Below are 53634 nucleotides of genomic sequence, written 5' to 3'. Positions count from 1 at the left end.
TGAGGTCGCCAAGATCAAGCCCGGGAACACGCCCGAGAAGCCGGTGATCGAGCCCATCGATTCCGAGTTCGTCGACGGCGCCGAGCGCGAGCGCATCCGCACCAAGCTCGCCATCTGGTTCGACGCCCTGGTCGCCCGCGACTTCGCCCCCCTGATCGAGGCCGAGGTCAAGGCCGCCGAGGATGCCGAGCTGCGCGGCCACCTGTTCCGGCTGCGCGAGTTCCTGGGCCTGCTACCCGGCGGCACCGAGCGCGAGATCACGCCGGAGATCCGGGCCAAGCTGAAGGCCATCGGCGTTCGCGCCGGCCGCTTCGCTCTCTACATCCCTGAGATGCTGAAGCCCCGGCCGATGAAGCTGCGCGCGCAGCTCTGGGCGCTGAAGGCCAATTCGGCAGTGCCGGAGCTGCCCGGCGGCGGCCTTGTCTCCATCGTGCCGCCCCGCGAGTGGCCGCGCGGCTTCGCGGAGACCATGGGCTGGGTCAAGGCTGGCCCCGCCCTGGTCCGCCTGGACGTCGCCGAACGCATCGCCGGCGAGTTGGGCCATCTGACCCGCCGCGCCCCTGCCGCCCTGCCGGTGGATGTCGCCAGCCGCCTCGGCGCCAAGGCCGATACGCTGCCGGCCGTGCTGAATGCGCTCGGCTTCCGCCTCGTCTCTCCCGAGCCGCTGGCCGAGGACGCCTTCGGCCCGCCGGCGCCGCAACTCGTCGCCGCCCGGCGCGAGGATGCCCATCGTGGCCGCGGCGGGCAGGAGCGCCGCGAAGGACGTGGGGATAAGAACCGCGGCGAGCGACGCCCCGATCGCCGCGGCGGCCGAGACGGCGCGCCGCCCCAAGCCCGGGCGGCCGATGCTGTCCCGAGCGAGGCTGGAGCAGCGCCGGATGGTGCCGCAGCCCCCACCGAGGCTGGCACCGTGCCCGCGGAAACCAACCCCGACGCGCCGCGCGAGGCCCGCGGCCCGCGTGGCCCGCGTCGTGACGACCGTCAGGCCCGCCAGGGTGGCCCCGATCGCGGCGGCAACCGCTCCGGGGAACGCCAGGGCGAGAGGCAGGGCGAGCGCCAAGGCAACCGCGGCGACGATCGTGGCCCCCGCAGCGGCCCGCGCCCTGATGGCGGCCGCGGCCCGGGCGGCAACTACGGCAACGGGCCGCGCCGCGACCGGCGCGATGACGGCCCCGCGACCCCTCGCACTGTCTTCGAGCCGAGCCGCGGCAAGGGCGCCGACCCCGACAGCCCCTTCGCGGTGCTGGCGAGGCTGAAGCTCGGGAAGTCCTGACCCCAGGCCGATGCCGGAGTCCGAGGATCGCGACTGGCAGCGGCTGGACAAGTGGCTCTGGTGCGCGCGCCTGTCCAAGACCCGCTCGGCCTGCACCGCGCTGGTCGAGCGCGGTGCCGTGCGCCTGAACCGGCAGCCGGTGGACAAGGCCCATGCCCGGCTACGGCCCGGCGACGTGCTCACCCTTGCCGTCGGCGGGCCGGAGCGCGGGGCGGTGAAGGTCTGGCGCGTCGTCGCGCTGGCCGCGAGGCGCGGGCCGCCGGCAGAGGCGCGCGCGCTCTACGAGGACCTGGACGCGCCACCACCCGGAAATCCTGCTGAGGGTTGAGGCGGTCTCCCCAGGGAGACGAGGTGCCCCGAGGGATCGCCTGAGCAGCGCGGAACCCTCGCAATAGCGCCCGCGAAAGGCCCGAACGCGCCCGGCGCGACCCTGACCGCTCAAACGGCGGCTTGCATGCTGCGCCTGCTCGGTCCATCTGGCGCGGGTCGGGGGTCTCTCTGCCCCGCGGGCCGTGAAGGGGCGTGAACGTGACCTACGTCGTCACCGAGAACTGCATTCGCTGCAAGTACATGGACTGCGTCGAGGTCTGTCCGGTGGACTGCTTCTACGTCGGCGCCAACATGCTGGTGATCCACCCGGACGAGTGCATTGACTGCGGCGTCTGCGAGCCCGAATGCCCGGCCGAAGCCATCCTTCCCGACAGCGACGACCGCGCGACCGACTGGGCCGAGCTGAACCGCGTCTACTCCGCGCAATGGCCGAACATGTCCCGCAAGGGCGAGCCGCCGGCCGATGCGAAGGAGTGGGACGGCAAGCCCGACAAGAAGGCGCTGTTCGACCCCGCACCCGGCGAAGCCTGAACGCCGCACAACCCGGTCAACCCGCGCCCGTCCGCTGCGTTGCCCCGTGATCGTGCCTGACGGCGCGGGATCGGCGGGCCAAGGGTGGGCCGGCGTGACGGAATCGGGTTTTCGTGATAGGCTTTTGCCTGAAACGCAAATGCCGTCCCGTCAGGCCAGTATGGCCTCAGGCTGGGCTGGCCGCGCCGCATGAGTTGAACGGCCCTGCCCCAGCAGGGCCTGGCGCCGCGCCACCGATCCTTCTGGGCCGGTCGGCGCGACAGGGATCGCGGAGAGCATGATGAAGGCACCCGCCGGGAGCAAGGCCCCCAGCAAGACGAGCGGCAAGGCCGAGGAGCCGAAGCCCGCGACGAAGGCCGCCGCCAAGCCCATCGCCACTTCACGCAAGACCGAACCAGCGAACCCGCCCGAGAGCGCCCAGGCGCCCGTGGCCGAGGCCCTGAAGGCCGCCGCCAAGGTGCCCGCGAAGAGCGAGGCGCCTGCCGCTACGCCGAAGCCCGCCGCCCCGGCCAAGCCCGCGCCCCTGAAGGCCGCCGCGGCCCGCACCTCGTCTCCCGCCAAGTCCGAGCCGGCACCCAAGCCCGAGCTCGTTGCAGAGCGCCCCGCCACACCGCCTGGTCTGGCCGAGGCACAGGCGCCTGCCCCCACAATGCCCGCACAAGCGCCCGAACCTGTCATCCAGGCTCCCATCCGTCCCGCACCGCCTCCCAAGCCCCTCGGCAATGCCGGGAAGGACTTCAAGGCGGGCGATTTCGTCGTCTACCCCACCCATGGCGTCGGCCAGGTACAGGGCATCGAGGAGGTCCCCGTCGCGGGGCAGACCCTCAAGGTGATCGTCGTCACCTTCGAGGAGAACCGCATGACCCTGAAAGTGCCGATGGCCAAGGCGGCGTCCTCGGGCCTGCGCAAGCTCGCCTCGGATAAGGCAATGGGCGAGGCGATGGACACGCTGCGCGGCCGCGCCCGGATCAAGCGCACGATGTGGTCGCGGCGCGCCCAGGAATACGAGCAGAAGATCAACTCCGGCGACCCGATCGCCATCGCCGAGGTTGTGCGCGACCTGCACCGCAACGCTGGCCAACCCGACCAGTCCTTCTCCGAGCGCCAGATCTACGAGCTGGCGCTGGACCGGCTGGCGGCCGAGGTTGGCGCACTCGACCGCACGGACAAGGCGGCCGCGACGCAGAAGCTTCTCGACACGCTGAAGACCGCCGACAAGGGCGAGAAGGAAAAGTAGAGGCCCACGCCCCGTATAAGCCCGGCCCCGAAAGGGTGCCGGGCTTTTTCGTGCCTGCATCTTCGGCCCGCTGCGCCGAAACGGGGGACAAAGAAAAACCCCAGGGATCGCTCCCCGGGGTTCCGCCGATCAGGCGTAGTGCCTGCTTATTCGGACTGGTTCCGCACACCCATGAACTGCAGCAGCAGCTGGAAGAGGTTCACGAAGTTCAGGTACAGGCCCAGCGCATCGAAGACCGAGCGCTTGGCCGCCTCATCGGAACCCTCCGCATAGGCGTACTCGACGTAGTCGTTCTTGATACGCTGCGTGTCATAGGCGGTCAGGCCGGTGAAGATCACCACGCCCAGCACGCTGATGGCGAACTGCAGGGCCGAGCTGCCGACGAAGGCATTCACCAGGCCGGCGATGACGATGCCGATCAGGCCCATCATCAGGAAGCCGCCCATCCGGGTCAGGTCGGCATTCGTGGTGTAGCCGTAGAGGCTGACGGCCGCGAACATGCCGGCGGTGACGAGGAAGGTGCTGGCGATCGAGGTGCCCACATACACGACGAACAGGTTCGCCATGCTGGCGCCCATCGCCACGCAGAAGGCCCAGAACAGCGCCTGTGTCGCGCCCTTGGACAGCTTGTTGATGCCGAAGGACAGCACCATGACGAAGGCGAGCGGCGCGAAAATCGCTGCGAAGCCGAGGATGGTGGGCTGCGTCGCCAGGCCGCGCGGGGTGCGCACGACGGTGAAGAACAGCTCCGCCAGCTGGGTGTTGGCGATCAGATACGAGGTGATGGCGGTCAGCGCGAGGCCGGAGGCCATCCAGTTATAGACGCGCAGCATGTAGGCGCGCAGGCCGGCATCGAGCGTCGCGGCGTCGGTGGCGGCGCGGCCCATCGGCTGCGTCCAGGCGGACTGGCCGCGCTGGAGACGATTGTCGGGACCGAAGGCCATGTGTCTCAGAACTCCCTCCGGGGACGGCACCCGCCATCCCCCGTGCGACGATATATGGACTTCTTGTAATCCATATCAAGCGGCCTTCTCGCGTCAGCCCCTTGGGGGCGGCGAAGATTCCGCGATCGTTGCGGCGTAGGCGCTCCTTCACCCACCTGCAAGCCGCCCACGGCCTTTTCCCTACCCTCCCGCTGTGCCGAGCACGCACGCCCTGGCAACCGCGGGCCTCTAAAGAGCAGGTGCAGGATCTTCCCGGGCCGGCATTCAGAACTCTGAAGCCCTTCGCAGGTTAGAGTAAGGCGAAGCCCATCACGGGACCGCCGCGGCCATCCCTGGCCGGAAAAGGAGTTTGCTCATGGCAGCGTCGAGTCCCGGATGCCCGGGATGCCGTGAGAGCCGGCTGGACTTCCCTTTCACCATGGCGTTCCAGCCCGTCGTGGATATCCAGCTGCACCGGATCGAAGCGCATGAGGCGCTGGTGCGTGGCCCCGCCGGCGAGGGTGCGGGAAGCATCCTTGCCCTCCTGAACGACAACAACCGCTACGCCTTTGACCAGGCCTGCCGCGTGCGGGCGATCGAAATGGCTGCCCGGCTCGGCCTTGAGGGCAACCTCAACATCAACTTCCTGCCCAACGCCGTCTACGAGCCCCGCGCCTGCATCCGCGCGACCCTCGACGCCGCTGCCCGCACAGGCTTTCCGCTGAACCGCCTGACCTTCGAGTTCACCGAGAATGAGAGGAGCCCGGACGAAGGGCACATCCTCCGCATCATCCAGGAATACCGCCGCCACGGCTTCCGCATCGCGCTGGACGACTTCGCCACCGGCTATTCCGGCCTCTCGCGCCTTGCCAACCTCAAGCCCGACATCATCAAGATCGACCGAGCCCTGGCGCAGGATTGCGACCAAGACCAGATGCGCCTTGCCATCCTGGCGAGCCTCGTGCGGCTCGGTGCCGAGATCGGCATCAAGGTCGTGGTCGAAGGGGTGGAGCGGATCGGCGAGTTGGAAGCGTTGCGCGAGGTCGGCGTCCGCTACATGCAGGGCTTCTTCTTCGCCCGGCCGATTTTCGAAGGAATCGCCACCGAGGCCACGATCAACTGGCCCGGCCCCGTCCCGCTCCGCTCAGGCATGCCTGAGCTGGTGCGGGCCTGAGCCGGGCCCAGAGAACAGGCGCGGCGCCCCTACTCGTTCCGCAGCAGCGGCGCGGCCTTCGCCCGCAGGGCCAGCGCGGTGCCAGCGTAGCCCATGGCCAGGGTCAGCACGACGCAGAACAGGATCGTCCCGGCGAGGGTGCCCGGAAGGAAGGTCCAGTCCGTGCGCATCACGAAGCGGGTGACGCCCCAGGACGCGGCTGTACCGACGGCAGCAGCCACCAGCCCGGCCACGAGCCCGAGCAGCCCGAACTCTACCAGCCAGGCGCGCCGGATCTGCGCGCGCGAGGCGCCGAGCGTCTTCAGCACCACCGCATCCCGGATCCGCCGTCGCTGCCCCGCCGCCACCGCGCCGGCCAGCACCAGGAGACCGGAGACCAGAGTCAGCGCCGCGGTGGAGGACAGCGCCGTTCCCAGCCGTGCGAGCAGCCCCGCCACCGCGTCCAGCGCGTCACGAACCCGGATGCCGGTGACGTTGGGGAAGGCATCCGTCACCGCCCGTAGCAGCACCGAATCCCGTGCCGGATCGCCGCGCACGGTCGCGATGTGGGTGTGCGGCGCCGCTTCCAGCAGCCCGGGCGAGGCCACCATGGAGAAGTTCAGGCCCAGCCCGCGCCACTGGATGTCGCGGGTGGAGGTCACCCGCAATGGCACGTCGCGCCCCAGCACGTTCACGGTGATGACGGAGCCCGGCCCGGCATTCCATCCACGCGCCAAGTTGTCATCCAGAGAAACCAGCGGCTCGCCCCGATAATCCGGTGCCCACCACTGACCTTGCACCACCCGAGTGCCTTCCGGCGGCGTGGCCGAATAGGTCAGGCCGCGATCGCCGCGCAACGCCCAGCGCGTCTCCTCGGTGGCCTGCACCTGGTCCGCCGGCACGCCGTTCACCGCGACGATCCGCGCCCGCAGCGACGGCACGCGCCGCACCTCGGTCACCCCCGCAACGCCCTGCGCCACCCGGTCGAAGGCCGCGGCCTGATCGGACTGGATGTCGATGAAGTAGAAGGACGGGGCCGCGTCCGGCAGGCTCTCGCTGATCTGGTGCCGCAAATTGCCCTGGATCAGCGCAATGGCCGCCAGCGTGGTCAGCCCGATGCCAAGGGAGACGAGCATCAGCGCTGTGGGCGCCCCCGGCCGGTGCAGGTTGGCCAAGCCAAGCCGCAGGGAGGGCCGGCGCCGCGCCGGAATGCGCCGCGCCACTGCCTGCAAGCCGGCGGCGGCAACGCGGAACAGCGCCAGCGTGCCCAGCGCCGCCGCGCAGAAGGAGAGGGCGAACAACGGCCGCTCCGCCGTGCCCACCACCAGCGCCACCAGCAGCGCCACCGCCGCCCCGTTCGCCAGCAGAAGCCCGATCCGCGGCCGCGCGCCGGGGTTGGGCTGCACATTGTCGCGGAACAACGCGGCGCCCGGGATGTCCCGCGCCCGGCCAAGCGGCCAGAGCGCGAAAGCCAGCGCCGTCAGCAGCCCATAGGCTGCGGCCAGCGCCAGCGGCACGGGGTAGAAGCCCAGCCGCGGCGGCACGGGCAGCGCATCGGCCAGGGCCACTGCCGCGGCCCAGGTCAGCCCGTATCCGGCCACCAGCCCGATGCCGATGCCCAGCAGCGCCAGCCCCAGCACCTGAATGAGATAGGTGGCGAAGATTGCCCCCGCCGGTGCGCCCAGGCAGCGCAGCGTGGCGATGGTGCGCCCCCGCTGCTCGAGCCAGGACCGCACGCCGGTTGCCACGCCGATTCCGCCCACCAGCAGCGCCGTCAGCCCTGCCAGCACAAGGAAGGAGGCCGCTTGGTCAAGGAAGCGGTTCACCCCCGGCTGCCCCTGGGACGCGTCCCGCACCCGCCAGCCGCCGTCGGCGAAGGGCGCGCCCCGCAGCGCCTCGGCGGTCGCCCGCGCATCCGCGCCCGGCGGCAGTGCTGCCCGCAGTTCGTAGGTGACGAGGCTCCCGGGCTGGACGAGCGCCGTCCCCTCCAGCGCCGCCAGCGGGATGATCGCGCGCGGCCCCAGCACGGCCGGGCCAGAGACCTTGTCGGGCTCCGAAACCACCGCGCCGCGATAGGCGAACCGCGCCTCACCGATCCGCACCTCCGCCCCGGGCTGCAGGCCCAGGCGCTCCGCGACAAGTGGATCCATGGCCACGGGCGGCAGCCCCGCCGTCCCCGCAGCGAGCGGGCCGGACGGATCCAACTGCAACTCGCCCAGTAGCGGATAGGCCGCATCCACCGCCTTCAGCTCAACCAGCGTCCGGTCGCCGGAGGGCGCGACAGCCATGGCCCGCATGGTGACCAGCTCGGCCATGCGCCCGCCCCGTGCCTCGATCCAGCCGCGCGCCTCCGGCGGGAAAGGCCGCGAATTCGCTGCCGCCAGGTCGCCGCCCAGCAGGCGCGCCCCATCAGCCTCAAGCCCGGCCTGTACCGCGGCCCGCAGCGTGCCCACCGCCGCGATGGCGGCGACGCCCAGCGCCAGGCAGGCGAGCACGATCCGCAGTCCCCGCACCCCGCCGCGCAGCTCGCGCCGTGCGAGGCGCCAGCCCATGGCCAGGTTGCTCACGGGCTTCGTCACGCGGAGACCCCGCCCGTGTCGGAAACGATCTGCCCGTCCTCCACCCGAACCTGCCGCTCGCAGCGCGCGGCGAGTGAAGGATCGTGGGTGATCAGAACGAGGGTGGTCGAGAAGCGCTCCCGCAGGCCGAAGAGAAGGTCCATCACCTTTTCTCCCGTCGCCCGGTCCAGGTTACCCGTCGGCTCGTCGGCCAGAAGCAGGGCAGGTTCGGCGACAAAGGCGCGGGCCAACGCCACGCGCTGCTGCTCGCCGCCCGAGAGCTGGCCGGGATAGTGGGACAGGCGGTGGCCGAGCCCCACGGACTCCAACGCTGCCGCGGCCCGGTCGAAAGCGTCCTCGCGCCCGGCGAATTCCAGCGGGATCGCCACGTTCTCGAGTGCCGACATGGTCGGGATCAGGTGGAAGGCCTGGAACACGATGCCGAGCGAATCCCGCCGGAATCGGGCAAGCGCGTCCTCGTCCATCCCCGCCAGCTCCTGCCCGGCGACCTGCAACGTGCCACCCGAGGCACGCTCCAGCCCTGCCAGCAGCATGAGCAGCGAGGTCTTGCCTGAGCCCGACGGCCCGACAATTCCGACGGCCTCCCCGGGCCTGACGGTGAGATCGACTCCCCGGAGGATGTTGACCTCCCCCCCTGCCCCCACCACCCTGAAGGACAGGGCGCGCGCATCGATCAGCGGCGCGCCCACGGGCTTGTTGCCCATGGGTTTGGAATGGGCCGTCGCATCCGCGGCGGCCGGGGTCTGGGTCAGGGAATCCGGCATGAAGGCGAGATTGGGGCGCCGGGGTCTCCTGGGTAGGGGCTTCGGAGGTTTCGTTCTGTGTCTGGCAGGATCTGGTGCCCTGCCCGGCACGGCCAGGGCGCAGGAGTCGCGGCCTCTTCGGTTGCTGATGCTCGGGGACAGCATCACCGCGGCCTACGGCCTTGCCCGGCCCGAAGGCCTGCCCGCGAAGCTGGAGGAGGCCCTCCGCGCGGCAGGGCGCCCGGTGACGGTCATTGATGCCGGAGTCTCCGGCGACACAACCGCCGGCGGCCGATCCCGGGTGGAATGGTCCCTCGCCGAGCGGCCGGACGCGGTGATCGTGGCACTCGGCGGCAATGACGGGCTGCGCGGGATCGAGCCGCGCAACAGCGAGGCCAATCTCCGCGCCATCCTGGAGATGCTGCGGGCCCGCAACCTGCCCGTTCTTCTCGCCGGCATGCTGGCCCCGCCCAATCTCGGCGCCGATTACGGCCGCGAGTTCGCCGGTGTGTTCCAGACCCTCGCCCGCGACTTCCCCGATGCCGTCTTCTATCCCTTCCTGCTGGAGGGCGTGGCCGGTGAGGCCGCGCTGAACCAGCCCGACCGCATCCACCCCAATCCCCTGGGCGTTCAGGAGATGGTCCGGCGCATGCGACCGGCCGTCGAGACGCTTCTCAGCAAGGTGAGGCCCGCCTAGACCCCATGGTCCGCCTGTTTGTCGCGCTCGCGCTTCCCGAGACGCTGCGCATCCAGCTCTCGGGTCTGGCCGGGGGGATCCAGGGTGCCCGCTGGGTGCCGCCGCAGAACTATCATCTCACCCTCCGCTTCATCGGGGAGGTGGAGAACTGGCGGGCCGACGAGGTGGACGAGGCGCTGTCCTCCATCCGCAGCAAGCCCTTCGACCTGTCGCTCCGCGGCGTCGGCACCTTCGAGAAAGCGGGCAAGATCCAGAGCCTGTGGATCGGCGTGGAGAAGACTGAAGGCCTGACCCACCTGCAGTCCAAGGTCGAGACCGCCCTGCAGCGGATGGGCTTCGACCCCGAGCGCCGCCGCTTCGCCCCCCATGTGACCCTGGCGCGCACGGACAAGGCGCCACCGCCCAAGCTCATCGAGTGGGTGCAGACCCACAACCTGTTCCGCGCCCCGCCGGCGACGATGGACCACTTCACCCTCTTCTCCTCCCGCCTCGGCAAGGAGAGCCCGGTCTATGTGCCGGAGGTGGAGTACGAGCTTGCCTGAGGCACCGCCCCGCATCGTCATCCTCACCGGCGCCGGCATTTCTCGCGAATCCGGCCTGCACACCTTCCGGGACGCGGAGGGCATCTGGGCCCGCCACCGGATCGAGGACGTGGCCACGCCAGAGGCCTTCGCGCGCGACCCCGCTCTGGTGCAGGGCTTCTACAACGCCCGCCGCGCCCAGCTGCGCGACCCGGCCATCCGCCCCAACGCCGCGCATGAGGCGCTCGCCGAGCTCGACGCCAACTGGCCGGACGACCGGTTCCTGCTCGTCACCCAGAACGTGGACGATCTGCATGACCGCGCCGGGTCCAAGCGGCTGATCCCCATGCACGGGGAACTGGCGAAGGCGCGCTGCCTGCGCTGCGCCGCCATTACCCCGGCCGAGGGCGACCTGACACCCGCTTCCACCTGCACGGAATGCGGCAGCACTGGCACGCTGCGCCCCCATGTCGTCTGGTTCGGCGAGATGCCCTTGCAGATGGAGCGGATCGGCGCGGCGCTGGCGGAGTGTGACCTGTTCGTCTCCATCGGCACCTCGGGCGCCGTCTATCCCGCCGCCGGCTTCGTGCTCGAGGTACGGGACCGCGCCGACACGTTGGAGCTGAACCTGGAGCCCAGCGAGGGCAGCCACCTGTTTGACGACGCCCGTCATGGCCCAGCGACCGAACTCGTCCCGGCCTTCGTGCGGAACCTGCTGGAGCGCTGGGCCTGATCCCCCGCCCGGCGCCCCCCGCCGCGCCGCCCGACACCCCTGCCCGCGACCCCGGCCTTCCCGCGGGCGCCACGATGGATGAGGCCGCGGCCGCTGCCAGCGCCTGCACGCTGTGCACCCCGAACCTGCCCCTCGGCCCCCGTCCCATCCACCAGCTGCACGCGCGGGCGCGCATCCTTGTCACCAGCCAGGCGCCAGGGACCAAGGCGCACCTCTCCGGCATCCCCTTCGAGGACGCCTCCGGCGAGCGCCTGCGCGACTGGCTGGGCATGGACAAGGCACGCTTCTACGACCCCACCCAGCTCGCCATCCTGCCCATGGGCATGTGCTATCCCGGCCGCCTGCCCCGTGGCGGCGACTGTCCGCCACGCCCGGAATGTGCGCCCACCTGGCACCCGCGCATCCTGCCGCTCTTCACGAACCTCCGGCTGCGCCTCCTGGTCGGCGCCCATGCCATCCGCCACGTCCTCGGCCCGGGCCCGGCGCTGTCCGAGCGCGTCGCGCGCTACGCCGAGACGCTGCCCGGGCACTTTCCCCTGCCTCACCCGTCCTGGCGCACCCTCGTCTGGGCCGGAAAGCATCCCTGGTTCGACGCCGAGGTCATTCCGGCGCTGCGGCGGGAGGTCGCGCGGGCGCTGGCCGACTGACCCCGCCCCTCAGGGTCGCGCGGCGGACCCTGCAGAGAGATCCGCCATGATCGCCGGCACTTCCGCCAGCAGCTCGCGCGCAAGAAAGCCCAGGGGCCCGATCCGCCGCGCCAGCCGGTGCCCGGCCTCGGCATGCAACCACACCGCCCAGGCCGTCGCCTCAAGCGGCGGCGTTCCGCGCGCCAGCAGCCCCGCGACAATCCCGGCCAGCGTATCGCCGGAGCCGGAGGTCGCCAGCCCGACATGCCCGTGGTCGAGGAACAGCGCCTCGCCGCTCGGCGTCACCACCCAGGTCTGGCCGCCCTTCATCGCCACCACCGCGCCCAGCACATTCGCCGCCCGCCGCGCCGCGGCCAGGGGGTCGGCCGAGACCTCCTCCTTCGGGATGCTCAGGATGCTCGCCATCTCTCCGGCATGGGGCGTGACCACGCCGCGCAACCCGTGGCGGCGCAACGCATCGGGATGGGCGGCGAGGTCGCTGAGCGCCCCAGCGTCCAGCACCACGCCTGGGCCGGGCTCGGTCCCGTCCAGCAGCGCGGTGACCAGCGCCTCCGTCTCCTCGCCTGAGGACAGGCCGGGCCCGATCAGCAGGGCGGCGCAGGAGGCGAGGCGCGGAAGCAGGGCCTCGGCCGCGCGGCGTGAGATACCACCGTCCGCAGTCTCCTCCAGCCCGATCACAAGCGCCTCCGGCATGGCCAGCGCTAGATGCGGCGCGACGGAGCGCACGGTCGCCAGCCGCAGCTTCCCCGCCCCCGCCCGCAGCGCCGCCTCGCCGGCCAACAGCACGGCGCCCGGCACCTCAACCGAACCGCCGATCACCTGCACCGTGCCGCGCTGGGACTTGTCATCGTCCTGCGCGGGCACGGGCAGCGGGTGCCTGCGGAGCCAGGTGGGATCAATGACGGTCATGTACGGCGTCCCCCGATACGGGGCGTCACGCGCCCACTGCCTTCGCGTCCGGCTCTGCCGTCACCGGCGTGCCCTCCCGCCGCAGCGGGGCAACGAAATTGTAGCGGGACAGGCGAAGTGCGCCCGTGGCGCCTGCTTCCGGATCGAAGCGGTACTCGGTGATGCCGCAATTCGGCACGTCGCCCTCACGGTCGATCGCCAGGATTCGCTCCTCGGTCATGTTCTCCAGCAGATAGCGCAGGCAGAGCACCACCACCTGATGCCCCACGATCAGCACGCGCCGTCCGCCATGGTGCAGGCTGATGGTGTCCAGCGCCGAGCGCAGCCGCAGGATCACGTCGCACCAGGATTCGCCGCCCGGCGGCCGGTGGTAGAACTTGCCGAGGATACGGCGGAACTCGGCCTGGTCGGGCATCTCCTGGCGAATGCCGAAGGTGGTCAGCCCGTCCAGCACCCCGAATTCCTTCTCTCGCAGGCGCTCGTCGACGACGAAGTCCTCCGGGGCGACCGGAAGCCCGCCCGCCTCATGCACCAGCCCCGCCGTCTGCCGCGCCCGCAGATAGGGGGAGCACAGCACCACCTCGGGCCGCTCCTCCTCGGGCAGGCCGGCGAACCAGCGGCCGAGGGAACGGGACTGTGCCTCGCCGAGCTCGCTCAGTGGCACGTCCACGTCCCGGCCCTCCAGCCCTATCCGCGCGGCATTGGCGCGATGCGCAGCGTCGCGTGCGACATTCCCCGCGCTCTCGCCGTGGCGGGCGATCCAGAGCGTGTCGGGCCATCTCTGTGAGGGCGTGGGCTGGGACGGCTTGGGCTGGGGCATGGTCGGACCTCTCTGCCCAGCCCAACGCGGGGCCGTCCGGCGGGTTGGACCCAAACCAGCATGGGATAGAGAGGAAGGATGGCCTCCCCGGGCGGGGTTAGCCCTCGCCCTCCAGCCGCGCGATCCCTTCTTCGGAATAGCCGAAGTGGTGCGCGATCTCGTGGATGAGCACGTTGCGTACGAGCCGGAACAGGTCCTCGCCACTCTCCACCCATTCCACCAGGATCGGCTCGCGGTAGAGCAGGATGGTGTCGGGCTCCAGCGAGGCGTCGAGCACCGACTTCTCCGTCAGCGGCGTGCCCCGGTAGAGGCCGGTCAGCTCCCAGGGATGTTCCATCCCCAGCGCCTCCAGCGTCTCGTCGTCGGGCAGTTCCTCGACGATGATGAGGGTGCCACGCACGGCCTCGCGCAGCGGCGCGGGGATGGCGGCGAAGGCGGCCTCGGCCAGTCCGGCCAGGTCGTCGGCGCTCGGCGGGGCGCCCCAGCGCATCACGGTGTCGGTCATGCGCCAAGGGGGCCATAAGAACGGCCCCGGTCAAGAGAAACCGGGGGAAGAGGAACAGGACGAACGGTGCCCATGGTCGAACCCCTCACCCCCGCCCGCCGCGCGGAACTGCCCGCCCTGCTGCCCGGCTGGGCGCCCGTGGCCGGAGGGCGCGACGCCATCCACCGCGCCTTTCGCTTCCGCGACTTCTCAGAGGCCTTTGCCTTCATGGCCCGCGTGGCTCTGCTGGCCGAGGCGCAGGACCATCACCCTGAATGGTCAAACGTGTGGAATCGGGTGGAGATCACACTGACCACCCATGATGCCGGCCCGGATGGGGGCGGGTTGAGCGAGCGGGATATCCGCATGGCGGCCGCCATCGACGCCCTTCTGCCCTGACCCGCCCGGCCCCTCAGGCCGCCGAGGCCGCCGCGATGGCGGTGGCGACCTCGGCCAATGCCGCGTCCCGACGTGCCCCATCGGCCGGGCCCCCGGTGAGATAGGCCGTCACCACCAGGGGAGCGGCCCCGCCCGGCGGCCAGAGCACGCCGACGACGTTGCTGGTGTTGTTCCTGCCCGTTCCCGTGCGGTCCCCCACCTGCCAGCCCTGTGGCACCCCGGCCCGCAGCCGCGCATCGCCCGTCCGGCTCTCCCGCATCCATCCCCGCAGCCGCTCTCCGGACGCCGGCGACAGGGCATTGCCCAGCGACAGCGCCTGAACATCGGCCAGCATGGCGGCAGGGCTGGTCGTATCGCGCGGATCGCCGGGACGCGCCTCGTTCAGCTCGGGCTCCCGCCGGTCCAGCCTCGTCACGCCGTCGCCCAGCCCGCGCAGCCAGGCCGTCAGCCCCTCCGGCCCCTCGACCACGCCCAGCAGCAGGTTGGCGGCGGTGTTGTCGCTATGGACCAGGATCGCCGAGCACAGCTCGGCCAGGGTCATCCCCTCCCCGCCGACCCGGTCGCGGGTGATCGGGGCGTATTCCAGCAAGTCCTCCCGCGAGACGCGGACGCGCCGGTCCGATGAGTCCCGCCCGGCATCGATGCGGGCCAGCACGGCGCCGGCGAGAAGCAGCTTGAAGGTGCTGCACATCGGGAAGCGCTCCGCCTCCCGGTGCCCCGCGCGGCGACCGCTCCCGGTATCGAGCACAGCCACGCCCAGCCGCCCGCCGCAGGCCGTCTCAACGGCCGCGAAGGCGGCGGGAAGGCCCGCGAAACCGCCTTCCGCCCGGGCCGCCGCGGCGCCGAGCGCCCCAGAGCCGAGCGCCCCAAACGCAACTGCCGCACCACCGATGCCCCGCCTCGTGATCATCCCGAGCCTCCCCTGTCCAGCGGCGGGAAGCTGACGATGGCGATGGGGGCTGACAAGCCGGCGGGGCCGGGTCCAGCCATGGGCAGATGGCCGTTGCGCCCCGCGCCGGTCTCGCGCAGCCTCCCCGCAAGCGCCGGACACCGGCCAACCGGAGGAACGACGATGCCCATTACCCGCCGCGCAGCCCTTGCCGCCCCCGCCCTTCTCGCCGCCCGTCCGCTGCTGGCCCAAGGGACGACGTTCCCTTCCCGCGCCGTCCGCATGGTCGTGCCCTACACTCCCGGCGGGGTCTCCGACATCACCGCGCGCCTCATGGCCGAGCCGCTGGCCGCCCAGTGGGGCCAGCCCGTGCCGGTGGAGAACCGCGCGGGCGCCGACGGCATCATCGGCACCGATGTCGTCGCCAAGTCCGCGCCGGACGGCCACACGCTGGCCCTCGTCTCGGTCGGCCACCCCGTGAACGCCGCCTTCTACCGCCTGCCCTATGACACGATGCGGGACTTCTCCTTCGTCACGCTGACGACGAAGACGCCGCTCGTGCTCATCGCCGGCAAGGGCTTCGGCGCCTCCACCCCGGCCGAGGTTGTGGCGAAGGCCAAGGCGGGCGGGACGGCCCAGCCCCTCACCTTCGCCGGCACCTCGGGCGTGGTGCGCCTGGCCCCGCTGCTCTTCGCCCAGCGCGCGGAGATCGAGATGACCTATGTGCCCTATCGCGGCTCGACCCAGGCGCATCCGGACCTGATGGCCGGGCGCGTGGACATCATGTTCGACACGGTACCGGCGGCGCTCGCCCACATCCAGTCCGGCAGCTTCAAGGCGATTGCCACCACCGGCGCAGCCCGTGCGCCGCAGCTGCCCGAGGTGCCTACCCTCGGGGAAGCCTTCATGCCGGGCTTCGAAGCCTCGACCTGGGGCATGGTCATCGGCCCGGCCAACATCCCGGAGCCGCTGCTGGCGAAGCTCTCGGCCGATTGCGGGGCCACGGTCATGCGCCCCGACGTCGTCGCCCGCCACGCAGCACTGGGCGCCGAGGTGGTGCGCTCCACCCCCGAGGAGACCCGCCGCTTCGTCCAGGCGGAGATGGACAAGTGGGGCGAGGCGGCCCGCCGCGCCGGCATCCAGCCGCAATCCGCGTGAGGGCCGGCCGTATGACGCCGATCACCCGCCGCGACCTGGCGCCTCTCGCCCTGGTGGGCCTTGCCGTGCTGCCATCCGGCATGACCCAAGCCCAGACTCCGCCCCCATCCCCCATTCCGACACAGGCCGGCGGAGGAACCGCGCCGGCCGAGGTCGCCGCGGCCCTCGCACCCTCGGGCACGCTCCGCGTCGCGATCAACTTCGGCAATACCGTCCTCGCCCAGCCCGACCCGGCCACCGGCGCCCCGCGCGGTGTCTCGGCGGAGCTGGCCGCCGAGGTGGCGCGGCGCATCGGCAAACCCATCCAGTTCGTCACCTTCGACAGCGCCGGAAAGGTGACGGATGCCGGGCGGCAGGGCGCCTGGGACCTGTGCTTTCTTGCCATCGACCCCGTGCGCGCCCAGGGCATCACCTTCACCGCACCCTATGTCGTGATCGAAGGGACCTATCTCGTCACCGCCGACTCGCTTCTGAGGGCCGTCGAGGAGTTCGACCGCCCGGGGACGCGCATCGCGGTCGGCCGTGGCAGCGCCTACGACCTCTATCTCACCCGCGCGCTGAAGCAGGCCGAGCTGGTCCGCGTGCCCAGCTCGCCCGAGGCGATCGAGGCCTTTCGGCGGGACCGGCTGGATGCTGTCGCCGGAGTGAAACAGCCCCTGGTGGAATATGCCCGCGCCAACCCGTCCATGCGCGTCATCCCCGGCCGCTTCATGGTGATCGAGCAGGCGGTGGGCATCCCGCAGGGCCGCGAGGCCGCACTCCCCTGGCTCCGCGCCTTCGTGGAGGAGATGAAGGCCTCCGGTTTCGTTGCCCGCGCGCTCTCGGCCAGCGGCCAGGGCGATGCGGCCGTGGCCCCCGCGGCGACCTGACCCGCGCCCCGACCCAGGGCACGAGCGCCGGGCCGCACCCCGCCGCCCGCCCGTGGGGACCCGAGGACATCCGCGCAGCGACGGGCTAGGATCGCGCCATGCGCGCCATCCCTTTCGTTACCGTGGACGTTTTCACGGGCACCCGCTTCGGCGGTAACCCGCTCGCCGTCTTTCCCGATGCGCGCGGCCTGTCGGATGCCGAGATGCAGGCCCTGGCTGCCGAGTTCAACCTGAGCGAGACCACCTTCGTCCTGCCGCCCGAGGACCCCGCCCACACCGCCCGCGTCCGCATCTTCACGCGGCAGTACGAGATGCCCTTCGCCGGCCATCCAAATGTCGGCACCGGTTTCGTGCTCGCCACTCAGCAGGGCGGTCACAGCCACGGCGACCGGCTGCTCTTCGAGGAGATCGCGGGGCTGGTAGAGGTCTCGGTCGAGCGGGACGCGGAGGGAAATGTGACAGGCACGACCATCGCCGCTCCGCAGCCGCTTTCCCTGGGCGCCCGCTTCACCCCGGCCGAGATCGCGGCCTGCACCGGGCTCGAGGCCGCCGAGATCCTCACCGTGGGCCATGAGCCGCTTCAGGCCGGTACGGGCAACCTCTTTATCCTCGCGGAATGCGCGCCCGATGCACTCGGTCGCGCCCTCCCCGATTTCGCGGCCTTCCGCCGGATGGCCGATGCCCATGCGGTGCTGCGGGGCCGCGTGGCGATCTATCTCTACGCCCGCGACGGGACCCATCAGGGCGGGGGCATCCGTGCCCGCATGTTCGCCCCGCTTGGCGGCACCGTAGAGGATCCGGCGACCGGCAGCGCGGCCACGCCGTTGGCGGCCCTGCTGCTCTCCCTTTCCGGGGAGGCGGAGGCGCGGCTCGACATCACCCAGGGCGTGGAGATGGGCCGTCCCAGCCTGCTCCGCACCACCGCCCACCGCGCGGCCGACGGCATTCGCGCGACCGTCGGCGGCGGCTGCGTGCCCGTGCTGCGCGGCGAGGCCCTCCTCTGAGCGTCCCGGCCCCGCCGGCATCCGAGAGCGGCGGGGTGTCCACCCCGTCCCGTCCTCTCCTTCCCGCGGCGTTCGCCCCCGGGACCGCCGCGCTGCTCGCTGCCCGCCTCGCGACCGGACTCTACCGCGATGCCGAGGACGCGTTGCGCGCGGCTCTGCGCAGCCTCGCTGAGGCCGAGGCGGGATCCCGTGCTGCGGCGTCCGACCACCGGGCCTTCCGGCTCGCGCTGGAGGAGGGCCTGCGCGGCCTCACCGACCCCGTCGCCGCCATGGCAGCGGCGGCCGAGATGCTCGGCCGCGAGCTGGGCGTCGCCCGCGCCGGCTTCGGCGAGATCGACGCGGCCGGAGAAACCGTGCGGGTCGAGCGCGCCTGGACCGATGACAGCACCGACGCCCCGGCTGGCAGCCTTTCGGGCGAGGCTCGGCTGCTGGACGGCTTCGGCCCTGCCCTGATCGAGGAGCTTCGCGCCGGCCGCGTCCTCGTCGTGGAGGACAGCGCGACTGATCCGCGCGCAGGCGGCGCGGCCGAGGCCACCGCCTGGGCCAGCATCGGCACCCGCGCCCTCATCGTCGCGCCCATCGTAAAGGATGGCGCCCTCACCGCCCTGCTCTACGCCCATGAGCCCCATCCGCGCCGCTGGACGCCGGAGGAGATCGCCCTGGTGCGCGAGGTGGCGGAGCGCAGCTGGGATGCGGTCGGACGCGCCCGGGCGGAGGCAGCCCTGCGCGCCAGCGAGGCGCGCCACCGCGCCCTGTTCGACCTCGCCCCCTTCTCCGTCATCATCATCGACCCCGTGACTGGGCGCGTGCTCGACGTGAATGCCCAGGCCTGCGCCTCTTATGGCCATGACCGGGACGTGTTCCTGCGCCTCTCGATCGACGACATCGATGCTCTCGGCGATCCCGCGGGAGTTCGCGCGCGGGCACGGGCCGGCACCCTGCCCACCGCCGTCCAGGCCTTCGAGACACGCCACCGCACCGGGTCCGGTGCAATGCGGGACGTGCTGGTCCGCGTGCAGGGGGTGAGCCTGGACGGGCGGCCTGTTGCCTATGGCGCGCTGTTCGACATCACCGAGCGCAAGGCGGCCGAAGCCGCCCTGGGCGACTCCAATGCCCGGCTGCGCCTGGCGGTGGAGGCCGCGCGGCTGAGCAGCTGGGAGTTCGACTTCACCACCGGCACGGGGTCCCGGACCGGCCCGCTGTCCGTGGAGATCACCGCTGTCCCACAGAGGGGCTTGGTCTACGAGGACTGGTTCCACGGCATGCACCCCGAGGACCGGCCGGAGGCGGAGGCGCGGTTCCGCGCGGTGGCGGCCGGAAATGTCCCGCGGTTCGAGGCCGAGTTCCGCGTCATTCGCCCGGGCGGCGGCTGGACCTGGGTCAGCTCCTTTGGCGCCGTGGTCGAGCGCGACGAGCGGACCGGGGCCGCCCGCCGCATCGCCGGCGTCGCCCAGGACGTGACCGAGCGCCGCGCGGCCGAGGAGCGCCGCGCCCTGTTAATGCGGGAGGTGGATCACCGGGCGAAGAACGCCCTGAGCGTCGTGCAGGCCGCGCTGCGCCTGACCCGGGCCGAGGACCTGCCCTCCTACCGATTGGCGATCGAGGGACGCGTCGCCGCCATGGCCCGCGCCCAGACCCTGCTGGCCGATGACCGCTGGTCCGGCGCCGATCTGGGCGCGCTTCTTTCCGGCGAGTTGGATCCGTTCCTGGGCGGCGAGGACGGGCGCGCGGTGCTGGCTGGCCCGCCCGTCACCCTCCCCGCCGGTGCCGCCCAGCCATTGGCCATGGCGATCCACGAACTGGCCACGAACGCGACGAAGTACGGCGCCCTCTCGGCCCCTGCCGGCCGGCTCTCCATCGCTTGGCATGTGGAGAGCGGGGCGGTGCGCGTGCTGCGCCTGCGCTGGGCCGAGACGGGAGGCCCACGGCTGGCCGGCCCGCCAGACCGCCGCGGCTTCGGCACCCGCGTGCTGGAGGGCACCGTGCGCGCGCAGCTCGGCGGTGCCGTCACTCTCGCCTGGAACACGGCGGGGCTGGTTTGCGACATCGCTTTGCCGCTGGGCCGGGAGGGTACCGGCCCGGGGTGATGACACGGCGTGACGGCGCGGATTTGCGTCGGCGCCGTGCAGCCGCGGGCCGGTGCTCCCGTTGGAACGCCGTGCCTGCCGCTGCCTCCGGCGCCGGGCCGGGGAAAGGCGTCGCATGCGGGACGAATCGCTCGAGTTCCTGAAGACCCTGGTGGAAACGCCCTCGCCGAGCGGGGCGGAGGGCGCGGTCGCCCGGCTCTACCGCGACCGGGCCGGGCGATATGCGGATCGTGTCACAACCGATACCCACGGCAACGTCACCGCCATTCTCAACCCCGATGCGCCGATGCGGATCATGCTCGCCGGGCACATGGATGAGATCGGCTTCATCATCCACCAGATCAGCGAAGAGGGTCTTCTCCACTTCAGCACCATCGGCGGGCATGACAGCACCATCCCCGTCGGCCAGCGCGTCTGGGTACATGGGCGCCAGCGCATCCCGGGCGCGATTGGGCGCAAGGCGATACATCTGCTGAGCCCGGACGAGATCCAGAAGAAGCCGCGCATCTCCGAGCTGTGGATCGATATCGGCGCCCGCAGCCGCGCAGAGGCGGAGGAAGTGGTCGGACTTGGCGATGTCGCCACCTTCCAGTACGGCTTCGAGAAGCTTCTGGGTGACCGAGCGGTGGGGCGCGGCTTCGACAACAAGGCCGGACTGTTCATCGTGGCCGAGGCGCTGCGCTTGCTGAAGGAGGAGGGCGGCCTCGCCCCTGGCGTCGGCGTCTACGCGCTGGGCACGGTGCAGGAGGAGATCGGCTCGCGCGGCGCGAAGACCTCCGCCTCCGGTCTCGCGCCGCAGACGGGGATCGCGGTCGATATGGAGCACGCCATCGACTATCCCGGCGTGAGCGCGGCCGAGCACGGCCCGATGGAGATTGGCAAGGGACCGAGCATCCTGCGCGGCGCGAACACCAACCCCGTAGTCTTCGACATGATGAAGCGAGCGGCGCGGGAGGATGGCATCCCCCTGCAGATCCGCGTCGCGCCGGGCAGCACGCCGACGGACGAGAACGCCATGCAGCTCAGCGGCTCCGGCATGGCGACCGGGCTGCTCGGCATCGCACTGCGATACATGCACACGCCCTGCGAGGTGCTGAGCTTGACGGATGTGGAAAACGGCGCCCGGCTGCTCGCTGCCTACTGCCGCCGCGTGACCGCGGAGACAGACTTCACCCCGTGGTAGAGGCGTGCCCCTCCGCCATTGCGCGTATCGCAGCGGGGGTTGCACCACCTTCCCGCAGCCCGCGCAGGGACGGCGCACCGTCGCGCTTGGCCAGGCGCTTTCCATCCGCTCCCAGCAGCAGCGGGTGGTGACGATAGGCAGGCTCCGGCCAGCCCATCAGCGCCTGGAGGAGCCGGTGCAGGTCCGTCGCGGACTTCAGGTCCTCGCCGCGCGTCACCAGCGTTACGCCCTGCAACGCATCGTCATGCGTGACGCACAGGTGATAGGAGGCGGGCGTGTCCTTGCGCGCCAGCACGGCATCGCCAGAGCGTGCGGGGTCGCAGCGCAGGCGGCCCTGGCCGATCTCCTCGAAGGACAATGGACCGACAACCTCCAGCGCGGCCTCCATGTCCAGGCGCAGCGCATAAGCCGCGCCGGACGCCATGCGCGCTGCCCTGTCGCCCATTGAAAGCCGGCGGCAGGTGCCGGGATACAGAAGCCCCTCCGGCCCGTGCGGCGCCGCGCCGATCGCCGCCACCTCGCGCGCGATCTCGGCGCGCGTGCAGAAGCAGGGATATAGCAGGCCACGGGCAAGGAGTGCATCCAGCACGGCCCGATACGCGTCGAAATGCAGCGACTGCACGCGCACCGGCCCGTCCCAGTCCAGGCCGAGCCAGGCCAGGTCCTCCAGCACCGCATCCGTGAACTCCGGCCGGCAGCGCGCGCGGTCGATATCCTCGATGCGCAGCAGGAAGCGCCCGCCCGCCTCGCGCGCCGCTCGCCAGGCGATCAGTGCCGAATGCGCGTGGCCAAGATGCAGCAGCCCTGTCGGGCTCGGTGCGAAACGGGTGACGGGGCCAGGATGAACGGGGCTTGCTGCCATCGCGCCGGCCGGGTTAGCCCCGTGCAGCACCGAAGGAAAGCATCATGGCCGAACTCGACGGCCCCCGCTGGGGCCCTGCCTCGAAGGGGCGCGCGCAGCAGATCGTCTTTCTTCTCCACGGTGTGGGCGCGGATGGGAACGACCTGATCGACCTGGCGCCGCAATGGTCGCGCGCCGTGCCCGACGCGATGTTCATCGCACCAAACGCGCCAACGCCCTATGCTGGTGCCCCCTTCGGCCGACAGTGGTTCGACCTCACCGACCGCAACATGGCCCGCATGGAATCCGGCATCCGCGCCGTCGCCCCGGTGGTGGATGCCGCCATCACCCGCGAATGCGTCGCCGCCGGCCTGCCCGAGACGAATGTCATGCTGATGGGCTTCAGCCAGGGCGCGATGACCGCGCTGTTCTGCGGCCTTCGGCGCGCGGTGCCACCGGCGGCCATCCTCGCCTATTCCGGCCTTCTCCTCGCCCCCGAGTCCCTCGGGGCTGAACTGCGCGGCCGTCCGCCGGTGCTGCTTGTGCATGGCGAGGTGGATGAGGTGGTGCCCGTCGCGGGCAGCCGGGCGGCGGAGCGCGAGCTGCGCGACGCGGGTGTGCCGGTGGAGACGGTGTACTCGCCGCGACTCGGCCATGGCATCGACGATGCGGGCCTGGCCGCCGGCGCCCTGTTCCTGCAGCGCGCCGCGGCGAGCCTGCCGAGGGCCTGACCGCCTCCGTGACGGGCATGTGAATCCGCGTCACGGGCGAGTTGCGCCCCCCGCGGGGCCCTGCCATCCTCCCCGCGTTCAGGGCGGCGCCACACTATCTGGGGCCCGACCGCCCGGCCGCGCCCCAGTTCTGGTGGTGCCGCGCCTCCTGCAGGGAGAGGCGCGTGCCAGACGGATCCTATGGTGGTTCCACGACCGGTGGTGGCTCGAGTACCATCGGTGCGGGCGGGGGCGGCTTCGGTGACCTACCCGCCTTTGGGGCGATGGGGGGTCCCGGCGGCCGATCCTTTCCCGCCCTTGTGCTGAATGCGGACTTCCGCCCGCTTTCCTACTTCCCGCTCTCCATCTGGTCCTGGCAGGACGCGGTAAAGGCGGTCTTCCTCGACCGGGTCTCGGTGCTGAACGAGTACGAGACCGAGGTGCATTCCACGAGCCTGACCATGCGGCTCCCCAGCGTGATCGCGCTGAAGGAATACATCCCCGCCGCGCGCCGCCCGGCCTTCACCCGCTTTAACGTATTCCTGCGGGACCGCTTCTCCTGCCAGTACTGCGGCGCCGACCGGCCCGCCCCGGATCTCACCTTCGACCATGTCATCCCGCGCAGCCGCGGCGGACGCACGACATGGGAGAACGTTGTCGCCGCCTGCGGGCCCTGCAACCTGCGCAAAGGGTCGAAGCTGCCGCGCGAGATCGGAATGATGCCTCGCCAGGTGCCGCGCCAGCCGACGAGCTGGGAGCTGCAGGAGAACGGTCGCGCCTTCCCGCCCAACCACCTGCATGAAAGCTGGCGGGACTACCTATATTGGGATTCCGAGCTCGAAAGCTGAATTCCTTTGGATCGTATGCTGTTCTTCATGTGGCGCCTGTGGCGGAACCCGCCCTCGCGCAGGAAGCTGATCGTCATGCTCGTCGCTTTCGGCCTCTCCTTCGGTCTCGTGATTGTCGAGCGCACCGTGGGCTGGCCGGATTGGCTGAAGACCGAGCGCGCGCCGCGCCAGCGCCTGCCCTCCATCCACTGACCGCATCCCTGTCCGCCGCCACGGCCGCAGGGTAGAAGGGGCGATGCTCCGCCGGGCCATCCCGCTTCTCACCGCGCTTGTTCCGTTGCTGGCCGCTTGCGGCGGCCGCGCCACCCCGGACCTTGCCGCCGACATCGCCTTCGCACGGCTACCGGAGGAGGTTTCGGGCTTCCGCAAGTCGCGCCCGGAGCGGGGTGCGGGCAGCACCGTAATCGCACGCTACGTCCATCCCAACCGCTCGGCCGCCTCCGTCCACGCCCTCGAGCCCAGCCAGCGCCGCAACGCCGGCGAGGGCGGGGACGAGCCAGAGGTGGGCGCGGCCATGGAGGTCTTCGCCCGCGCCGCGGCGGTGGATGCTGCCAGCCGGCGGGAAAACGTGACCATCCGCCATTTCGTCGCCCGCGCCGCCGAGGCCGGCCCCTCCTCGCGCTGCCTGGACGTGCAACTGCGCGGCGAGGCGCCGCGCCGCCAGCTCGGCTGCGCCACTATGCTGGAACGGCGCGTTTTCGTCGTGATGCTTCTGGCGCCCGAATCCGCCGACCCCCGTCAGGGCCTGCGCGACCCGCTGCTGGCCGCGGCCATGCGGCTGATCGGCGCGCTTGCCGGCATCACGCCCGAGCCAGCCCCGCCCGAGTCGGCTGCGCCCGAGGAAGCGCTCCCGGCCCCGCCCGCCTCCGCACCCGCGCCGCCACGCCGCCCTGCCCCACCCCGCGCCCGCCCTACAATCATCGAACCCATGTGGCGGACCTAAAAAACCGGCCCTTTCCTCTCGCCCTGCAGGCCACTGCGGACGGGTGGGCTACGGCCCTAACTGCCGGGGCGGGTTCTCCACCAGCAACATTCCGTCCCGCACCATCGCCGCCATCATGGCCAGCACTGCGGGCCCGATTTGCGCGGCGTCCTCCTGGAACAGCGCGGCACCGGGGATGCCAGCGGTAGGTGAGCAAGCTGGTCTCGTCACGGACCAGCGGCTCTCAGAGGTCAGGGGGCTGGAAGAGCGCCGCCTGCGTCGCTTGGCCGGCGTGCTAGCGCGGCGTTGTCGCTCCCGCGTCAGTCCGCGTTCGCCTGCGCGCTCTGTCGCGCGGCTGGGATCAGACCCGCTCGCTTACCTTGATGGCCACCTTGCACCCGGCCTTGATAACGGCAGCGAGCAGCTTGTAGGCCGGCGCAAGCTCGGCCTCGTTCTCCAGCCCGATATCGCGATGCTCCAGCTCCTCCTGCCGGAACCGCTCGATCTCATCCCGCAGCGGCTGCTCGTCCACACCGAGCGTGTCGTACTGGGCCTGGTAGTGCTCGTCGATCGCCTCCTCCACCGCCACGGTGCAGGCCATGGCGCCGCGATGGCCGATCAGCGCGGTGGCCGCCCCCAGCGCGAAGCCGGCCACGTGCCAGATCGGCAGCAGCGCGGTAGGCCGCACGCGGCGTTCGGCGATCAGCCGGGTGAAGGTATCGAGATGGCCCTGCTCCTGCTCCTTCATGTGCTGAAGGATGGGGCCGTATTTCGTGCGGCCGAGCACGGCCAGCTGCCCCTCATAGATGCGCTTGGCCCCGTATTCCCCGGCATGGTCCACTCGGATGGTGCGCGCCACGTAATCGCGCGGGGTCGGGTCCCCCGGCAGGCGGTCCTGCAAGGTGGTGCGCCCCTGGTTGGCCGCGTCGCTCATGGGTTGGCTCCTGAAGTGGCCCCTCTGCGAGACCAGTTAAGCGCCAGCCCGCCCAGCACAAGCGCATAGGCGAGGTTCATCGCGGCCATGGAGACGGGAAGGCCCGGAATCAGGAAGGCCGGTGCATCGCAGGGCTTGTCCGGCCGCGGCGCCAGGCTGCGCATCAGATCGTCCACGCTGGCCGCCGCCCCGGCACTCGGCGCGGCGCAGGAGGCGAGCGGGCTCGGCCACCAGCCCTGTTCCACGCCGACATGCAGCCCGGCGATCGCCCCGGAGACCAGCACCGCCACGCCCGCCAGCGCCAGGAGCGCGCGGGAGCGCAGCCCCGCCGCCAGTACGGCCAGCACCACCGCCACCCAGTAGGGCCAGCGCTGCCACAGGCAGAGGGCACAGGGCGCCATGCGCAGGAGGGTTTCGGAGGCCAGGGCCGCGAGAGGTGCGGCGGCGGCCAGCAGGGCCACGACCGTGGCTTTTCGGGGGAGCGTCATCGTGCGGCAAGCTGCCCCCACCCCCTGGCGGCCGCAAGCCCGGCCAACTGGCCTTGCCGGTTGTCCGCCCGCGCCCCAACTGCCATGAAGGACGACCCGGCTCCGTGCGGCGTTTGTCTCTGGCGTTTCCCCTAAGCAGCGGTCCCCCGGGCCTTCCGCACTGCGCTCGAAACGCAGCCGCCGCATCAAGCGGCCGGCCCGGGAGAACACGTCATGGCAACGACCCGAGTTTACGCCAATGCGGACCGCCTGCCCGACCGGCCGGCCCTGGCCGCGGAACCGGCCTTGCGCCGGATCGGCACCGGCGATGTCTGGGCCGCCCTGCGCGAGGGCTGGGAGGATTTCCTCGCCCACCCCACGCAGCTGGTCTTCCTGGCGATCATCTATCCCGTCATCGGTCTCGTGGCCGCGCAGGCCGCGGCGAATGATGCGCTGATGCCGCTGATGTGGCCGCTGATCTCCGGCTTCGCCCTGGTGGGGCCGATTGCCGCGCTGGGTATCTACGAGCTGAGCCGCCGGCGGGAGCAGAACCTGCCGACCCGCTGGACAGACGCCTTCGGTGTGCTGCGCTCATCCAATCTCGGGGCCATCATCCTGCTGGGCATCATGCTGCTCGCGATCTTCGTCGCCTGGCTCTTCACCGCGCAGGCCATCTACGATTCCATCTTCCAGGGCGCGCGCCCGGCCTCTGTGCAGGACTTCGCGCAGCAGCTTTTCCGGACCGAGCAGGGGCACCGGCTGATCTGGGTTGGCAACGCCGTCGGTCTCCTTTTCGCCATCCCCGTGCTGGCCCTGTCGGTGCTGTCCTTCCCCCTTTTGCTGGACCGCCCGGTGGGGCCTGTGGTGGCGCTGCGCACCTCCGTGCGGGCGGTGGCGATGAATCCCGTGCCGATGGGGCTCTGGGGCCTGATCGTGGCGGCGCTGCTGTTCCTGGGAAGCCTGCCGCTCTTCGTGGGGCTCGCGGTGGTGCTGCCGCTGTTGGGCCACGGCACCTGGCGGCTGTACCGGAAGGCCGTGGCCGACTGACGCATTCCCCGGGCATGATGCGGCCGCGCGGCCCATCATGCCGCACGGCGCGGCAGCCCGAAGGGGCACCGCGGAACAGCAGATGCCCGGGGAGGATCCATGCGCACCACCGTCAGCAAGGCCGCAGGCGCCACCTATGATCCGGGTCTCCGCGGCTTCTTCGCCTATCGAGACCTCGGCGCCCGCGAAGCAACCGGGGGAAGCCACGCGGCCCATATCATCCGCGCTGTGCCGGGAGAGGGCCCGAAGTCCGCCTGGCACACCCATGACCTCGGCTTCCAGCTCGTTCTCGTCCTGCGCGGCTGGGTGCGCTTCGAGTACGAGGATATCGGCGAGGTACTGCTGGAACCGGGCGACAGCGTGATCCAGCCTCCCGGCGTGCGGCATCGCGAGGTGGAGCATTCCGAGGACCTTGAGATGCTGGAGGTCACCTCCCCCGCCGCCTTCCACACCGCGGAGGTAGGCGCGCCCGGGACGGTGGCCCAACCAGCCGGAACCTAACCTGCAGCGAACCGGCGCGCAGTGGCTGGACGCGGGGGGCTTGACCATGGCATCTCAGGCGCTGCGCGGGTGTGGTGGAATGGTAGACGCGGCGGATTCAAAATCCGCTTCTGGTGACAGAGTGTCGGTTCGAGTCCGACCACCCGCACCAGTTCCGGCCCTAATACCTGTCGCCCCCAACCGCTGAACAAACCCCATCGCGGCAGGCGACTTCATTCGCTGGAAGCCTCTGGTCAGTTGATCAGTTCGAGCTTCGTCTTCAGCTCCGCTAGCCCACTCGTCAGGAAACGTTCTATCGATTTGCCCGCGCCTGCCAGGCGGCGGCGGTTCGTCGCGTAGGGCGAACCCTTCAGCGCGAAGACGAAGCGATCGGGCGCCTCGTCATCCTCACTTCGCTGAAGATCAGCGCCCGGCTTGCGAATACCAACGCCTTCTTCTGCCCCAGGCCCCTTTGGATAGAAAACCTCGCGCCAGCGCTCGTTGATCCAGCCCCCGACGCCCACACGGATCGCCTGGCATGACCCGATCTCCCCTTTTCCGCGGTCGTGTTAACGTCCCGGCCAGCTGCTTGCCCGCCCCGCCCGGCGAACCAATTCTAGCCTGCGAACCCCGATGAGGCGCCGAAGATGACCGCATGCCCGACGCGCCGCGCCCTCCTCGGCCTCCTCCCCACCCTTGCGCTTCCGGCTGCCGGCGCCCGGGCCCAGGCGCCATCGCAGGGTCGCCCTGTCACCATCGCCTCCAAGCTCGACACCGAGGGCGCGTTGATCGGCCAGCTGATCATCCAGGTGCTGGAGGCGCGCCGGGTCCCGGTTCGCGCCCGGCTGCAACTCGGCCCCACCCGCATCCTCCGCCAGGCCATCCTCGCCGGGGAAGTCGATCTCTATCCGGAGTACACGGGCAACGGCGCCTTCTTCTTCCAGCAGGAGGATGACCAGGCCTGGCACGCGCATGAGCCGGCCTATGAGCGGGTGCGGGGCCTGGATGCCGAGCGGAACGACCTCGTCTGGCTGCGCCCGGCGCCGGCTAACAACAGCTGGGCCATCGCGGTGCGCGAGGACATGGCCGAGCGCTCACGCCTCCGCACGATGGAGGACCTGGCCCGGCACCTTCAGCAGGGGAGCGACTTCAAGCTCGCCGCCTCCGCCGAATTCGTGGAAAGCCCGGCCGCCCTCCCCTCCTTCCAGCGCACCTACGGCTTCGCGCTCACGCCCCAGCAACTTCTCGTCCTGCCCGGCGGCGACACGGCGGTGACGATGCGGGCCGCGGGGGAGCGGCTGAACGGAGTGAATGCTGCCATGGTCTACGGCACCGACGGCGCCATCTCCGCCCTGTCGCTGCGCGTGCTGGAGGACACCAAGGGCGCGCAGATCGTCTACGCCCCGGCGCCGCTGGTGCGCGGCGAGGTCGCGCGCCGCCTGCCGGAGCTTCAGGCCTGGCTCGCCCCGGTCTTCGAGAGCCTCACCCTCACCCGGTTGCAGGCGCTGAACGCCCGTATCGTGGTGGAGGGCCGTCCCGTGCGCGACGTGGCGCGGGATCACCTGCGGAGCCTCGGCCTGGGCTGACCGCCTTGCCCCGTCCTGCCAATTCGTTGGTGCTCGTGCCGCTCGCGCTGGCAGCGGCCCTCGCCCCTGCCCTGCTCGGCTGGATCGCGGTGGCCCCCAACCGCCTGCTCTCCCCGCGCGTGGTGCCGCTGCCGGAAACAGGCCCGGCCACCCTGGCCTGGGCCGGATACCACGCCGCGCTGCTCGCCCTGCTTCTCACCGTTTGGCGCCCGCGCCGCCCCTGGCTGGCCGAGGCCGCAGCAGTCGGCGCCGTCCTCGCCCTGCTGGCCACCATCGGCCTGGGCGCTGCGGGCGCACTGCCGGAAGGGGGTTTCGCCCGCGCCGCCCCCGCCGCCGGCGCATGGACCGCCTTTACCCTCCTCGCACTCGCCATGGCCGCCGCGGCCGCGTTGCGCCGGGGCAGCCCGGCCATCCCGATTCTGGTCACCATCGCCGGCGCCACACTTCTCGGTGCCGCCGGCCTGCTCGCCCCGCTCTCCCTGCTGCGCGAGGCCGCCGGGCGCGGGCCTGAGCTGGTCGAAGCCCTGGCCGGGCACCTTGCCCTGTCGCTTTCCGCCCTCCTCCTCGCCCTCACGCTGGCGATCCCCCTCTCCGCCCTCTCGCTATCCCGCCCTCGGATGGAGGCCGCCTTTCTCGGCGCCGTATCGGGCGTGCAAGTCATCCCTTCCATCGCCCTGTTCGGCCTGCTCATCGCGCCGCTTGCAGCCCTGGCCTCCGCCTTCCCGGTTCTGCGCGAGGTCGGCCTGGGCGGCATCGGCCCGGCGCCGGCGGTACTCGGCATCGCGGCCTACCTTCTCCTGCCCCTTGCCCGCGGCCTCCTTACCGCCATCCGCGTGGCCCCGCCGGATCTGATTGAGGCCGCGCAGGGTCAGGGCCTCTCCCCCTGCCAGATCCTCTGGCAGCTTCGCCTGCCGATGGGCGCGGGCGTGGCGCTCGGCGCGCTACGGTTGGCGGCCGTGCAGGCAGTGGGGTTGGCAACGCTGGCGGCGCTGGTCGGGGGCGGCGGTCTCGGCGCCATCATCTTCCAGGGAACCGGCCAGCTCGCTGCGGATCTCATCCTGCTAGGCGTTCTGCCGGTCCTGGCCTTGTCGCTGGCGGCCGATGCCGGGATCGGCCTTCTCGCCCGGCTGGCGCCCGCGCCGTGATCGGCTTCCATGCCGTTACCCACCAGTACGGCGCCTTGGCGGCGCTGCGGGGCGTCACCTTCGATGTGCCGCCGGGCGCGCTCTGTGTGCTTTTGGGGGAGAGTGGGTCGGGCAAGTCCACCCTGCTGCGCACGGTGAACCGGCTGATCGCACCCTCGGGCGGGCGGGTGCTGCTGGGCGGGCAGGATGTGGCGGGGATGGACCCGCAGGTCCTCCGGCGCGGCATTGGATACGTCATCCAGTCCGTCGGGCTCTTTCCTCACCGGAGCGTGGCGGAGAACATCGCCACCGTTCCCCGGCTGCTGGGCTGGGACCCGCGCCGGATCGGGGCGCGGGTGGATACGCTGCTGGACTTGGTCGGGCTCGACCCCGCCACTTACCGCGACCGCCGCCCCGGCACCCTTTCCGGCGGCCAGGCGCAACGCGTCGGCCTAGCCCGGGCGCTTGCGGCCGATCCGCCCGTGCTGCTGATGGATGAGCCCTTCTCCGCCCTCGATCCCGGCACGCGGCGCGGGCTGCAAGCCGAGTTGCGGCGCATCCATGCGGGGTCGGGCAAGACCATCCTCCTCGTCACCCATGATGTGGAGGAAGCGCTGGCGCTCGCCGACCGGATCGCGGTGATGGAGGAGGGCCGCTTGGTTATCGAGGGTCTTCCGTTGGACGTGCTCGGCCCGCGTACCCCACCCATCATTCGCCGCATGGTCCGCACCGAAGCGCTGGCCTTCCACCGCCTCTCCGCCCTCCGGGCCGGGGATGTCGCCCTGCCCGGCCCTGCGCCCGGCGCCCCCGCCCTGCCAGCGGGTGCCACGCTGCGCGACGCCCTGCTTCTTATGCTCGCTTCAGGCACCGACCGCCTGGCGCTGGACGGCCCGGAGCCGCGCCACCTGACCTTTGCCGCCCTTCTTCCCGCCGCGAGCGCCGGAGGGTGAGGCGCGCTGCCTGGTTGGTGGCGGAGGCGCTGGCCTTCCTCGCTGCCCTGTTCGCCGCGCCGCGTGCGGAACCCCTCTGGCGCGCGCTGTTCCCCGAGATCTCCCGCCCGACCTATGCGGCAGAGTCCTGGTTCACCCTTCTCGCCTCCCATCTCGCCCTTGCCCTTGGCGCTGTGGTGCTGGCGGCCGCGCTGGGCATCCCGGCCGGCATCGTCGCCACAAGGTCCGGCGGGCGGAGCCTTCGCCCGGTGCTGGACGCGGCCTTCTCCCTTGCTCAGTCCCTGCCCCCTGTCGCGGCCATCGCGCTGGCCCTTCCGCTGCTCGGCTTCGGCGCGGCGCCTACCCTGCTCGCCCTCGTGCTTTACGCCGCCCTGCCAGTGCTCCGGGCCACCGTCTCGGGGCTGGAATCCGTGCCGTCCGGCGCGGTTGAGGCGGCGCGCGGGCTTGGCCTTTCCCCATGGCAGCGGCTTCGGGACGTGGAGCTGCCGCTCGCCCGTCCGGTCCTGCTGGCGGGGCTGCGAACGGCCGTCACCCTGGCCGTGGCCACCACCGCCGTCGGCGCAGTGGCCGGCGCCCGCTGCCTGGGCACCCCGATTGTTACCGGCCTTGCCAACGGCAACCCGGCCTGGGTTCTGCAGGGCGCGGTGTTCACCGCGTGGCTGGCCCTGCTGCTGGACCGGACGCTCGCCCTCCTCGCCGGCCCCGCCACCTCACGGACTGGAGAGGCGGGGGCCTGACCTCCCCTGGGCCACCCCTGGACTTCGCCCCCCATTCCGGTCCATCACCCGCGCCGATCACCCGAGACCCCGCCCCTGCCCGGCCCCGCGGCCGCGCCCGGCGTGCCTGACCAGGAGCCGCCCCATGGCTGCCGAGACCACCGCTACCTTCGATCGCGTGGCCGACATCATCGCCGAGAACAGCGAGGTCGCCCGCGACGCGATCCTGCCGGACAGCCATGTCACCGAGGATCTGGGCATCGACAGCCTCGACTTCCTCGACATCGTCTTCGCGATCGACAAGGCCTTCGGCATCAAGGTGCCGGTGGAGAAGTGGACGCAGGAAGTGAATGCCGGCGAGAAGCCTGCGGAGCACTACTTCGTCATGAAGAACCTCGCGGCCCGCATCGACGAGCTGGTCGCCGCCAAGCAGGGCTGAGGGGCGCCCATGCGCCTCGAATACTTCCAGATGATCGACCGGATCGTGTCGCTCGAGGGCGATGCGATCGTGGTGGAAAGCCGCGTGCCCGAGGCCTCCCCGGTCTTCGAAGGACACTTCCCCGGCCACCCCCTGGTGCCCGGCGTGCTGCTGGTCGAGACGATGGCCCAGGCCAGCGGCTGGCTCATCCTCGGCCGCAACGGCTTCGCGCAGATGCCCTTCCTGATGTCGGTGAAGGAAGCGAAGTTCCGCAACTTCGTCGGCCCGAACGCGCCGCTCGACGTCACCTCGAAGGTCACGCATGACGGCTCCGGCTACACCGTGACCGAGGCGCGGGTGACGAGCGAGGGCAAGCGCATCGCCGATGCCGAGATCCTGCTTCGCTCCATGCCCTTCCCCCATCCCGATCTGGAGGCCGCCATGCGCGCCAATGCCGTCCGGATCGGTCTGCCGGGGTTTGCGGCATGAACCGCAAGCCCGTCGTCATCACCGGCATTGGCCTGGTCACCGCGCTCGGCGAGGGTGCGGAGGCGCATTGGAATGCGCTCTCGGCCGGCGCTGCGCCCGTGGTGGATGACAGCACCTACGCCCCCTGGCCCGTGCACCCGCTGCCCGCGCTGACGCTCGACACGCAGATCCCCAAGAAGGGCGATCAGCGCCAGATGGAGCCCTGGCAGCGCCTGGGCACCTATGCCGCCGGGCTGGCCATCGACGACGCTGATGCGCGCGGCCTGGTGGAGGACATGCATCTCATCGTCGCCGCCGGAGGCGGCGAGCGCGACGTGCCGCTGGACGAGCAGGTGAATGCCGAGCTGGCCGAGACCAACGACGGCGCCCGGCTGAACGAGATGCTGGCGACCGGCCTGCGCCCCACGTTGTTCCTCGCCCAGCTCTCGAACCTGCTGGCGGGCAACATCTCTATCGTTCACGGCGTCACCGGCTCCTCGCGCACCTTCATGGGCGAGGAGAGCGCCGCGGCGGATGCGGTGCGGATCGCCCATGCCCGCCTCGCAGAAGGGCGCGGCGAGATTGCGCTCGTCGGCGGCGCCATGACGGCGCAGCGCTGGGACCTGCTGCTGCTGTATCGCGGGGGCGAGGGCCTGCATGAGGGGCCGCACAAGCCCCTCTCGGAACGCAAGGGCATGATCCTCGGCGGCATGGGTGGCTTCCTCGTGCTGGAGACCGAGGAGCACGCCCGCGCGCGCGGCGCCCGTATCCTCGCGCGGCTCGACGCAGTCGCGAGCATTGCCACCCGCCGCACCGTACCGGGCGATGCCACGGCCGCCGCCAAGAGCTTGCTCGACCAGGTCGCGCCCGAAGGCGTGGACGCGGTGATGTCAGGCGCCACGGGCGTGCCCGGCATCTGGGACGAGGAACAGGCCTTCCTGCGCGACCTCAACGCCCCCGTGCGCCGCCCGGCCAACCTGATCGGCCACGGGGTGGAGGGCGCCTTCCCCGCCCATGTGGCTCTCGCCGCCCTCGCCCTCTCCCGCGGCGCCCTGCCGGCCCCGATGGACCCCGCCGATGCCGGCGATGCGACCGAGCCCCGGCGCATCCTCGTCACCGGCTTCGGCCAGTGGCGCGGCGAAGCGCTCGCCCTGCTTTCCCGCGCGGAGTGATTGCCATGCGCGACCATCTCGGCCGCCCCCTCGTTGCCGTCACCGGGATCGGCGCCGTCACCTCGCTCGGCTTCGGCGTGCAGGACAACTGGGCGCGTCTGCTGGCCGGGCAGTCCGGCATCCGCCGCATCACCCGCTTCCCGACCGACCACCTGAAGACCACCATCGCCGGCACCGTTGACCTCCCGAATGACGAGGGCCTTACCAGCCCTGTCCGGGTTGAGCGCATGGCCGGCATGGCGATCGAGGAGGCGCTGAGCGAGGCCGCTCTTGGCAGCCCTGGCAGCTTCCCCGGCCCGCTCTTTCTGGGCATGCCGCCCGTCGAGGTGGAGTGGCCGACGCGCTTCGACCTCGCCCGCCGCGCGGCGGACCCCTCCTATGCTGCGATGACGAAGCAGGCCGCGGGGCGGGGCGACGTGTACGAGACCTTCCTCTATGGCGGCGTGGGTGAGCGCCTGGCCGCGCGCTTCGGCACGCGCGGCGCCCCCATCTCCGTCACCACGGCCTGCGCGACAGGCGCGACCGCCATCCAGCTCGGCGTCGAGGCGATCCAGCGCGGCGAGTGCGATGCCTGCATCGCACTGGGCGCTGATAGCACCGTGCAGCCGGAAGCGCTGATCCGCTTCTCGCTTCTCTCCGCGTTGTCTACCCGCAACGACGACCCCACCAAGGCCTCCCGCCCCTTCGAGAAGAACCGCGCGGGCTTCGTGATGTCCGAAGGCGCCGGCGCGCTGGTGCTGGAGAGCTACGAGGCGGCAAAGACGCGCGGCGCCACCATCATGGGCCTCGTCTCCGGCGCCGGCGAGCGCGCGGACAACTTCCACCGCACCCGCTCCAACCCCGATGGCCGAGCGATCGTCGGCGCGATGCGGAACGCACTGGCCGATGCGGGCCTGGAGCCCGGCGACATCTCCTACGTCAACGGCCACGGCACGGGCACGCCGGAGAACGACAAGATGGAGAATTTCGGCATGCGCGCCGTCTTCGGCGAGAGCGCGCCGCCGATCTCCTCCAACAAGAGCATGATCGGTCACACCCTCTCCGCGGCCGGGGCGCTGGAGGCCGTGTTCTCCCTGCTCACCATCCGCGACGGGCGCCTGCCGCCCACCATCAATCACGACGAGCCCGATCCGAGCATCACGCTCGACGTCGTGCCGAATGTCGCGCGCGATGCCCGGGTGCGCCACGTTCTCTCCAACTCCTTCGGCTTCGGCGGCCAGAATGTCTGCCTGGTCCTGTCCGGAGAACCGGCCTGATGCGCGCCCTTCGCCTCCATGGTGACCGTGACCTGCGGCTGGAGGACCTCCCCAAGCCGCCGCCGCCCTCACCCGGTGAGGTGCAGCTACGGATGCACGGCGTCGCGCTGAACCACATCGATGTCTGGGGCTGGCGCGGCATGGCCTTCACCCAACGCAAGCTGCCCATCTGTGTCGGCGCGGAAGCAGTGGGCGAGATCGTCGCGCTGGGCGAGGGCGTACAGGGTTGGAAGGTCGGCGACCGCGTTGCCCCCTATGGCGCGCAGACCTGCGGCCATTGCCGCGCCTGCGTCGAGGGCCGCGACAACCTCTGCGAGAACGTCTCGGGCGTGATGGGCTTCCACCTGGACGGCTTCGCGCAGGAGTTGGTGAACCAGAAGGCGCGCCTGCTGGTGCGCGTGCCCGATGGTGTGACGAGCAACGACGCCGCCTGCGCCGCCATCACCTTCTCCACTGTCGAGCATATGCTCTTCGATAACGCGCGCCTGCAGCCGGGCGAGACCATCCTCATCCATGCCGCGGGTTCCGGCATCGGCACGGTCGCCATCAAGGAGGCCAAGGCGCTGGGCTGCACCATCATCGCCACCGCCGGCGACGACGAGAAGTGCGCCAAGGCCCTCGCGCTCGGCGCCGACCACGCCGTCAACTACAACGAGAAGAACTTCGCCTCCATCGCCCGCCGGCTGACGAACAAGGTGGGCGTGGACGTGGTGTTCGAGCATGTGGGCGCCAGCACCTGGTCCGGCTCGTTGCTCGCTCTGCGGATGGGCGGGCGCCTTGTCACTTGCGGTTCCACCTCGGGCGTTTCGGCCGAGACGAATCTGATGATGATCTTCCAGCGCCAGCTCCGCATCTTCGGCAGCTTCGGTGCCTCGATGCGCAACGTCGCCGACGGCCTCGCCAAGATGGCCGGCGGCATGACGCCGGTGCTGGACCGCGTGATCCCGCTGGAGAACTTCGCCGAGGGGCTGGATCGGCTGGAAAGCCGCCGCGTCTTCGGCAAGATTGTGGTCACGCTCTAGCCATGGCTTCCGGCGGTTCAAAGGTGGGCCGCGCAAAGAAGGGCGGCGGCCCGGCCGAGGCGGCGCTCGCCGCACTCACCGCTGCCGGCTTCGCCATCCCGCGCGCCCTCGGCCCCGATCGCGGCCCGCGCTTCGGCGCGGCGCTGGCGCGGCGCCTGGGGCCCCTTACCTCCGCGCATCGCGTGGCCATGGCGAACATCGCGGCCAGCTTCCCGGAGGAAAGCCCGGCCTGGCACCGCGATATCGCGGACCAGGCCTGGGACAACCTAGGCCGCGTCGCCTTCGAGTACGGCCATATCGGCACGATCTGGGACCTTACCGAGGCCCGGGATCCGAAGGCGCGCATTCAGGTGGACGACGCAACCTTCGACCGCTTTGCGGCACTTCGCGAGAGCGGCGGCCCCGTGCTCGTCTTCGCCGCCCATCTGGCGAACTGGGAGCTACCGGCCGTCGCCGCAGCCAAGCACGGGTTGGACGCCGCCGTGCTCTATCGCACCCCCAACAGCCGCCCGATTGCCGACCACATCCTGCAACTCCGAAAGGGGATGATGGGCGAGCTGATCCCCGCCGGAATCACCGCGCCCACGAAGCTGGCCAAGGCGCTGCAGCGGGGCGCGGTGGTGGGCATGGTGGTGGACCAGCGCTTCGGCCGCGGCCCGACCGTGGACTTCCTCGGCCGCCCCGCCCAGGCCAACCCGCTTCTGGCCAACCTCGCGCGCCGGTTCGACTGCCCAGTGCGCGGCGCCCGCGCCATCCGCCTGCCCGGCGGCCGTTTCCAGCTCGAGCTGACCGACCCAATCCCTATGCCGCGCGACGCGGAAGGGCTGATCGACGTCGCGGCAGCGACCCAGGCCATCAACGACGTCATTGCCGGTTGGGTGCGCGAGCATCCCGGACAGTGGCTGTGGATGCACCGCCGCTGGCGTTGAATCCGGCGCCTCTCAATGCGGGGCGAGCGGCCAGAAGAAGGCGATGAGCGGCACCCCCGCCAGCACAACGAGGATCGAGAGCGGCAGTCCCAGCCGTGCGTAGTCCCCGAAGCGGTAGCCACCCGGCCCCATCACCAGCGTGTTGCACTGGTGCCCGATAGGAGTGAGGAAGTCGCTCGCCGCCCCCAGCGCGACCGCCATCAGGAATGGGTCCGGGTTCAGGCCCAGCTTGCCCGCCAGCGTCGCCGCGATCGGGCCCATCACCAGCACGGTCGCGGCGTTGTTCAGGAAGGGTGTCACCGCCATCGCGAGCAGCATCGTCACGGCCAGCGCGGCCATGGCTGGCAGCTCCTGCACCGCCCCGGTCAGCCATCCCGCCAGCAGGTCGGTCCCGCCGGTGTGCTGGATCGCGCCGCTCACCGGGATCAGCGCGGCGAGAAGCACCACCACCGGCCAATCCACCGCCTCATAGGCCTCACGCGTGGTCATCACGCGAAAGGCGAGCATCGCCACCACCGCGCCGAAGAAAGCGATGCCCACCGGCACCAGCCCAAGACCCACCAGCGCCATGGCCGCGGCCAGCACGCCCAAGGGAATCCAGGACCGCCGGCCCCGGCCCAGCGCCATGCCGCGCTCGGCCAGCGGCAGCACGCGAAGCTCGCCGAGATTATCCGGCATCGTCGCGGCCAGGCCGCGCAGCAGCACCACGTCGCCGCGCCGCAGCCGCAGCTGCGACAGGCTTTCCCGGATCTGCTGCTCGCCCTTTCGGCTCACCGCGAGGAGAGAGACGCCGTGGCGGCTCCGCAGCGTCATCGCGGCAGGGGTGCGCCCGACCAGCGGGCTCTCCGCGGTGACCACGCCCTCGACCACCTTCTGGTCATCCTCGTCCGTCTCCGGATCGTCCGGCACAGACCGGTCCTCGTCGAGCTCCAGCCCGGCGCGGGCGACGAGCCGCTCGAGATCCTCGGGCTCCCCGCGAAGGAGAACCGCCTCTCCAGCTTCCAACCGCCGCTCGGGCGCGGGCGGCGCAGTCAGATCGGTGATGGCCGGCAGCGCTCCGGAAGGCACCGCGGTGGCGTTCCCGCCCGCCTTGGCCGGCAGGATGCCGGAGACCCGCACCTCCCCTTCCGAGAGCGCCTCCAGCTCGGCCACGGTCATGCCAACGGCATCGCCCTCCTGCGGCAGCCGCGCCTCGATCGTGTACTGGCCGATCTGGAAGGCAGCCTCCATCGAGGAGGCGCCTCGCCGCCCGCCCGGCAGCAGCCGCCAGCCGACCGCCAGGAACAGCAGCGCCACGACGCAGATGCCGAGCCCGACCGGCGTGTAGTCGAACATGCGGAATGGCTGCCCCGTGAGCTCCCCCCGCACGCGGGACATGATGATGTTCGGCGCCGTGCCCACCAGCGTGACCACTCCGCCCACCATCGCCGCAAAGGCCATCGGCATCAGCATCGCCGCGGCCGGCGTGCCCGTGCGGCGCGCGAGCTGCAGCGCGACCGGCATCATGATCGCCAGCGCGCCCACATTCTTCGTCACCATCGCCAGCAGCATGGTGCAGGCGGCGAGGATGGGAACCTGCACCGCGGCCGTCCGCAGATGCGGCGTCACCGGCCGCATGATCGTCTCGACCGCACCGGACTTGGCCACGGCATGGCTGATGACCAGCGCCGCGGCGACGATCACCACCACGTCGTCCGCGAAGCCCTCGAAGGCCTTCCCGGCCGGCACCACCCCGATCAACACGCCCGCCAGAAGGGCCGCCAGCGCCACGGCGTCGTAGGCGAAGCGCCCCCAGAGGAAGAGGGCGATGGTCACGCCCATCAGCCCGAACGCCAGACCCTGATCAAGTGTCATGAACTCAGTGCGCGACGCCCGGCTCCGGACGCCCTCCTCCCCCGCCGCCCCGATCGGCTGCGACAGCGGCACAACCGGGCGGAGGGTGAGGGGTTTCGCGGTGTGAAGCGGGGTCGGCCGGCCCGCAGGGCCGACCCGCTGAAGAGGTCAGTCGCCGGCCGCGACCGGCAGCGCACGAAGCATCTGGATGATGCCGGAGAAGTCGGTTTCCGCGCCGCCTTCGTCCAGGAAACGCCGGTACAGCTCCAGTGCCCGCGCGCCCATGGGCGTGGCCGCGCCGGTGTCGGAGGCTGCCTGCTGCGCCAGGCCGAGGTCTTTCACCATCAGGCCCGCCGCGAAGCCCGGCCGGTAGTCCCGGTTGGCAGGACTCGCCGGCACCGGCCCGGGAACGGGGCAGTAGGTGGTCAGCGACCAGCACTGGCCCGAGGACTTGGAGGCCACCTCGAACAGCGCCTCATGCGAGAGGCCGAGTCGCTCGGCCAGCACGAAGGCCTCGCAGGTGCCGATCATGCTGACGGCGAGGAGCATGTTGTTGCAGGCCTTGGCGGCCTGACCAGCGCCGGCCGCGCCGCAATGAACCACGGTGCGTCCCATGGCGCGCAGGATCGGCTCCGCCCGCGCGAAGCCTTCCTCCGGCCCGCCCACCATGAAGGTCAGCGTTCCCGCCTCGGCGCCCATGACGCCGCCCGAGACCGGCGCGTCCAGGAAGATGCGGCCGGAAGCCTCGGCCACCCCGCGCGCGGTGGCGACATCAATGGTCGAGCAGTCCAGCAGCACCGCGTCGTCCGCGGCGGCCGCGACCAGCCCGCCCTCGCCCAGCCAAGCCTCCCGCACATGGCGGCCGGCCGGGAGCATGGTGATGACGAAGCCGGCCCCCGCTGCCGCATCGGCGGCGGACCCGGCGGCGCGCGCCTCCTCCACCCGTCCCATCGCCTCGGCCGAGAGGTCGAAAACGGCCACCTCATGCCCGGCCCGCACCAGGTTGCGCGCCATGGGCGCCCCCATGTTGCCAAGCCCCACGAAACCGATCCGGGCCACCGCATCCTCCATTCCCTGTTGCAGGGAAGGCTAGATCGCCGTCCGGACCGGGTCCATTCAGTAGCCGACGGTGAAGCGCTGGCGGATGTGCTTCGGGCTCTCCAACTCATCGGCGAGGGCGATCGCGTAGTCCTCGAAGGAGATCCGGCTCTCCCCCTTGGCATCGACCAGGAGCTGGTCGCCCCCGAGCCGGAAGTGGCCGGTGCGCTCGCCCGGCACGAAGAGTGCGGAGGGCGACAGGAAGGTCCAGTGCAGCCCGTCCTCCTGCCGCAGCCGGTCGAGGAAAGCGGCCCCGGCCAGGGCTTCCGTCTTGTAGACTGCAGGGAAGTCGGGCGCATCGACCAGGCGCTGGCCCGGCGCCACCTCCAGGCTACCCGCGCCGCCAACGACGATATACCGCCGCAGCCCGGCCCGCTTCACGGCGCCGATCAGCTTCTCCGGGTCGCTGGCGGCGAAATGGATGCTGCTGACCACGGCATCATGCCCGGTAAGCAGGTTGGCGAGCGCATCAGGTTCGCCCGCATCCCCCGCCACCGCCGTGATACCGGCAGGAACCTCCCCGGCAGGGTTGCGGGAAATGGCGGTTACGGCATGTCCGCGCCGGGCCAGCTCCGTAAGGATGCGGGAGCCGGCGTTTCCGGTAGCGCCGATCAGGGCAATTTTCATCTTGGTCTCCGTCCGTAGGTTTCCGATGGAAACCAGGTATCAACCCGGGCCTCTGGTGGTAAGAAGGCACTTTGCAGTGCCCTGGTCACCTGCAGGAAACCGGCGAGGACCGTGAATGCAGCCCAACACTTATGACCAGGCCTGCCCCACGCGCCTGGTGCTGGACCGCATCGCCGACAAATGGACGGTGCTGATCCTCGGCCTGCTCGCTGAACAGCCACGGCGCTTCAACCAGCTTCGTCGGGCGGTGGACGGGTTGTCGCAGAAGGTCCTCTCCCAGACCCTGCGCCGGCTGGAGCGCGACGGGCTGATCACACGCACGGCCTTCGCCACCGTGCCCGTGACAGTCGAGTACGCGCTCACCCCGCTCGGCCGCACCCTCGCAGCGACGGTGGATGCCCTTCGCCTCTGGGCCGAGGCGCATATCGGGGCGGTGCTTAAGGCGCAGAGCGTCTATGACGCGCGTGAGGAAGCAAAGGCCGCCTAGCCGCCCGTCCGCACCGGAGCTGGTGCCGAGGTCAGACGGGCACCTCGCCGGGCGGCTTCAGCGCGCTGAGCACGAAGGAGGATTTCGTCTCCTTCACCCCGGGCATGCGCAGCAGCGCCTTCATGGCAAAGTCGGCATAAGCCTCAAAATCCGCGGCCAGCACATGCAGCAGGTAATCCATCTCCCCGCTCATCGCATAAGCCGCCAGCACCTCAGGCCGGGCGGAGAGCGCCTTCTGGAACCCGGCCACCACCTCCTCCGCATGGCTCGACAGGGCGACGAGCACGAAGGCCTGCAACGGCAGCCCCACCCGCGCCGGATCCAGCACGGCGGCATAGCGCGCCACCACCCCGGACTCCTCCAGCCGGCGCAGGCGCCGCTGGCAGGGGGTGGGTGAAAGCCCGACCTGCTCGGCCAGGGCCACTACGGGCAGGCGGCCATCCCGTTGCAGCGCGCGCAGGATGCGCCGATCGGCCGCATCGAGAACCGGAGCGTCTTTCACCATGGGAGGGCCCTGCGTGAGTGATTTGCCGTCGATCCTAGCCCGAAAGCGGCAAAGAACAGCCAAATACCACCGGGCGGGCAGGGATAGCCTGTTCGCAACGACAAGATGTGGAGACGACCCGTGGAAGGCAGCATTCAGCCCGGCGGCATCATCGGCACCGCCACCCTGCCCACCGGCCTGCGCGGCGACTACGACCGCGCCCTCGCCGACGGCACCCTGCCCAAGGCGGTTCTGGCGCCGCGCTCGGAGGCCGACCACGAAACCTGGCGCACCCTCGTCGTCCGCCAGCGCGCCATCTATCCCGGCCGTGCCGCCGCCGCCTGGCTGGACGGGCTGGACCGGCTGGGCTGCGACACCGCCATCCCCACGCTTGAGGAGGCTTCGGCCATCCTGCACGCCGCGACCGGCTGGCGCCTCGTCCCCTGCCCCGGCCTTCTGCCCGACGCGCAGTTCTTCGCCCTGCTCGCGCGGCGCCAGTTCCCCGTCACGCACTGGATCCGCAAGCCGGAGGAGCTCGACTACATCGTCGAGCCCGACATCTTCCACGACTTTCTCGGCCATGTTCCGCTGCTGACCCAGCCCGATTACGCCGACTTCCTGGAGGCCTATGGCCATCTCGGCCTGCGTGCCGAGAAGCGCGGTCAGCTCGCCCCGCTCGCGCGCTTCTACTGGTTCATGGTCGAGTTCGGCCTGATCGCCGAGAGCGGCGGCCAGGGCGGGCTGCGCGCCTATGGCGCCGGTATCCTCTCCTCCCGGACGGAGACACTGCATGCCCTCTCGGCCGCGCCGCGCCGCTTGCGCTTCGACCTCGCCCGTGTCCTCCGCAGCACCTACCGGATCGACGACGTGCAGCCCGTCTATTTCGTCATTCGCAGATATGCCGAGCTCTACGAGGCGATAGGCAAGGCCCCCGACCTGCTGGATGCCGCGATGGCCGCCGATCCCATCCCGCCCGGCGGCAGCACGCCCGGGGACGAGGCTTGGCCGGACTGACCACGGCGGAGCACTACCGTTCCGTCCTGCCCTTGCGTCGAGCACCGCGCGCGCCTGCTTCGTCCAGCGCGCGCTGCTCGGCGCGCTGGAGCAGGCGGCGGGCCTCCTCCTCCCGCAACTCCGCCAGCCGCTCGACCGAGCGCTCCGCTGCTCGCGCATCCGCCAGCGCGGCCGTCGCCTCAGCCAGTCGCCCCTCCGCCACTCGCAGCGCACCGCCCGCAGCCTCGCGCAGAGCCAGACCGCGGGGCAGCCAAGCCGCATACTCCGCCCCGGCATGCCGCGCCTCGTCACGCAGCGCCTGCGCCGTGCTGCGCTCCCGCTCCTCGGCGGTGGCGTACGCCGTTGCCTCCTCGGCCAGGCTGCGGCGTGCCTCCATCACCGCGATCCCGCGCAGCCGCGCGAGCACTGCCAGCGCGTCCCGGCCGCGCCTCATGCGGTGGGCGCCATCACCGCCGCCAGCGCCGCGAAGGCACCCTCAACGGTGCCGGGCTCGTCCTTGCCCTGGCGCAGCACATCCTCGATCAACGGCGCCAGCCGCACCGCTTCGTCCACGGCCGGATCGCTGCCGGCGCGATAGGCGCCCAGCCGGACCATGTCCGCCATGTCCCGGTGCACCGAGAGGATCTTCCGCGCCCGGCCTAGGATCGCCCGCTCCGGCGGTTCCAGGCAGCCCGGCACGGTGCGCGACAGGCTTCGGAGCACATCCACGGCTGGGTAGCGCCCCCCCTCGCCGATGCGGCGGTCCAGCACGACATGCCCGTCCAGAATGCCGCGCACGGCGTCCGCCACCGGCTCGTCGTGGTCGTCGCCCTCCACCAGCACGGTGAAGAGGCCGGTGATGGAGCCCTCGCAGCCCTCCGGCCCCGGCCCCGCCCGCTCCAACAGCCGCGGCAGCTCCGCGAAGACGCTGGGCGGGAAGCCGCGGGTCGCCGGCGGCTCCCCGGCCGAGAGGCCGATCTCGCGCAGCGCCATGGCGAAGCGGGTCACGCTGTCCATCATCAGCAGCACGCGCCTGCCCTCGTCCCGGAAGTGCTCCGCGACTGTCATGGCCGCCAGGGCCGCGTCCCGACGCATCAGCGGCGCCGCGTCCGAGGTCGCGCAGACCACGACTGCCCTCGCCATGCCCGTCGGGCCCAGATCGTCCTCGATGAACTCGCGCAGCTCCCGTCCGCGCTCGCCAACCAGCCCGATCACGGCGACGTCGCAATCCGCATGGCGCGCAAGCATGGACATGAGGCTGGATTTGCCGACGCCCGAAGCCGCGAACAGGCCGAGGCGCTGACCGCGCCGGCAGGTGGCAAAGGCATCCATGGCTCGAACACCGAGATCGACCCGCGGCCCGAGGCGTGCGCGCGTACCGGCCTCAGGCGGCGCTGCACGCAGAGGCCGCGAGAGGGATCCGCGTGGCAGCGGGCCACGACCGTCCATGGGGCGGCCGGTAGGGTCTAGCACCCGTCCCAGCCAGGCCTGACAGGGCTGAAGCGAGAGAGGACCGCTATCCTCCACCCGTGCGCCCACACCGAGTCCCTCGAGTCCATAGCGGCCCACCGCGGTGGCCACACCATCACGCATCGCAATTATCTCCGCCTGTATCGTAGCGCGAGACTTTCCACGGACTTCTATACAATCTCCGATTGCAGGACTTGGGTGAAGCCCGACAACTTCCATCGACAGTCCGGTCACTGCTTGCACCCGCCCGGAGTGGTATAATCCATTGTCTTCGTTGGAATGTCTTCTCACTGCCTGCACGCGCTGCATGAAACCCTTTGGATCCTTAATCATTTTTTGATCCTCCGTCTCACATCTTAATACATCGAAGAGGTGAAAAGACCCCTTCAATACTCGCGCAGAAGTTGTCCTTATGCGCGGGGAACGAGAGGAGAACGAACGATGCGTGTCCTGCTGGTGGAAGACGACCTGACCACGGCCCGCGGCGTAACGCTGATGCTGAAGACTCAAGGCATGATCGTGGACGCGGCCGATACCGGAGAGGAGGCCCTCGAACTGGCCCGCCTCTACGACTACGACATCGTCATCCTCGACCTCATGCTGCCGGACATGGAGGGTTACGAGGTGGTCCGCCGGCTTCGCGCCGCCCGGCAGAACACGCCAGTTCTCATCCTCTCGGGCCTCTCCCGTCCGGGCGCGAAGGTGAAAGGCTTCGGCCTCGGCGCCGACGACTTCATCGTCAAACCTTTCGACAGCCAGGAGCTGATCGCCCGCATCCAGGCGATCGTCCGCCGCGCCAAGGGCTTCGCTCAGCCGAATGTCGCGGTCGGCAATCTCACCCTCGACCTGGGCGCCCGCGAGGCGAGTGTTTCGGGCCGCCCCGTGCACCTGACCGGCAAGGAATACGCGATCCTCGAACTCCTCACCCTCCGTAAGGGCATGGTGATGACCAAGGAAGCCTTCCTGAACCACCTCTATGGCGGCATGGACGAGCCGGAGGTGAAGATCATCGACGTGTTCATCTGCAAGCTCCGCAAGAAACTCGCCCAGGCCGGCTGCGACGAGCTCATCGGTACCGTCTGGGGCCGCGGCTACGTGCTGTGCGACCCGGCCGCGGCGCCGCTCCGCAGCCCGTCCGGCCTCATGCCCCACACCGCCCCGGCCAGTCAGGCGGCCTAGCGCGCGCTCACCGCGCCCAGGCGACCACCGCACGACCATCCCGAGCGGTCCCTTCCCCGAACAGGAGAAGGGAACCGCCCGGATCCGTTTGTTAGCCAGAGGCGGGCACGCGTGGATGTCGCCCCGCCTACCCGGCCATGGCCATCCGCGACACCGGGGCATAGACCCCACGCTCCCCCTCGATGATGGCGAAGCGGTCGGTCAGCCCAAGCACCGTTTCCGCCCCGCCGAGATAGAGCACCCCATCCGGGGCAAGCCGATCTGCGAGCGCTGCCAGCACCCGCGTCTTCGTCGGCGCATCGAAATAGATGAGCACATTGCGGCAGAAGATCACGTCAAAGCTGCCAAGATGGCGCAGGTCGGTCAGCAGGTTGCCGGTGTCGAAGCGCACAACCCCGCGCAGCGACGGCCCGATGCGCCACTGCCCGCCTTCCTGCTTGAAGTGCTTGACCAGCATCTGCACGGGCAGGCCGCGCTGCACCTCGAACTGGGAATAGACGCCCTCTCGCGCGCGCCGGACCACCTCCGTGCTCAGATCCGTCCCTACCACCTCCAGGCGCTGCAGCAGGCCGAGCGACTCCGCCACCATAGCCACCGAATAAGCCTCCTGCCCGGTGGAGCAGGCCGCCGAAAGCACCTTCAGCCGATGCGTCGCGCCCCGCGCGGCCGCGATGCGCGGCAACACGCGCTTGAGGTGCTCGAAGGGCTTGCCGTCGCGAAAGAAGAAGGACTCATTGGTCGTCAGAGCCTCGGTCACTGCCGACGCCAGGCGCTCCGCCCCTGGCGCGCGCAACCTGGCCGCCAGGAGGTCGAGATTGGCGATCCCTTGCTCCCGCATCAGCCCGCCCAGGCGCGTGTCGAGCATGTAGCCCTTGTCCGCGCCCAGCACGATGCCCGCACGGGTGCGGACCAGCGCCGCGATCGTCTCGAATGCCGCTGCGCTCACGATGCCAACCTCCCCGCTTCCGCCACGATCGCCGCGACCCGCGCCGCAAGCCGCTCCGGCGGCAGCAGCTCCCGGGCGATCCCGGCCCGAGCCACCGCTCCCGGCATCCCCCACACCACAGAGGACGCTTCGTCCTGCGCCAGCACCGTGCCACCCGCCGCGGCCAGGGCCCAGCACCCTGCGAGCCCGTCCTGCCCCATGCCGGTCAGGATCACCGCCAGCACGCGGCCATCGAAGGCCTTGGTGGCGCTCCGCAGCATCGGGTCGACCGCGGGTCGGCAGAAATGCTCCGGCGGATCGTCGCGCATCCGAACCACGGGCCCTGCCGGGGTGCGCTCCACGAGCAGGTGCCGGTCGCCTGGCGCCAGATACGCGTGCCCGGCCCGAAGCGCCTCGCCATCCCTGGCCTCCACCACCTCCAGCGGACCTACCCGGTTCAGGTGGTCCGCAAGCATCGTTGTGAAGCCTGCCGGCATGTGCTGCACGATGACGACCGGCACCGGCGGCGCTGGTACCAGCGCGCGCAAGAAGGTGGCCAGCGCCTGCGGCCCGCCCGTGGAGGACCCGACAGCCACCAGCCCCGGCGCGCCTGCGCTGCGCAGCGCGGCCGTCTTGGCACGTGCGACGGCCAGTGCCGCAGGAGGAGCAGACACGGCGGGCGGGCGCCGCATCCGGGCCCAGCCCTTCACCTTTTCCAGCAGCTCGGCGCGGAAGGCCGGGTCCATTGCCCCGCCCCCGCTCGCGCCAGGCTTGGGGATGTAGTCCGACGCGCCGGCCCGGAGCGCCGCCATGGCGGCGGCAGCCCCGCGCTGTGTCAACGCGCTCGCCACGATCACCACGGGGCGCGGTTCGGCGCGCAGCAACAGCGGCAATGCCGTCATGCCGTCCATGACCGGCATCTCGAGATCCAGCAGCACCACGTCCGGCCGAGCAGAGGCCAGCGCATCGAGCGCCTGCCGCCCATCACCCACCCGAGACACGACCTCGATCGCCGGGTCCTCGCCCAACAACCGCGAGAGGATCCCCCGCACCGTCGCGCTGTCGTCGCAGAGCATCACGCGCACGCGGCGTGCAACGGAACCGCTGCCCGGTCCTTGGGGCGGGGCGCCGGAATACGCAGCGCTCATGCGGCCTCGTCGGGCAGCAGCCCCAGCACATTGAGCTTGCCAGCGAGGATCGCATCATCGAACGGCTTCATGATGTATTCCTGCGCGCCGCCCTCCAGCGCCGCCACGATGCGGGACAAGTCGCTCTCCGTCGTGCAGAGCATGATCTGCGGCTCGTCCGGCCCGAACTCCTCCCGCGCGTGGCGCAGGAAGGTGATGCCGTCCATAACCGGCATATTCCAGTCCAACAGCACGAGCCGCGGCAGGGCCGCGCGGCAGGCATCCAGCGCCTGCTGCCCGTCCTCGGCCTCGCGCACGGCGAAGCCGCGTGCCTCCAGCATCCGGCGCGCGGCCCGTCTGACCGTGCGGCTGTCGTCGACCACCAGACAGTCGAGCATCCCCGCTTCTCCCCTCAGCCGATATCGAGGACGCGTTCGACGTCCAGCATGATCAGCAGCCGCGCCGTTCCTGCATCGTCGCCGCCCGGTACGTCCTGGTGAACACCCGCGCACACCTCACGCCATAGCGGGTCCAGCGTCGGCGGGTTGGGCGCCAGCCCCGCTTCCGGCAGGGCCAGCACGTCGCCGACCGAATCGGCCAGCAGCGCGTAGAGCTCGCCTCCACCCTCCACCACCACGCTCATCGGCGGCGGCGCACCCGCCTCGCGCGCTGGCAGGTTGAGGCGCCGGCGCAGATCCACCGCGGTTACAATGCGCCCGCGAAGGTTGAGCCCGCCCGCCACCTCCGGGGGTGCAAGCGGGATGGGCGTGATGACCTGCGCGCCGAGGATGTCGCGCACCCCCATGACGGGCACGCCGCAGAGTTGCCCCGCGACGGTGAGGGTGAGGATCGCGGTGTCAGCGGCGGGCGGCACCGAAGTGCGGCGCGAGGGGGTGAGGACGGCTTCCATGATCGGCTCCTGCTCGGTGCTACGAATTAGCGCTGCGTGTCAGACGGCTGGGCGACGCTCAGGCATCCGCGCAGCGCCTCCAGTAGCGCGTCGCGATCGAATTTCGGCACGTGGCGATCGAAGCCGGCATCGCGGCTGCGGCGCACCGCGGCGTCGTCGGTGTGCGAGGTCAACGCGACCAGCGGGGTAGCCTGCCACGCACCGCCATCCCGCGCCGCGCGGGCCAGGCCCAGCCCGTCCAACACGGGCATCTCGATATCGGAGACGATGGCGTCGAACACCTCTCCCGCCTCACGCAGTTTCAGCGCTTGCGTCCCGCTGGCCGCGGCCAGAACGTCGAAGCCGGCAGCGCCCAGCGCGGGCACTAGCATGTTGCGGAAGAAGGCGCTGTCCTCCACCACCAGCAGGCGCGGCCGGCGCTGGTCGCCCGTGCGCTGCGGCCCGAACCAGTCCTCGCCGGCCTGGCGCAGCCACCAGGCGCAATCGATCACCTCGGTCGCGCGCCCCGCGATCACCGCGGTACCAAGATAGCCGGGCCGCTCCTGCCCGCTCTCGATCTTGAGCGCCTCCTCAACCACGTCGAGGATCTCGTCCACGGCAAGGCCCATGGCACGCCCGCCATCGTTGAAGACGAGCACCGCCTGGCGTCCGCCCTGCACCGGCGGCATCCAGCCGTCACCCATTGGCACAAGCGGCATCAGCGCGCCGCGGTACTGCACCACGGGCTGCCCATGCGACATCTCGATCCGCTCGGCCGGCAGGTCCTCCAGCCGCGCGACCAGACCCAGCGGCACCGCCCGTGGCCCGCCCTCGCCGGCACGGAACAGCAGAAGCGACATCCGCTCCGAAGAGGAGGCATTCGCCACCGAGGTCCCGCGCCGGTCCTCTTGCACGCCCTCCGCGCCCACGCCGGTTGCCCGCGCGATGCCGTTCGGGTCCAGGATCATGATGACGCTGCCATCGCCCAGGATGGTGTTGCCGCTGAACATGGTCACATGCCGCAGGATCGGCGCGACCGGCTTGACCACGATCTCCTCGGTATCGAAGACACGGTCCACGATGATGCCGAACAGGTTCTGTCCGACTTGCGTGACAACGACGAAGCCGCCCCGCTCCGCATCCGGCCGCTCGTCCAGCCGCAGCAGCCGCGAGAGCGAGACTAGAGGCAGCAGCCGGTCGCGCAGCCGCAGCACCGGCGCGTCCTTGATATGCGTCACGCCATCCCCGGCGCGCACCAGCTCCACCACGCCGATCTGAGGGATGGCGAAGCGCTCGCCCCCCGCCTCCACGATCAGGGCGGAAACGATGGCGAGCGTCAGCGGGATCTTGATAAGGAAGGTCGTGCCCTTCCCCTCGCGTGAGCGCAGGTCGATCGTGCCGCCGATCTTCTCGATATTGGTCTTCACCACATCCATGCCGACGCCGCGTCCGGAGACGGAGGTGACGGCGGCCGCCGTGGAAAAGCCCGCGCGGAAGATGAAGCGCTGAATGTCGCGCTCTCCCATCCCCGCCAGCTCCTGCTCGGTCGCCAGGCCCTGGGACAGCACCTTGGCGCGGATCTTCTCGATGGCCAGGCCACGCCCGTCATCGCCCACCTCAATGATGATGTGCCCGCCCTCGTGATAGGCATCGAGGGTGATGCGCCCTGCCTCCGGCTTGCCGGCCTCTCGCCGTGCCACCGGCCCTTCCAGCCCGTGGTCGCCGGAATTGCGGACCATATGCGTCAGCGGGTCACGGATCATCTCCAGCACTTGCCGGTCCAGCTCCGTGTCGGCGCCGCGCATGTCGAGCTCGATCTTCTTGCCCAGTTCGCGCGCGAGATCCCGCACCAACCGCGGCAGGCCCTTCCAGGCATTGCCGATCGGCTGCATACGCGTCTTCATCACGCCTTCCTGCAGCTCGGAAGTGATATGCGAGAGGCGTTGCAGCGGCCCGGTCAGCGCGCTGTCCTCCCGCGCGCGGGAGAGCTGGAGGAGCTGGTTGCGCGTCAGCACCAGTTCGCTCACCAGCGTCATCAAGCTCTCGAGCACGTCCACATTCACCCGCAGCGTCTGCGCCACCGCCACGGCCTCGCCGGCCGGCGCTGTCGCGGGCTCAACAGGTGGCGCGGCCGGCACGGAGGGCGGAGCGGCGGCGACAGCCACCGCTTCCGGTCCGGGCGATGACTGCGGCGCGGTGTTCGGCTCATCGGGCAACTCGGCCCCAGGCGCAGCCTTCCTGCGGCGCGGCGCCGACTTGGCCCTTGGCGCCGTTGCAGCAGCCATGACCGAAGAGGCCGGCGAGAGCGCAGCCGCAACGGGAACAGGCGGGGAAGCGACTTCGGCCGCCGGCATCGCGACAGGCTCGGCCAACTCTTCGGCGATCGGCTCGGAAAGCTGTTGGGGGCTCGTCTTGGCCCTGGGCTTCGCCGCGCGGCGCTTCGACTTCGTCGGCACCACAACAGGCATTACGACGGGCCCGACTGCCACCGACGCAGGTGCCAGCGCCGCATCCTCCGCCGGCACCTCGCCGGCGAAGACCGCGTCCAACTCCGCGATGATCGCCAAATCGTCTCCGGCCGGCTCGGACCCCGTGGCCTCCAGCCCGCTCATGATCTCCCGCACGCGGTCCACCACCCGCAGGATCAGCGAGACCCCGCCCGAGGTGACAGAAAGCGAGCCGTCCCGGTAGCGGCCGAGGACGTTCTCGCCGGCATGCGCCACCTTCTCCAACCGGGAGAGGCCGAGGAAGCCGCAAGTGCCCTTGATGGTGTGGATCAGGCGGAAGATCTCGCCGACTGTCTGGGGATCATTCGGGTGGCGCTCAAGCCGCAGCAGCGCTGCATCGAGCCCGGCCAGCCCCTCTCCGCACTCGGTGAGGAAGTCGGCGATCAAGTCGTCCATCGGAACCCCGCGATCGGTCTGTCCACGCAAGGATCGCCGGGGGACACGAAGATTCCGTAAAGCCGCGCGGAGAAGCCGCGAGCCGGAGAGGCCCGGCCCAGGGCCAGGCCGTCGCGATCAGTCCTCCGCCGCCACGGCACGCCCGCCCGGCGCCGGTCGCAGGACCAGCGGCGCGACTCCCTCCCCCGGCCCCGTGGCGAGCGAGAGCACGATCCCCGCCGCCTCGGACAGGCTCAGCAGCAGCGGCGCGACCACGTCCCGCGGTCCGGTGACCGTCTCCCCCGCCAGCACGGCCGTGAGCGCGTGCGGCCAGTTGGCGTTCCGCCCCTCCGGCGTGATCGTCACTTCGCTGTCACACCCGGCTACGCGCACCAGGCCCCCGCGCGGCAGCGCCTCGCTCCCCACCATCGCCGCGGCAAGCAGCGCCTGCGCCAGCGGGGCAGGCATGACCGATGCGTCCAGGCCCGAGAGATCGATCATCACCCGACCATTCGAAAGCGAGCCATCCAGCAGCTCGGCCAGCCCGTCCCGGCCGAGCGGACCGATGCCGGCACCGGCCGCGGCGCGCCAGAGCCGCAGCCGGCGGCGCATGGCTTCAGCGCCGTCGCGCGCAACGGACAGCGCCTCGTCGGGCGCCGCCTCGGCAAGGTCCAGGGCGCCGGAGAGCGCCCCCAACGGTCCGCCGAGGTCATGGCAGATGCGTGCGCAAACGTCCTGCGCCAGGGAAAGCTCGTCCGTCATGGGCGCTCCTGAAAGGGGAATGGCGCTTGTGCCGCCGCCCAGCTTGATGGCTAGTAAAGCCGCACGGTGGGCGGCAGCCGCCCCGCCCAATTCCGAAACGCAAAATCGGCGATCCACTCAATGTTCGACAGCATCTTCGAGCCGGGGCAACTCGTGCGCCATCCCGGCCGCCCGGACTGGGGCACGGGCCAGGTCCAGTCCGTCATCGGAGACAGGGTCACGGTCAACTTCGAGCACGCGGGCAAATTGCTGATCAACACGGCCCATACAACCCTGGATATCCTGGACGGACCCGCCTCTTGAGCGGTCTCGTGGCGACCCTCGGCGAGGCCGTGCTCAACATCCCCTTCCTTCTCGCAGTCCTCGCCACGGCGGTGGCAGGGCTGATGCGCGGCTATTCCGGATTCGGCACCGCCATCCTCCTCGCCCCGATCTTCGCCACCCTTTGGGGGCCGCGCGCCGGCGTGCCGGTCGTCCTGCTCATGGAACTTCTCGTCTCCGCCCAGCTTCTGCCCCGCGCGCTGGGCGAGGCCGACCGGCGCATGGTGGTTCCGATCGGCCTCGCCGCCGTTCTTGCCATGCCGCTCGGCTCGCTCGTCCTTCTCGCGGCCGATGGCGCCACGCTTCGGCGGGCCATCGGCGCCCTCGTCCTCGTTTTCGGCTTCGTCCTGCTCTCGCCCTGGCGCTACCACGGCGCCCGCCCGCTGGGCGTGAACCTCGTGGTCGGCGCGGTGGCCGGCCTGCTCAAGGGGGCCACAGGCATGTCCGGGCCGCCGGTCATCCTTTACTTCCTGTCAGGGCCCGAGGAGGCCAGGCGGCACCGGGCCAACTTCATCCTGTTCTTCGGGGTGATCGGAGTCGCCTCGATCGTGCCGCCGCTGTTCACCGGCCTGATCGACCTTCCGGCCCTGCTCCGCTCCGCGGCCCTGCTTCCGGTCCTGCTGGTCTGCGTGCGCATCGGGGCCGCGATGTTCCATCACATCCCGCCAGCCTGGTACCGCCGCTTCGCCTTCCTGGCCCTGCTCGCCGCGGGCGGAATCGCCCTGCTGGGCTGATCCCGCGGGGCTGCCCCGCCCGGGCGATACCTCACCGCCCCTTGCGGAGACCCGGGTCTGGCGCCCAAATCACCGACTGGTACCCAGGAGCGACCCAGACCATGCTCGATCCGTTCGGCCGGCGGATCTCCTATCTGCGGGTCTCGGTGACGGACCGCTGCGACCTTCGCTGCGTCTACTGCATGGCCGAGGACATGACCTTCCTCCCCAAGCGGGACCTCCTCACGCTTGAGGAGCTGGAGCGGCTGTGCGGCGCCTTCATCGACCTGGGCGTGGACCGCATCCGCCTCACGGGCGGGGAACCGCTGGTGCGCCGCGGGGTCATGCAGCTGTTCCAGGGTCTCGGGAGCCGTATCGGGGAAGGCGGGCTGCGAGAGCTCACTGTCACCACCAACGGCACCCAGCTGACCAAGACCGCCGAGGACCTGTTCCGCGCCGGGGTGCGGCGCATCAATGTCTCGATGGACACGCTGGACCCCGAGACCTTCGCCGCCGTCACCCGCTGGGGGAAGCTCGAGCAGACGCTGGACGGCATCTTTGCCGCCAAGGCCGCCGGCCTGCAGGTGAAGATCAACGCCGTCGCGCTGAAAGGCGTGAACGAGCACGAATACGATCGAATGATCGCCTGGTGCGGCGAGCACGGCTTCGACCTGACGCTGATCGAGACAATGCCGCTCGGCGAGGTCAACGGCGACCGCACCGATCAGTACCTGCCCCTCTCCGCCGTCCGCCGCCGCATCGCCGAGCGCTGGACCCTGCTGCCC

General features: G+C 70.9%; 60 protein-coding genes and 1 tRNA gene (2 of these 61 only partly in view). 38 read left to right on the top strand and 23 right to left on the bottom strand.

Annotation, left to right across the window (positions count from 1 at the left end):
- The 4 genes from ACVBD7_RS03300 to ACVBD7_RS03285 all read left to right on the top strand — a co-directional run.
- Nucleotides 1-1273: the end of a helicase-related protein gene (locus tag ACVBD7_RS03300; protein WP_458096088.1), read on the top strand. Its footprint begins 1709 nt before the window's first position; only the last 1273 of its 2982 coding nucleotides appear in the window; the start codon falls outside the window, past its left edge; its stop codon occupies nucleotides 1271-1273.
- A gap of 10 nt (nucleotides 1274-1283) precedes the next feature.
- Nucleotides 1284-1601: an RNA-binding S4 domain-containing protein gene (locus ACVBD7_RS03295; protein ID WP_458096087.1), complete on the top strand. Its 318-nt coding sequence runs from the start codon at nucleotides 1284-1286 to the stop codon at nucleotides 1599-1601.
- Nucleotides 1602-1801: 200 nt separating this feature from the next.
- A complete protein-coding gene (gene fdxA / locus ACVBD7_RS03290; protein ID WP_458097627.1) occupies nucleotides 1802-2134 on the top strand; it encodes a ferredoxin FdxA in 333 nt (110 codons plus the stop codon).
- A 277-nt stretch (nucleotides 2135-2411) separates the two neighbouring features.
- Nucleotides 2412-3371, top strand: a complete 960-nt coding sequence (locus ACVBD7_RS03285) for a CarD family transcriptional regulator (RefSeq protein WP_458096086.1) — start codon at nucleotides 2412-2414, stop codon at nucleotides 3369-3371.
- A gap of 146 nt (nucleotides 3372-3517) precedes the next feature.
- On the opposite strand, the gene ACVBD7_RS03280 is transcribed toward ACVBD7_RS03285, so the two are convergent.
- Nucleotides 3518-4315 (bottom strand): Bax inhibitor-1/YccA family protein, encoded by a 798-nt coding sequence (locus ACVBD7_RS03280; protein ID WP_458096085.1) that lies wholly within the window; start codon nucleotides 4313-4315, stop codon nucleotides 3518-3520.
- 355 nt (nucleotides 4316-4670) lie between these two features.
- Between ACVBD7_RS03280 and ACVBD7_RS03275 the strand changes: the two genes are divergently transcribed.
- The gene (locus ACVBD7_RS03275; RefSeq protein WP_458096084.1) at nucleotides 4671-5468 is read left to right on the top strand and encodes an EAL domain-containing protein; all 798 of its coding nucleotides are present in this window, start codon (nucleotides 4671-4673) and stop codon (nucleotides 5466-5468) included.
- 29 nt (nucleotides 5469-5497) lie between these two features.
- On the opposite strand, the gene ACVBD7_RS03270 is transcribed toward ACVBD7_RS03275, so the two are convergent.
- Both ACVBD7_RS03270 and ACVBD7_RS03265 read right to left on the bottom strand, forming a co-directional pair.
- Nucleotides 5498-8026: an ABC transporter permease gene (locus ACVBD7_RS03270; RefSeq protein WP_458096083.1), complete on the bottom strand. Its 2529-nt coding sequence runs from the start codon at nucleotides 8024-8026 to the stop codon at nucleotides 5498-5500.
- Nucleotides 8023-8790 (bottom strand): ABC transporter ATP-binding protein, encoded by a 768-nt coding sequence (locus ACVBD7_RS03265; RefSeq protein WP_458096082.1) that lies wholly within the window; start codon nucleotides 8788-8790, stop codon nucleotides 8023-8025. Before ACVBD7_RS03265 ends, ACVBD7_RS03270 begins: the two co-directional genes overlap by 4 nt.
- 127 nt (nucleotides 8791-8917) lie before the next feature.
- On the opposite strand from ACVBD7_RS03265, the gene ACVBD7_RS03260 reads away from it, so the two are divergent.
- From ACVBD7_RS03260 to ACVBD7_RS03245, 4 genes are all read left to right on the top strand, one after another.
- Nucleotides 8918-9466: an arylesterase gene (locus tag ACVBD7_RS03260; protein WP_458097626.1), complete on the top strand. Its 549-nt coding sequence runs from the start codon at nucleotides 8918-8920 to the stop codon at nucleotides 9464-9466.
- 5 nt (nucleotides 9467-9471) lie between these two features.
- Complete coding sequence (gene thpR / locus ACVBD7_RS03255; RefSeq protein ID WP_458096081.1) at nucleotides 9472-10008, top strand: RNA 2',3'-cyclic phosphodiesterase; 537 nt, start codon at nucleotides 9472-9474, stop codon at nucleotides 10006-10008.
- Nucleotides 9977-10720: a Sir2 family NAD+-dependent deacetylase gene (gene cobB / locus ACVBD7_RS03250; RefSeq protein ID WP_458096080.1), complete on the top strand. Its 744-nt coding sequence runs from the start codon at nucleotides 9977-9979 to the stop codon at nucleotides 10718-10720. The genes thpR and cobB overlap by 32 nt, the downstream gene beginning before the upstream one ends.
- A gap of 74 nt (nucleotides 10721-10794) precedes the next feature.
- Nucleotides 10795-11367 carry a uracil-DNA glycosylase family protein gene (locus ACVBD7_RS03245; RefSeq protein ID WP_458096079.1) on the top strand — a complete coding sequence of 191 codons (573 nt, stop codon included), beginning with the start codon at nucleotides 10795-10797 and terminating at the stop codon, nucleotides 11365-11367.
- A gap of 9 nt (nucleotides 11368-11376) precedes the next feature.
- Here the strand turns inward: ACVBD7_RS03245 and ACVBD7_RS03240 are convergent, their stop codons facing one another.
- The 3 genes from ACVBD7_RS03240 to ACVBD7_RS03230 all read right to left on the bottom strand — a co-directional run bounded on the left by ACVBD7_RS03240 (nucleotide 11377) and on the right by ACVBD7_RS03230 (nucleotide 13601).
- A complete protein-coding gene (locus tag ACVBD7_RS03240) occupies nucleotides 11377-12276 on the bottom strand; it encodes an NAD(P)H-hydrate dehydratase (RefSeq protein WP_458096078.1) in 900 nt (299 codons plus the stop codon).
- Between the two features lie 25 nt (nucleotides 12277-12301).
- Nucleotides 12302-13096 carry a histidine phosphatase family protein gene (locus ACVBD7_RS03235; protein ID WP_458096077.1) on the bottom strand — a complete coding sequence of 265 codons (795 nt, stop codon included), beginning with the start codon at nucleotides 13094-13096 and terminating at the stop codon, nucleotides 12302-12304.
- A gap of 97 nt (nucleotides 13097-13193) precedes the next feature.
- Nucleotides 13194-13601 carry a metallopeptidase family protein gene (locus ACVBD7_RS03230; protein WP_458096076.1) on the bottom strand — a complete coding sequence of 136 codons (408 nt, stop codon included), beginning with the start codon at nucleotides 13599-13601 and terminating at the stop codon, nucleotides 13194-13196.
- 72 nt (nucleotides 13602-13673) lie between these two features.
- On the opposite strand from ACVBD7_RS03230, the gene ACVBD7_RS03225 reads away from it, so the two are divergent.
- The gene (locus ACVBD7_RS03225; protein WP_458096075.1) at nucleotides 13674-13979 is read left to right on the top strand and encodes a 4a-hydroxytetrahydrobiopterin dehydratase; all 306 of its coding nucleotides are present in this window, start codon (nucleotides 13674-13676) and stop codon (nucleotides 13977-13979) included.
- 13 nt (nucleotides 13980-13992) lie between these two features.
- Here the strand turns inward: ACVBD7_RS03225 and bla are convergent, their stop codons facing one another.
- Nucleotides 13993-14889 (bottom strand): class A beta-lactamase, encoded by an 897-nt coding sequence (gene bla / locus ACVBD7_RS03220; RefSeq protein WP_458096074.1) that lies wholly within the window; start codon nucleotides 14887-14889, stop codon nucleotides 13993-13995.
- A gap of 162 nt (nucleotides 14890-15051) precedes the next feature.
- On the opposite strand from bla, the gene ACVBD7_RS03215 reads away from it, so the two are divergent.
- The 5 genes from ACVBD7_RS03215 (at nucleotide 15052) to ACVBD7_RS03195 (ending at nucleotide 21169) form a co-directional block, all read left to right on the top strand.
- Nucleotides 15052-16026 (top strand): tripartite tricarboxylate transporter substrate-binding protein, encoded by a 975-nt coding sequence (locus ACVBD7_RS03215; protein WP_458096073.1) that lies wholly within the window; start codon nucleotides 15052-15054, stop codon nucleotides 16024-16026.
- An 11-nt stretch (nucleotides 16027-16037) separates the two neighbouring features.
- Nucleotides 16038-16895 (top strand): ABC transporter substrate-binding protein, encoded by an 858-nt coding sequence (locus ACVBD7_RS03210; protein WP_458096072.1) that lies wholly within the window; start codon nucleotides 16038-16040, stop codon nucleotides 16893-16895.
- Nucleotides 16896-16993: 98 nt separating this feature from the next.
- Nucleotides 16994-17899, top strand: coding sequence for a PhzF family phenazine biosynthesis protein (locus tag ACVBD7_RS03205; RefSeq protein WP_458096071.1), 906 nt, complete (start codon nucleotides 16994-16996; stop codon nucleotides 17897-17899).
- A gap of 35 nt (nucleotides 17900-17934) precedes the next feature.
- Complete coding sequence (locus tag ACVBD7_RS03200) at nucleotides 17935-19986, top strand: HWE histidine kinase domain-containing protein (RefSeq protein ID WP_458096070.1); 2052 nt, start codon at nucleotides 17935-17937, stop codon at nucleotides 19984-19986.
- A 115-nt stretch (nucleotides 19987-20101) separates the two neighbouring features.
- Nucleotides 20102-21169: a M20/M25/M40 family metallo-hydrolase gene (locus ACVBD7_RS03195; protein ID WP_458096069.1), complete on the top strand. Its 1068-nt coding sequence runs from the start codon at nucleotides 20102-20104 to the stop codon at nucleotides 21167-21169.
- Here the strand turns inward: ACVBD7_RS03195 and gluQRS are convergent.
- Entirely contained in the window at nucleotides 21156-22031 is an 876-nt protein-coding gene (gene gluQRS, locus ACVBD7_RS03190) for a tRNA glutamyl-Q(34) synthetase GluQRS (RefSeq protein ID WP_458097625.1), read from the bottom strand. The two genes, ACVBD7_RS03195 and gluQRS, sit on opposite strands and share 14 nt — an antisense overlap.
- A 44-nt stretch (nucleotides 22032-22075) precedes the next feature.
- On the opposite strand from gluQRS, the gene ACVBD7_RS03185 reads away from it, so the two are divergent.
- The 4 genes from ACVBD7_RS03185 to ACVBD7_RS03170 all read left to right on the top strand — a co-directional run bounded on the left by ACVBD7_RS03185 (nucleotide 22076) and on the right by ACVBD7_RS03170 (nucleotide 24511).
- The gene (locus ACVBD7_RS03185) at nucleotides 22076-22741 is read left to right on the top strand and encodes an alpha/beta hydrolase (RefSeq protein WP_458096068.1); all 666 of its coding nucleotides are present in this window, start codon (nucleotides 22076-22078) and stop codon (nucleotides 22739-22741) included.
- A 263-nt stretch (nucleotides 22742-23004) separates the two neighbouring features.
- Complete coding sequence (locus ACVBD7_RS03180) at nucleotides 23005-23568, top strand: HNH endonuclease (RefSeq protein WP_458097624.1); 564 nt, start codon at nucleotides 23005-23007, stop codon at nucleotides 23566-23568.
- A gap of 15 nt (nucleotides 23569-23583) precedes the next feature.
- Nucleotides 23584-23760 carry a hypothetical protein gene (locus ACVBD7_RS03175; protein WP_458096067.1) on the top strand — a complete coding sequence of 59 codons (177 nt, stop codon included), beginning with the start codon at nucleotides 23584-23586 and terminating at the stop codon, nucleotides 23758-23760.
- A gap of 43 nt (nucleotides 23761-23803) precedes the next feature.
- Nucleotides 23804-24511 (top strand): hypothetical protein, encoded by a 708-nt coding sequence (locus ACVBD7_RS03170; RefSeq protein WP_458096066.1) that lies wholly within the window; start codon nucleotides 23804-23806, stop codon nucleotides 24509-24511.
- 340 nt (nucleotides 24512-24851) lie between these two features.
- Here the strand turns inward: ACVBD7_RS03170 and ACVBD7_RS03165 are convergent, their stop codons facing one another.
- Together ACVBD7_RS03165 and ACVBD7_RS03160 are read right to left on the bottom strand one after the other, a co-directional pair.
- On the bottom strand, nucleotides 24852-25424 hold the full coding sequence (locus ACVBD7_RS03165) for a demethoxyubiquinone hydroxylase family protein (protein ID WP_458096065.1): 573 nt from the start codon (nucleotides 25422-25424) through the stop codon (nucleotides 24852-24854).
- Nucleotides 25421-25912, bottom strand: coding sequence for a disulfide bond formation protein B (locus ACVBD7_RS03160; protein ID WP_458096064.1), 492 nt, complete (start codon nucleotides 25910-25912; stop codon nucleotides 25421-25423). Before ACVBD7_RS03160 ends, ACVBD7_RS03165 begins: the two co-directional genes overlap by 4 nt.
- A gap of 213 nt (nucleotides 25913-26125) precedes the next feature.
- Between ACVBD7_RS03160 and ACVBD7_RS03155 the strand changes: the two genes are divergently transcribed.
- The 3 genes from ACVBD7_RS03155 (at nucleotide 26126) to ACVBD7_RS03145 (ending at nucleotide 27590) form a co-directional block, all read left to right on the top strand.
- The gene (locus ACVBD7_RS03155) at nucleotides 26126-26938 is read left to right on the top strand and encodes a DUF2189 domain-containing protein (protein ID WP_458096063.1); all 813 of its coding nucleotides are present in this window, start codon (nucleotides 26126-26128) and stop codon (nucleotides 26936-26938) included.
- 99 nt (nucleotides 26939-27037) lie between these two features.
- Nucleotides 27038-27439, top strand: a complete 402-nt coding sequence (locus ACVBD7_RS03150) for a cupin domain-containing protein (RefSeq protein ID WP_458096062.1) — start codon at nucleotides 27038-27040, stop codon at nucleotides 27437-27439.
- A 65-nt stretch (nucleotides 27440-27504) separates the two neighbouring features.
- A tRNA-Leu gene (locus ACVBD7_RS03145) sits at nucleotides 27505-27590 on the top strand.
- Nucleotides 27591-27672: 82 nt separating this feature from the next.
- On the opposite strand, the gene ACVBD7_RS03140 is transcribed toward ACVBD7_RS03145, so the two are convergent.
- On the bottom strand, nucleotides 27673-27942 hold the full coding sequence (locus tag ACVBD7_RS03140; RefSeq protein WP_458096061.1) for a hypothetical protein: 270 nt from the start codon (nucleotides 27940-27942) through the stop codon (nucleotides 27673-27675).
- A gap of 123 nt (nucleotides 27943-28065) precedes the next feature.
- On the opposite strand from ACVBD7_RS03140, the gene osmF reads away from it, so the two are divergent.
- From osmF to ACVBD7_RS03090, 10 genes are all read left to right on the top strand, one after another.
- Nucleotides 28066-29004: a glycine betaine ABC transporter substrate-binding protein OsmF gene (gene osmF, locus ACVBD7_RS03135; protein ID WP_458096060.1), complete on the top strand. Its 939-nt coding sequence runs from the start codon at nucleotides 28066-28068 to the stop codon at nucleotides 29002-29004.
- Nucleotides 29005-29009: 5 nt separating this feature from the next.
- Nucleotides 29010-30149 (top strand): ABC transporter permease subunit, encoded by a 1140-nt coding sequence (locus ACVBD7_RS03130; RefSeq protein WP_458096059.1) that lies wholly within the window; start codon nucleotides 29010-29012, stop codon nucleotides 30147-30149.
- Nucleotides 30146-31078, top strand: a complete 933-nt coding sequence (locus ACVBD7_RS03125) for an ATP-binding cassette domain-containing protein (protein ID WP_458096058.1) — start codon at nucleotides 30146-30148, stop codon at nucleotides 31076-31078. The genes ACVBD7_RS03130 and ACVBD7_RS03125 overlap by 4 nt, the downstream gene beginning before the upstream one ends.
- Entirely contained in the window at nucleotides 31075-31815 is a 741-nt protein-coding gene (locus ACVBD7_RS03120; protein ID WP_458096057.1) for an ABC transporter permease, read from the top strand. The genes ACVBD7_RS03125 and ACVBD7_RS03120 overlap by 4 nt, the downstream gene beginning before the upstream one ends.
- 124 nt (nucleotides 31816-31939) lie before the next feature.
- Nucleotides 31940-32233, top strand: coding sequence for an acyl carrier protein (locus ACVBD7_RS03115; RefSeq protein WP_458096056.1), 294 nt, complete (start codon nucleotides 31940-31942; stop codon nucleotides 32231-32233).
- 9 nt (nucleotides 32234-32242) lie between these two features.
- Entirely contained in the window at nucleotides 32243-32701 is a 459-nt protein-coding gene (locus ACVBD7_RS03110; protein WP_458096055.1) for a 3-hydroxyacyl-ACP dehydratase FabZ family protein, read from the top strand.
- A complete protein-coding gene (locus ACVBD7_RS03105; RefSeq protein WP_458096054.1) occupies nucleotides 32698-33852 on the top strand; it encodes a beta-ketoacyl-ACP synthase in 1155 nt (384 codons plus the stop codon). The genes ACVBD7_RS03110 and ACVBD7_RS03105 overlap by 4 nt, the downstream gene beginning before the upstream one ends.
- A gap of 5 nt (nucleotides 33853-33857) precedes the next feature.
- Nucleotides 33858-35108 (top strand): beta-ketoacyl-ACP synthase, encoded by a 1251-nt coding sequence (locus ACVBD7_RS03100; protein WP_458096053.1) that lies wholly within the window; start codon nucleotides 33858-33860, stop codon nucleotides 35106-35108.
- Nucleotides 35108-36130: a zinc-binding dehydrogenase gene (locus tag ACVBD7_RS03095; protein WP_458096052.1), complete on the top strand. Its 1023-nt coding sequence runs from the start codon at nucleotides 35108-35110 to the stop codon at nucleotides 36128-36130. The genes ACVBD7_RS03100 and ACVBD7_RS03095 overlap by 1 nt, the downstream gene beginning before the upstream one ends.
- Before the next feature lie 23 nt (nucleotides 36131-36153).
- Nucleotides 36154-37059, top strand: coding sequence for a lipid A biosynthesis lauroyl acyltransferase (locus ACVBD7_RS03090; RefSeq protein ID WP_458096051.1), 906 nt, complete (start codon nucleotides 36154-36156; stop codon nucleotides 37057-37059).
- Between the two features lie 12 nt (nucleotides 37060-37071).
- Here ACVBD7_RS03090 and ACVBD7_RS03085 read toward each other — a convergent pair whose 3' ends face one another.
- The 3 genes from ACVBD7_RS03085 to ACVBD7_RS03075 form a co-directional block, all read right to left on the bottom strand.
- Nucleotides 37072-38913 (bottom strand): SLC13 family permease, encoded by a 1842-nt coding sequence (locus ACVBD7_RS03085; protein WP_458096050.1) that lies wholly within the window; start codon nucleotides 38911-38913, stop codon nucleotides 37072-37074.
- 147 nt (nucleotides 38914-39060) lie between these two features.
- A complete protein-coding gene (gene mmsB, locus ACVBD7_RS03080; RefSeq protein ID WP_458096049.1) occupies nucleotides 39061-39951 on the bottom strand; it encodes a 3-hydroxyisobutyrate dehydrogenase in 891 nt (296 codons plus the stop codon).
- 57 nt (nucleotides 39952-40008) lie between these two features.
- Nucleotides 40009-40617 carry an NAD(P)-dependent oxidoreductase gene (locus ACVBD7_RS03075; protein WP_458096048.1) on the bottom strand — a complete coding sequence of 203 codons (609 nt, stop codon included), beginning with the start codon at nucleotides 40615-40617 and terminating at the stop codon, nucleotides 40009-40011.
- Between the two features lie 115 nt (nucleotides 40618-40732).
- Here ACVBD7_RS03075 and ACVBD7_RS03070 point away from each other — a divergent pair, with 115 nt between their 5' ends.
- On the top strand, nucleotides 40733-41104 hold the full coding sequence (locus ACVBD7_RS03070; protein WP_458096047.1) for a winged helix-turn-helix transcriptional regulator: 372 nt from the start codon (nucleotides 40733-40735) through the stop codon (nucleotides 41102-41104).
- Between the two features lie 31 nt (nucleotides 41105-41135).
- On the opposite strand, the gene ACVBD7_RS03065 is transcribed toward ACVBD7_RS03070, so the two are convergent.
- Nucleotides 41136-41609 carry an Lrp/AsnC family transcriptional regulator gene (locus tag ACVBD7_RS03065; protein WP_458096046.1) on the bottom strand — a complete coding sequence of 158 codons (474 nt, stop codon included), beginning with the start codon at nucleotides 41607-41609 and terminating at the stop codon, nucleotides 41136-41138.
- Between the two features lie 120 nt (nucleotides 41610-41729).
- On the opposite strand from ACVBD7_RS03065, the gene phhA reads away from it, so the two are divergent.
- Complete coding sequence (gene phhA / locus ACVBD7_RS03060) at nucleotides 41730-42602, top strand: phenylalanine 4-monooxygenase (RefSeq protein ID WP_458096045.1); 873 nt, start codon at nucleotides 41730-41732, stop codon at nucleotides 42600-42602.
- A gap of 13 nt (nucleotides 42603-42615) precedes the next feature.
- Here phhA and ACVBD7_RS03055 read toward each other — a convergent pair whose 3' ends face one another.
- Together ACVBD7_RS03055 and ACVBD7_RS03050 are read right to left on the bottom strand one after the other, a co-directional pair.
- Nucleotides 42616-43035: a hypothetical protein gene (locus ACVBD7_RS03055; protein WP_458096044.1), complete on the bottom strand. Its 420-nt coding sequence runs from the start codon at nucleotides 43033-43035 to the stop codon at nucleotides 42616-42618.
- On the bottom strand, nucleotides 43032-44360 hold the full coding sequence (locus ACVBD7_RS03050) for a FliI/YscN family ATPase (protein ID WP_458097623.1): 1329 nt from the start codon (nucleotides 44358-44360) through the stop codon (nucleotides 43032-43034). Before ACVBD7_RS03050 ends, ACVBD7_RS03055 begins: the two co-directional genes overlap by 4 nt.
- 132 nt (nucleotides 44361-44492) lie before the next feature.
- Between ACVBD7_RS03050 and ctrA the strand changes: the two genes are divergently transcribed.
- The gene (gene ctrA / locus ACVBD7_RS03045; protein ID WP_458096043.1) at nucleotides 44493-45230 is read left to right on the top strand and encodes a response regulator transcription factor CtrA; all 738 of its coding nucleotides are present in this window, start codon (nucleotides 44493-44495) and stop codon (nucleotides 45228-45230) included.
- 127 nt (nucleotides 45231-45357) lie between these two features.
- Here the strand turns inward: ctrA and ACVBD7_RS03040 are convergent, their stop codons facing one another.
- From ACVBD7_RS03040 to ACVBD7_RS03015, 6 genes are all read right to left on the bottom strand, one after another.
- On the bottom strand, nucleotides 45358-46176 hold the full coding sequence (locus ACVBD7_RS03040; RefSeq protein ID WP_458096042.1) for a CheR family methyltransferase: 819 nt from the start codon (nucleotides 46174-46176) through the stop codon (nucleotides 45358-45360).
- Complete coding sequence (cheB, locus tag ACVBD7_RS03035; RefSeq protein WP_458096041.1) at nucleotides 46173-47303, bottom strand: chemotaxis-specific protein-glutamate methyltransferase CheB; 1131 nt, start codon at nucleotides 47301-47303, stop codon at nucleotides 46173-46175. Before cheB ends, ACVBD7_RS03040 begins: the two co-directional genes overlap by 4 nt.
- Complete coding sequence (locus tag ACVBD7_RS03030; protein WP_458096040.1) at nucleotides 47300-47680, bottom strand: response regulator; 381 nt, start codon at nucleotides 47678-47680, stop codon at nucleotides 47300-47302. The genes cheB and ACVBD7_RS03030 overlap by 4 nt, the downstream gene beginning before the upstream one ends.
- Nucleotides 47681-47694: 14 nt before the next feature.
- Nucleotides 47695-48192, bottom strand: a complete 498-nt coding sequence (locus ACVBD7_RS03025; RefSeq protein WP_458096039.1) for a chemotaxis protein CheW — start codon at nucleotides 48190-48192, stop codon at nucleotides 47695-47697.
- A 26-nt stretch (nucleotides 48193-48218) separates the two neighbouring features.
- Nucleotides 48219-51074, bottom strand: a complete 2856-nt coding sequence (locus ACVBD7_RS03020) for a chemotaxis protein CheW (RefSeq protein WP_458096038.1) — start codon at nucleotides 51072-51074, stop codon at nucleotides 48219-48221.
- 117 nt (nucleotides 51075-51191) lie between these two features.
- Nucleotides 51192-51815, bottom strand: a complete 624-nt coding sequence (locus ACVBD7_RS03015; RefSeq protein WP_458096037.1) for a histidine phosphotransferase family protein — start codon at nucleotides 51813-51815, stop codon at nucleotides 51192-51194.
- A gap of 120 nt (nucleotides 51816-51935) precedes the next feature.
- Here ACVBD7_RS03015 and ACVBD7_RS03010 point away from each other — a divergent pair, with 120 nt between their 5' ends.
- The 3 genes from ACVBD7_RS03010 to moaA all read left to right on the top strand — a co-directional run.
- Nucleotides 51936-52118, top strand: a complete 183-nt coding sequence (locus ACVBD7_RS03010) for a DUF3553 domain-containing protein (RefSeq protein ID WP_458096036.1) — start codon at nucleotides 51936-51938, stop codon at nucleotides 52116-52118.
- Nucleotides 52115-52870 (top strand): sulfite exporter TauE/SafE family protein, encoded by a 756-nt coding sequence (locus ACVBD7_RS03005; protein ID WP_458096035.1) that lies wholly within the window; start codon nucleotides 52115-52117, stop codon nucleotides 52868-52870. Before ACVBD7_RS03010 ends, ACVBD7_RS03005 begins: the two co-directional genes overlap by 4 nt.
- A gap of 101 nt (nucleotides 52871-52971) precedes the next feature.
- Nucleotides 52972-53634, top strand: partial view of a GTP 3',8-cyclase MoaA gene (gene moaA / locus ACVBD7_RS03000; protein WP_458096034.1) — the 5' portion only. 327 nt of this gene lie beyond the right edge of the window; only the first 663 of its 990 coding nucleotides appear in the window; it begins with the start codon at nucleotides 52972-52974; its stop codon lies off the right edge, out of view.

It is taken from the genome of Roseomonas sp. WA12 (assembly GCF_054165765.1).
Note: the sequence above shows the minus strand (reverse complement) of the source record. Positions and strands in the feature narration are given on the sequence as shown.

Coding starts and splice junctions, on each gene's coding strand:
- ACVBD7_RS03295 (WP_458096087.1), top strand. CDS start 1,284: ATGCCGGAGTCCGAGGATCGCGACTGGCAGCGGCTGGACAAGTGGCTC.
- ACVBD7_RS03285 (WP_458096086.1), top strand. CDS start 2,412: ATGATGAAGGCACCCGCCGGGAGCAAGGCCCCCAGCAAGACGAGCGGC.
- ACVBD7_RS03280 (WP_458096085.1), bottom strand. CDS start 4,315: ATGGCCTTCGGTCCCGACAATCGTCTCCAGCGCGGCCAGTCCGCCTGG.
- ACVBD7_RS03275 (WP_458096084.1), top strand. CDS start 4,671: ATGGCAGCGTCGAGTCCCGGATGCCCGGGATGCCGTGAGAGCCGGCTG.
- ACVBD7_RS03265 (WP_458096082.1), bottom strand. CDS start 8,790: ATGCCGGATTCCCTGACCCAGACCCCGGCCGCCGCGGATGCGACGGCC.
- ACVBD7_RS03260 (WP_458097626.1), top strand. CDS start 8,918: ATGCTCGGGGACAGCATCACCGCGGCCTACGGCCTTGCCCGGCCCGAA.
- thpR (WP_458096081.1), top strand. CDS start 9,472: ATGGTCCGCCTGTTTGTCGCGCTCGCGCTTCCCGAGACGCTGCGCATC.
- cobB (WP_458096080.1), top strand. CDS start 9,977: ATGTGCCGGAGGTGGAGTACGAGCTTGCCTGAGGCACCGCCCCGCATC.
- ACVBD7_RS03245 (WP_458096079.1), top strand. CDS start 10,795: ATGGATGAGGCCGCGGCCGCTGCCAGCGCCTGCACGCTGTGCACCCCG.
- ACVBD7_RS03240 (WP_458096078.1), bottom strand. CDS start 12,276: ATGACCGTCATTGATCCCACCTGGCTCCGCAGGCACCCGCTGCCCGTG.
- ACVBD7_RS03235 (WP_458096077.1), bottom strand. CDS start 13,096: ATGCCCCAGCCCAAGCCGTCCCAGCCCACGCCCTCACAGAGATGGCCC.
- ACVBD7_RS03230 (WP_458096076.1), bottom strand. CDS start 13,601: ATGACCGACACCGTGATGCGCTGGGGCGCCCCGCCGAGCGCCGACGAC.
- ACVBD7_RS03225 (WP_458096075.1), top strand. CDS start 13,674: ATGGTCGAACCCCTCACCCCCGCCCGCCGCGCGGAACTGCCCGCCCTG.
- bla (WP_458096074.1), bottom strand. CDS start 14,889: ATGATCACGAGGCGGGGCATCGGTGGTGCGGCAGTTGCGTTTGGGGCG.
- ACVBD7_RS03215 (WP_458096073.1), top strand. CDS start 15,052: ATGCCCATTACCCGCCGCGCAGCCCTTGCCGCCCCCGCCCTTCTCGCC.
- ACVBD7_RS03210 (WP_458096072.1), top strand. CDS start 16,038: ATGACGCCGATCACCCGCCGCGACCTGGCGCCTCTCGCCCTGGTGGGC.
- ACVBD7_RS03205 (WP_458096071.1), top strand. CDS start 16,994: ATGCGCGCCATCCCTTTCGTTACCGTGGACGTTTTCACGGGCACCCGC.
- ACVBD7_RS03195 (WP_458096069.1), top strand. CDS start 20,102: ATGCGGGACGAATCGCTCGAGTTCCTGAAGACCCTGGTGGAAACGCCC.
- gluQRS (WP_458097625.1), bottom strand. CDS start 22,031: ATGGCAGCAAGCCCCGTTCATCCTGGCCCCGTCACCCGTTTCGCACCG.
- ACVBD7_RS03185 (WP_458096068.1), top strand. CDS start 22,076: ATGGCCGAACTCGACGGCCCCCGCTGGGGCCCTGCCTCGAAGGGGCGC.
- ACVBD7_RS03180 (WP_458097624.1), top strand. CDS start 23,005: ATGGGGGGTCCCGGCGGCCGATCCTTTCCCGCCCTTGTGCTGAATGCG.
- ACVBD7_RS03175 (WP_458096067.1), top strand. CDS start 23,584: ATGCTGTTCTTCATGTGGCGCCTGTGGCGGAACCCGCCCTCGCGCAGG.
- ACVBD7_RS03170 (WP_458096066.1), top strand. CDS start 23,804: ATGCTCCGCCGGGCCATCCCGCTTCTCACCGCGCTTGTTCCGTTGCTG.
- ACVBD7_RS03165 (WP_458096065.1), bottom strand. CDS start 25,424: ATGAGCGACGCGGCCAACCAGGGGCGCACCACCTTGCAGGACCGCCTG.
- ACVBD7_RS03160 (WP_458096064.1), bottom strand. CDS start 25,912: ATGACGCTCCCCCGAAAAGCCACGGTCGTGGCCCTGCTGGCCGCCGCC.
- ACVBD7_RS03155 (WP_458096063.1), top strand. CDS start 26,126: ATGGCAACGACCCGAGTTTACGCCAATGCGGACCGCCTGCCCGACCGG.
- ACVBD7_RS03150 (WP_458096062.1), top strand. CDS start 27,038: ATGCGCACCACCGTCAGCAAGGCCGCAGGCGCCACCTATGATCCGGGT.
- osmF (WP_458096060.1), top strand. CDS start 28,066: ATGACCGCATGCCCGACGCGCCGCGCCCTCCTCGGCCTCCTCCCCACC.
- ACVBD7_RS03115 (WP_458096056.1), top strand. CDS start 31,940: ATGGCTGCCGAGACCACCGCTACCTTCGATCGCGTGGCCGACATCATC.
- ACVBD7_RS03110 (WP_458096055.1), top strand. CDS start 32,243: ATGCGCCTCGAATACTTCCAGATGATCGACCGGATCGTGTCGCTCGAG.
- ACVBD7_RS03105 (WP_458096054.1), top strand. CDS start 32,698: ATGAACCGCAAGCCCGTCGTCATCACCGGCATTGGCCTGGTCACCGCG.
- ACVBD7_RS03100 (WP_458096053.1), top strand. CDS start 33,858: ATGCGCGACCATCTCGGCCGCCCCCTCGTTGCCGTCACCGGGATCGGC.
- ACVBD7_RS03095 (WP_458096052.1), top strand. CDS start 35,108: ATGCGCGCCCTTCGCCTCCATGGTGACCGTGACCTGCGGCTGGAGGAC.
- ACVBD7_RS03085 (WP_458096050.1), bottom strand. CDS start 38,913: ATGACACTTGATCAGGGTCTGGCGTTCGGGCTGATGGGCGTGACCATC.
- ACVBD7_RS03075 (WP_458096048.1), bottom strand. CDS start 40,617: ATGAAAATTGCCCTGATCGGCGCTACCGGAAACGCCGGCTCCCGCATC.
- ACVBD7_RS03070 (WP_458096047.1), top strand. CDS start 40,733: ATGCAGCCCAACACTTATGACCAGGCCTGCCCCACGCGCCTGGTGCTG.
- ACVBD7_RS03065 (WP_458096046.1), bottom strand. CDS start 41,609: ATGGTGAAAGACGCTCCGGTTCTCGATGCGGCCGATCGGCGCATCCTG.
- ACVBD7_RS03055 (WP_458096044.1), bottom strand. CDS start 43,035: ATGAGGCGCGGCCGGGACGCGCTGGCAGTGCTCGCGCGGCTGCGCGGG.
- ACVBD7_RS03050 (WP_458097623.1), bottom strand. CDS start 44,360: ATGCAGCGCGTGCAGGCAGTGAGAAGACATTCCAACGAAGACAATGGA.
- ctrA (WP_458096043.1), top strand. CDS start 44,493: ATGCGTGTCCTGCTGGTGGAAGACGACCTGACCACGGCCCGCGGCGTA.
- cheB (WP_458096041.1), bottom strand. CDS start 47,303: ATGAGCGCTGCGTATTCCGGCGCCCCGCCCCAAGGACCGGGCAGCGGT.
- ACVBD7_RS03030 (WP_458096040.1), bottom strand. CDS start 47,680: ATGCTCGACTGTCTGGTGGTCGACGACAGCCGCACGGTCAGACGGGCC.
- ACVBD7_RS03025 (WP_458096039.1), bottom strand. CDS start 48,192: ATGGAAGCCGTCCTCACCCCCTCGCGCCGCACTTCGGTGCCGCCCGCC.
- ACVBD7_RS03020 (WP_458096038.1), bottom strand. CDS start 51,074: ATGGACGACTTGATCGCCGACTTCCTCACCGAGTGCGGAGAGGGGCTG.
- ACVBD7_RS03015 (WP_458096037.1), bottom strand. CDS start 51,815: ATGACGGACGAGCTTTCCCTGGCGCAGGACGTTTGCGCACGCATCTGC.
- ACVBD7_RS03010 (WP_458096036.1), top strand. CDS start 51,936: ATGTTCGACAGCATCTTCGAGCCGGGGCAACTCGTGCGCCATCCCGGC.